The organism is Endozoicomonas sp. NE40 (assembly GCF_040549045.1).
GTDB classification, from domain to species: Bacteria; Pseudomonadota; Gammaproteobacteria; order Pseudomonadales; family Endozoicomonadaceae; genus Endozoicomonas_A; species Endozoicomonas_A lisbonensis.
Map to the genome: position 1 here is coordinate 403,701 of NZ_JBEWTB010000002.1, position 57,671 is coordinate 461,371.

The window sequence follows — 57,671 nt, forward strand, 5'->3', positions numbered from 1 at the left end:
CGTTGGATTAGTGACACCGAAACCGAACAGGGTTTAGGCACTGTGCTTACCCTTGAAGGTCGGATGGTCACCCTACTGTTCCCCGCTACCGGTGAAACCCGGCTTTATTCCGTCAACAATTGCCCGTTAACGCGCGTGCAGTTCAACCCTGGTGACAAAGTAGAAAGTCACGAGGGCTGGATCATGACGGTGACAGATGTCATTGAAAGCAATGGCCTGTTAACTTACAAAGGTATGATCTCAGGCGGTCCGTCTGATGGTCAGCCTGAAGTGTTGCCCGAATCCGGTCTGGGCAACTTTATCCGTTTTAACAAACCGCAGGATCGCATGCTGGCTGGTCAGATTGACCAGAACAGCAACTTCTCCCTGCGTTATAAAACCCTGCAGCACAACCACAAGCTGAAACGCTCCCCGCTTCGGGGACTGGTTGGCGCGCGCACCAGCCTGATACCCCATCAGCTTCACATTGCCCGTGAAGTGTCCGGCCGCCATGCCCCGAGGGTTATGCTGGCTGACGAAGTGGGTATGGGTAAAACCATTGAAGCAGGCCTGATACTGCATCAACAGCTGGTAACAGGCCGTGCCAGCCGGATACTGATTCTGGTACCGGAAAGCCTGCAGCATCAATGGCTGGTCGAAATGCTGCGTCGATTCAACCTGCATTTCAGCCTGTTTGATGAAGAGCGCTGCCGTAACGCCGACGATGACAACCCGTTCAATACTGAACAGCTGATTCTCTGCAGCCTGGGCTTCCTCAGCAACAACGCTGAACGTTTCGAACAGGCCATGCAGACAGACTGGGATCTGCTGGTCGTTGATGAAGCGCATCATCTTGTCTGGGATGAAGAGAGCCCAAGCGCCGAGTACTGCACGGTCGAACAGCTCTCTCGCCATATTCCGGGCCTGCTGCTGCTCACGGCAACCCCTGAGCAGATGGGTCCGGAAAGCCACTTCGCCCGTCTTCGCCTGCTGGATCCGGATCGTTTCCACGATCTGAAGGCTTATCAGGGCGAAGAAAAAACCTATGAGCCTGTGGCTGAAGCGGTTCAGGAGTTGCTGGAAAACGACCGTCTTCCGGAAACTGCCCAGAACCATCTGATCAGTTTCCTGGGAGCAGAATGTCAGAACCTGATTGATAACATCAATATGGGCGACGAAGAGCTGAGAAGTTCTTCCCGTAACCGTCTGCTGCGCAGTCTGCTGGATCGCCATGGCACAGGACGCATTCTGTTCCGCAACACACGGGCTGCGGTGGGTGGTTTCCCGGGTCGTGTGGTTCAGGGCTATCCCCAGGCATTGCCTGAGCTCTACCAGATTGCACTGGAAGAAGAGACGGAGATTCGCTCCAGTCTTTATCCGGAACTGGCTTATCAGTCCCGCATTACAGTTGACGATATGGACCCCTGGTGGAAAGTCGACCCCAGAACCGACTGGCTGATCAACCTGCTCAAGCTGCTCAAAAAACAGAAAGTGCTGGTGATCTGTGCCAATGCCAATACTGCACTGGATCTGGAAGATGCCCTGCGCATCACTTCGGGCATCCCTGCGGCTGTTTTCCACGAAAACATGAGCATTGTAGAGCGCGACCGCGCCGCCGCCTGGTTTGCCGATGAAGAGTATGGCGCTCAGGTACTGATCTGTTCCGAGATTGGCAGCGAAGGCCGAAACTTCCAGTTCGCACACCATCTGGTGCTGTTTGACCTGCCGTCTCATCCCGATCTGCTGGAACAGCGCATTGGCCGACTGGACCGTATTGGTCAGACTGAAACCATCAAGATTCATGTGCCGTACATCACAGGTACCAGCCAGGAGCTTCTGTTTCACTGGTACGATCGTGGTCTGGATGCCTTTGCAGACACCTGCCCATCGGGCAGCATGGTGTTTGAAAAACATGGTGAACAGCTTCAGGCTCTGCTGCAACCAGAGAGCAACGCCTCGCTTGAAGACATTGAACCGCTGATCAGTGAAACAGCTGCCTTGAATTCAGAAGTGAAAGAGCATCTGCATAACGGTCGTGACCGCCTGCTTGAAATCAACTCCCGTGGACTGTCTTCCAACGAAGACATGATCAACGATATTGAAGAGCAGGAAGAACCTCGTCAGCTGAAGCGTTACATGGAAAAGCTGTTCGAAGGTTTTGGTGTGGAATCGGAAGACCATTCCAAGCACTGCCTGGTGATTCGTCCCGGCAGTCACATGGTCACGTCGTTCCCAATGCTCTCTGCCGATGGCATGACCGTCACCTTTGACCGTGAAATGGCTCTGTCTCGGGAAGACATACACTTCCTGACCTGGGAGCACCCAAATGGTTAGCGACAGCATGGAGATGCTGCTGACCAGCGATATGGGTAATACATCGGTTGCATTGCTGAAGAACAAAGCCCTGAAGCCCGGCACCATGCTGCTGGAAGCGATTTACGTGGTTGAAAGCAGTGGCGACCGCCGCTTGCAGCTGGATCGTTATCTGCCAGCGACACCGATTCGCTGCCTGATTGATCCGGGCATGAACAATCTGGCTACCAGAGTAGCCTTTGACACTCTGAACGCTCAGTTACAGCCCATCAAAAAGGGAATGGCGAAAAAGCTGGTCAAAGCCCAGCGTGAGCCAATTCTCAAAATGCTGGAACGTGCAGAAGGCTATGCCAAAGACGCGGTTCAACCGATTGTGTCGGAAGCCTGCTCGGCTCTGTTAGCCGCTGTAACAGAAGAGATCAAACGTCTGGCAGCTCTGAAAGCCGTTAACCCTAACGTTCGTGATGAAGAGATAGAACATCTCAAGAATCAGGCAGCTACCGGGCATCAGTGCCTGCAGAATGCCATGCTGAGGCTGGATGGCTTGCGTCTGATGATTGCAGGCTAACTTCCCTCTAAAATTTAAGCCCTTTGTCACTCCCAACAAAGGGCTTAAACACACTACGACTTGCTAAGGACTTGGATTAGGAAGAGGGTTTAGTATTCTCCCCATCGCCTTCACTATGATAACCATCATCATCTTTTTTTGAATCAAGTGCTAACGACTCACCTGAACTCCCGTCTTCTGCATCAACAAAACCTTCATCAAGCCCTACCGGCTCCCATGATTCATCGTCTGTCCAGGCTGACCAGTTCACGTCGTGATCTCCTTGAACATCAAACTTTGAAGTCAGAGTTTTTCCCGTATAATTTTCAACTGCACTTTTCAGCTCACCCTTTGTTTCAGCCTTACGAATCATTTCATCCATACGCATGGCCATCAGGCGTCTGCTGTAGATTTCCGGAGCAAGTCTGGACTCCATTTCCGGATTATCTTTATTCGCTATAAAAGCTTCTTCAAGCTTGGTAATTTCTTCTCTACGATATTTTTTTATCTGATCACCCATAGCCGCTTTAGCCATAGAGTCTTGCCCACCCAGTTGAGCCACCAGGCTGGGAAATTCCTCAAGCAAAGTCCAGAGTTGATCGTACTTACGTTGTGAGTTTTTGGTAAAATCCACCATCATATCATTAACACGCTCCATAACTTCAGGCGCTTCCCTTTTTGAGTCACCGAGTTTTGCATACTGTTGCCGCTTCTGCCTTAACTGCTCCTGTTGGTTGCTGACTTGCTCTTTTAACGATTGTATTTCTTGTTCAAGGTCAGCCCTTGCTTTCAGGGGCTGACCTTTCGTTCTGACCGTTTCTTTATCCCTGCCAAAAGGGATGTTGTTCAGCCGAAGAGTCAGCTTATTACAGGCTTTTTTGTCAGCAACAATTTGAGCATCAAGCTCTCTCATCTGTCGCAACTCATCGGAATCCTGCGCTAACCCGCTAAAACGATCCGACAACTCGTTATTCCTTTCCTGAAGAGCTTTCTCTTCTGCATAGTAAGCCTCTCTTAAACTGCGTAATTCCAAACGCTCCTCTTCGGTTCTGGGGCTGGACATACCCGGAACATATCCCTCTTTACCAGCCCTTACTTGCTGAACCCGCTCAAGTTCTTTAAGGTTTATATCGTCCCTGTCAAATTCAGCTACGCCTTGTTCATGCAGCAAATCCTGTTGAGCTTTGGTAACTGACTGCAAATGATCAAGGTCTCTGCTGATTTTGCGGTCTTTAAGGTGTCGGGTATCCACCATTTTCCCGGACTTAGCTTCTTCCCTTAATATCTCCCGATCTTTCTTTCTCTGACGCATAGCCGCCTTGGGGTTCCGCACGATAAACGCCATACGTTTAACGCCCCGTGTCAGCCAGGATCGGATAGATTCACGCTTTCGCCCCACCAGCAGCGTTTTTTCTTCAACCCCTTTCGCCGGAACCTGCTTTCTACCCGTAAAATACCCATCTCCATCTGGTCGAATGGGCTTTTGCCCTCCTGGCCTGATATTCATCCCTGCTCTCCTGATGTCTGAAGTGGCTGCCAGCTCTAAGCAGTCAATGGAATTACCCGCTGCCTGAACTATTAGTTCCTAAATAAACTGTAGAAACGCATCGCCCTCATAGCAAACAAGCCCTGAAAGGGCTTGTTTGGTGACAGTAAAATCAGCTATTTATAAAAACCAGACTCCCCCTCAGGGCGAGTCTTAAAACGCCTGTGTAACCACATATACTGTTCAGGATGCTTCCTCACCCGGGCTTCGATAAAGCGATTCACAGTTTCGGCATCCTTATGATCATCACCCTCTGGAAAATCACTCCAGCCCTCACAAATTTCCAGCTCATAGCCTTCCGCATTGGGCAAACGGGTCAGAACCATTGGCACCACTTGCGCCCTGCCCATTCTCGCCATTCTTGATGTACCCGTTACGGTAGCCGCCTGCACCCCGAAAAAAGGAACAAACACACTTTGCTTAGGCCCATAATCCTGGTCAGGCGAATACCAGACTGTTCGCCCGCCACGCAGCGATCGCAGCATTCCCCGCACATCCCTTCTACCGAGCAGACGGCTACGCCGGTCATAGCGCTGACGCTGTTTTCTCTGCATATATTCAAACACAGGGTTTTTGTGCTCTCTGTAAGTGGCGTCAAGACTATGGCGCAGGGCGATAAAAGCACCCGTAATTTCGATGGTGGTAAAGTGCATAATCAGCAACAGCTTTCCCTGAGGTGAGTCAAGATGTTCCAGACCTTTAAAGCGAACCAGCTTTTCCAGCCGTGACCGGGGCCACCACCAGGCGATGACCACTTCCATCAAACCAATACCCACTGACTCAAAGTTGGCTTTCAGCAGCGCCTCACGCTCCTCGGCTGTTTTCTCGGGAAAGCACTTATCAAGGTTCACCCTGGCAATATCCACGCGCTTGCCGCCACGATAATAAAGCCTTCTTCCAATCCAGCTGCCGAACCGCACCAGAACCGGGTACGGCAGCCAGGAAGGCAGAATCGTCAGGCCCAGACCAAGCCACGTCAGCCAGTAACGGGGGTGAAGAAAAGACCAGCGAAACTGGTCGGCCTCTGTTGTATTTGTAATTTTTTTCGACATAAGCCCTGAAGCAACTACATTGAACAAGATTGAACGAGCAAATTAAACAGGCAGAGCCATTAATAAGCGAAAACCGAAGCATTGTCACTGACCAAAGCAAAACCCTCGCTAAAAACTCGTTTTAGAAAGCTGAAAAAAAGACCATCCACTTTGAAAGTGCTTGTGATTTGATATTCAGCCTATTACCCTCACCTGAACATCAGGCTTCAGAGAATTGTGGTTGCAGTCATGGCCTCTATCGTTAACTCCAAATGTCCGCCCGCCTTTCAGCTGAAAGGCAGCCTCTACACACTGACCACCCTGGAACTGCATACCACCAGCCACAGGCGACTGAAACAACAGCTGGAAGGCATGACCAGCAAGGCGCCACACTTCTTCCAGCAGACACCTGTCGTTCTGGATCTGGATAAACTGGAAAACGACAGTGAAGAACTGAATCTGGTCAGCATACAACACCTTCTTCATCATACAGGCATGGTTCTTGTCGCCCTTCGTGGCGGCACCGGGTACCATAAAAAAACGGCCAGACTGGCAGGGGTTGCCTGGCTGCCCCATCAGAAGCAAAAAAGACATTCCGCGCCGCCAAACAGCAATGTGGTCATGTTGAGCCAGCCGGATTCAAACATTCCTGTAGAGAAACATAAAGCAGATCCCGTCCGGGCCGAAGCCACCATCGTCAGTCGTCCGGTCCGGTCCGGTCAGCAGCTTCATTCTGAAGGCGACCTTATTGTTCTGGGACAGGTCAGCGAAGGGGCAGAACTTCTGGCCGGAGGACATATTCACGTCTATGGCCCATTCCGGGGACGCGCCCTTGCTGGCATTAACGGCGACAAAAAGGCCCGCATCTTCTGTAATCAGTTTGAGGCAGAGCTGGTCTCCATCAGTGGGCAGTATAAATTGACCAGTAAAGACCAGAACAGCCTCTGGAGTCATCGCTGGGGTTTGAACGCACAGATTTTCCTTGACGACGATCACTTGCACATAGCCGCTCTTTCATAAATACTGGAGCCTCCAGTTAATCAGGTATTCAGGAAGTTTAACTTGGCCCGTATTATCGTTGTTACCTCAGGAAAAGGAGGGGTTGGTAAAACAACGACCAGCGCCTCATTCGCCACCGGCCTGGCATTACAAGGGCATCGCACTGTCGTTATTGATTTTGACGTGGGTCTGAGAAATCTTGACCTCGTCATGGGCTGTGAACGACGCGTCGTCTACGATCTGGTGAATGTCATCAACGGCGAAGCCGCCCTGCACCAGGCTCTGATCCGTGATAAACGCACAGAAAACCTGGCAGTACTCCCCGCCTCCCAGACCCGCGACAAGGAAGCACTCACCAGAGACGGAGTGCAGGCAGTCCTTGAGGAACTGGCCAAAGATTTTGAGTACATCGTCTGTGACTCTCCTGCCGGCATTGAGCATGGCGCACTGATGGCGCTCTACTTTGCCGACGAAGCCATTATCACCACCAACCCGGAAGTGTCGTCTGTCAGGGATTCCGACCGCATACTGGGTATTCTGCAGAGTCGCTCCCGCCGCGCCGAACAAAATCTGGAACCGGTCAAGGAACAGCTTCTGCTGACCCGCTACAATCCGGAGCGGGTAGAACGGGGCGAGATGCTCAACGTTGAAGACGTCAAGGACATTCTTGCTATACCCCTGCTGGGCGTCATACCGGAATCCCTTTCAGTCCTGAAAGCCTCTAACCAGGGCGTCCCGGTTATTCACCAGGAAGAAAGTGACGCAGGTCAGGCCTACAAAGACATGACGGAACGCTTCCTCGGGACAGACATCCCTCATCGCTTTCTGGAGGCACCTAAAAAAGGCTTTTTACAAAGGATGTTCGGGGGATAATGCATGAGCTTACTTCAGCTTTTCCGCAGCAACAAAGAAGATAAAAGCGCAGAGACTGCTAAGGAACGCCTACAGATTATTGTCGCCCATGAACGTATGAGCCGTTCAACTAAAAATGTCCTGCCTGCCATGCAGAAAGACATTCTGGATGTTGTTCGCAAGTACATTGAAGTCAGCGAGGATGGCATTTCTATCAGGCTGGACCGGGAAGGCGATTACTCAATACTGGAAGTGAACGTACAACTACCTGATGCATAATGGTCTGCCACAGCAGCGAATCTTGCATACCTTTACAATCCGCTATGTTCCCCCTAACGCCGCAAAGGTTACACTTTGCGGCAATTAGAAACTAAATCATTCGCAATAATTAGCCACACACAGCTTCTGCCGTACAACATGTATAAATCCGTTAAAATCGCAGTCTCGATGCTGGCGACAGTGTTCGCCTGCTCTCTTCCCGTCACTGCTCACGCCAAAAGGGCTTCAGGCCCGGTTCCGAGCGTGACCGCCACCCCGGTTGTTATTCAGCCTGTTGAGCGCAATCTCAGCTCACTGGGAACATTAAGGGCTAACCAGTCTATTGATATTGCCACACAGATTGGTGGCCGGGTCACTGCCCTGAACTTTGACGACGGTATCGCTGTCGAACAGGGCGATATACTCCTGACCCTCGACAACAAAGAGCAGGCAGCAAGAGTTCAGGAAGCAGAGATCAATCTGAAAGACGAAGACCGCCAGCTTGACTCCATGATACAGCTGTTTGAAAAGCGCGCAGTCTCCCGGGATGAACTGGCCGCCCAGGAAGCCCGTGTTGAACGGGCAAGAGCCAACCTGGAATCACAGACTGCCAACCTCGAATACTATACGCTGACGGCGCCGTTCAACGGTGTCCTTGGTTTTAATGAGTTGAGTACGGGGGCGATGATCAGCGCCGGGCAGAACATTACAACTCTGGACGACCTGTCCAGCATGAAGCTCTATTTTGACCTGCCAGAAAATACGTTCAGCGAAATATCCACAGGCACGATCATCCACGCGACGACTGATGCCTGGCCAGGACTGCTGTTCAGTGGCGAGATTGATTCGATCAACCCCCGGATTGATCCTCTGAACCTCACTTTTTCAGCACGTGCCACCCTGACCAATGCAGATAAACATCTGCGTCCCGGCATGCTGATGCGCCTGAATGTTGCACGCCCAACCCTGGAATCCCTGGTGATTCCGGCTCGAAGCGTTCTGTTTGACGGCAATGACCAGTATGTTTACCTGCTTGATGCAGAAGGCATTCCGCAACAACGGTTTATTGAAACCGGCGTTATTCTGGAAAGCAAAATCACCGTTATCAGCGGTCTTGAGGAAGGCGACAGTATCGTCGACCAGGGGGTTGTCAAAGTCACAGCTGGTCGCCCCGTCAAAGTGCTGAATACTGAAGTGGCAGAAAACAGCGAGCCCGCAGGAGACGCCCGCTCATGATTCTGTCTGACCTGTCTGTAAAACGTCCCGTCTTTGCCACGGTCGTCAGCCTGTTGCTGATTACTTTTGGCATTGTCGCCTTTACCCTGCTGCCCATAAGAGAGCTGCCGGATATCACCACCCCGAGAGTATCGGTTCATACCAGCTATACCGGCGCTTCCGCAGAGGTTGTGGAATCCAAGATCACCAATGTGCTTGAAGACCGGCTTGGTGGGATAGACGGCATTCGTTCCATTGAAAGCCAGAGTATGCACGGTGTTTCCCGCATTACCGTGGAATTCTCCACCGAGACGGATATGGAAGTAGCCGCCAACGATGTACGGGAAGCCATGTCCCGCGCCAGCTGGCGTCTGCCAGACGAAGCCGAGTCGCCGATTGTCTGGAAAAACAGCGGCACCGGCGAATCGGTTCTGAACGTCACACTGCAAAGTGAGACCATGTCACCCGTTGAACTGACCGACTACGCTGAGCGGACATTACAGGATCGCCTGAGTCTGGTTGATGGTGTCAGCTCTGCTGATATTTACGGTGGTCGGCAGTACGTCATGCGTATCGACCTGGACCCGATCGCCATGGCTGCACGACAACTGACTGCCACTGATGTGCAGAGCGCTCTGCGCCGTAACAACATTGAACTGCCTGCAGGCTCGGTAAAAGGCGACCAGCGTTCTATTCCGGTCAGGGTGTTGCGTGAATACGACGACGCAGAAGCCTTTCGCCGTCTGGTGATTCGCCAGAGCGGCACATCAACGGTTTATCTGGAAGATATTGCCACCATCGGTACTGGCCCCAAGGTAGAAGAAAGTCTGTCCAAGGTAGACGGCAAAAACGTGGTAACCATTGGCATTGTCCCCATCTCCAACGCCAACCCTCTGGAGGTGATTAATAACGTTAAACGGGAAATGGAAGCCTTTGAACCTTTCCTGCCCGTCGGTACCACTCTGGGGACTACCCACGACTCCTCCATTTTTATCCAGGGGGCTATTAACGAAGTTTATACAACGCTCGCCATCACCATGGCCCTGGTTATTCTGGTTCTGTACATTTTCCTGGGCAACGTCAGAGCCACACTGATTCCTGCTGTTACCGTTCCGGTTTCCCTGATTGCTGCCTTTGCCGTTATCTGGGTAATGGGTTTCTCCATTAACATTCTGACCCTGCTGGCACTGGTGCTGGCCATTGGTCTGGTAGTTGACGACGCGATTGTCGTACTCGAAAACATTCATCGTCATCTGGAAATGGGTAAGCCACCGCTGTACGCCGCCTGGCATGGCGCCCGGGAAGTGGGCTTTGCTGTAGTGGCGACCACCGTCGTACTGGTCATGGTGTTTGTCCCTGTTGTCTTTATGGGTGGCATGGTGGGTATTCTGTTCCGGGAATACGCTTTGACACTGGCGGGCAGCGTCTGCTTCTCCAGCCTTGTGGCGCTCACCCTGTCGCCGATGATGGGTTCCAAATTCCTGAAGCTGAACACAAAACCTTCTCGCCTGAACCAGTTCACCGAACATCAGCTCAACAAACTGGAAAACGGCTATGAACGTATAGTCTCTGTCTTTGTACAACGTAAGCTGCTTGGTTTGTCGATCCTTATCGCATCGGTTGCTTCATCAGTCGTTCTGTACAACATGGTGCCAAAGGCATTTATGCCAAGGGAAGACCGCGGCAGTATGTTTGTGGTTATCCGTGGTCCGGAAGGCTCCAGCTACCCGGCCATGAAAGAAGCAGCAGAGGAGATTGAGGCCGTACTGCTGCCAAAAATCGGCGATGGCGTGATTGACTACTCCTACCTGCAAACCCCCGGCTGGGGCGCGATGGGCGACAACTCAGGCATCATGATTCTTGGCTTCAAAGACTGGAGCGAGCGGGATATCAGTGTGTTTGAGTTCTCCGACATGATTCGTGAAGAGTTTTCACAGATTCCGCATGTGCAGGCATTCCCGATTGTGCGCTCCTTTATGGGCGGCTCCAGCAACCCGGTACAGTTTGTGGTGGGTGGCGGCTCATTTGACCAGCTGATCGAGTGGACTGACCTGTTGATGGAGCTGGCAGAAGAAAATCCTGGTCTGTCCGACCTGGATGTTGATTTCAACCAGAACCAGCCGCAGATGGAAGTGTCTATTGACCGGGAAAGAGCCCAGCAGCTGGGCGTAACTGCGGAGGAAATCGGTAATACGCTGGAGATCATGCTGGGAGGCAAGAACATCACCACATTTATGGAGCGTGGTGAGGAGTACGACGTTTTTGTCAGAGGTATTGAAGAACAGTTCCTGTCAGCAGACGACCTGTCCCGCCTGTATGTACGTTCATCGACCACCGGGCAGTTTATCCGTCTGGACAACCTGGTGACCATCCGCGAAGTCGGTAAGTCTGCACGACTGCGTCATTATAACCGTAACCGTGCTATTACCCTGTCTGCCAGTCTTCAGGACAACTATTCACTGGGCGAAGCACTGGATTATCTGGACCAGCTGGTCGTCGACCATCTGCCAGCGGAAGCCATTATCAACTATAAAGGCGAGTCACTGGAATATCGCAGCAACCAGAGTTCCATTGCCTACGTGTTTGCGCTGGCACTGGTCATTGTATTCCTGGTCCTTGCCGCACAATTCGAGAGTTTTGTGCATCCATTTGTGGTCATGCTGACCGTACCACTGGGTATTGCCGGCGCCCTCGGCGGCCTGCTGCTGACCGGAGAAAGTTTGAACATCTACAGCCAGCTTGCCCTGATCATGCTGATTGGCCTTGCCACCAAAAACGGTATACTGATTGTCGAGTTTGCTAACCAGCTGCGCGATCAGGGACTACCCTTTGAACAGGCCGTTATCCAGGCAGCGAAGCAGCGTCTGCGACCTATCCTGATGACCGCCTTTACCACCGTAGCGGGCTCTGTTCCTCTGCTGCTGGCAACTGGCGCAGGTTCAGAATCGCGCTATGCCATTGGTATTATTGTTTTCTTCGGTGTTCTGGTGTCCAGTCTGTTAACCATTGTCGTCGTGCCGTCCATGTACGCACTTCTGGCACAGAAAACCCAGTCACCTGAGCATGTCAGCCACCAGCTTGAAGAGCAGATTGCCCAACAGGCGGCTACCTGACTGATCCATTGAACTTCAACGGGTGACTCTTGTCTTAATAGTCATCCGTTGAGGGTTCACTATCAGAGAGGGCGAGCTATGCAATTTGTACGATTCATCGTTATAGGAAGCCTGCTGTCAGGCTGTTCATTCTGGAATCACCACCGGGATGTACGACCTGATGTTTCAGGTACTCACACGATTATTCTGAATACCGATGACCGCACTTCCGGCTACCGGGAAGCCAAGCCTCAGGCAGACCATTTCTGCCGCAAACAACATAAGGCCACCTACATTCTGAGCGAAGAGTATCGTTATACAGGCAGTATGAGTGAAAGTGACTACGTAGCACTGAAGACCGCGGCCAGAGTTGCCAGAGATGTCGGCGGAGCGGTCTGGGGACTGTCAAAAGATGAAAGAAGTGAAGACGCCGGACTGGTGGCAGCAACAGGCGGAGCCATTGCAGATGATGCTATCGGCCCGGGGTATACGTATACCGTCAAATTCCAGTGCCAATAGAGATTCCCACTCAAAACGACTTCTGACCGGAAGACACCAATATATTTTTCAGGAATAATAGCAGGCTCGCTGGTAACCCGGCTGAAATCAGGAGTCTCTATGAGTCAAGCATCTTCTCCCCAACAGAACTTCAACCAGAATCTGGTCGAGTTCCTGCGGGAATCCCCCACCCCTTATCACGCTGTTAAAAACATGGTTGCCAGACTGGAGCAACACGGTTTTCAGCGCCTGCACGAGTCTGAAACCTGGCAACTGAAAGACAATGGTCGTTATTATGTCACCCGCAACGACTCATCCATTGTCGCCTTTACCAACGGCAACCATGAACAGGGCTTTCGCATGGTGGGCGGGCATACCGACTTTCCCTGCCTGAAAGTTAAACCTAAACCAGAACTGCACAGACACCAGTACCTGCAACTGGCCGTTGAGGTCTATGGCGGTGCCTTGCTGAACCCCTGGTTTGACCGTGACCTGTCCATTGCCGGACGCGTATTTTATCTCGACACCGCTGGCGAACTGAAATCCAGTCTGGTCAACTACCGCAAGGCCATCGCTTATATCCCCAGCCTGGCTATTCATCTGGACCGGGAAGCGAACAAGAAGCGCAGCGTTAACCCGCAAACCGACATTCCGCCCATTCTGTGTCAGCTGGACAAGGATGAAAAAGCCGATTTCCGTGCCTTGCTGAAAGAGCAACTGGTTGTGGAAGGTGTTACCGATGTTCAGGAGGTGCTGGAATACGACCTGAGCTTCTATGACACTCAGGGCGCAGCCATTATCGGTTTGAAAGACGAATTTATCGTCAGCTCAGCGCTGGACAACCTGCTGAGCTGCTATGTGGGCATGACAGCCATGATCGAAGCACTGGAAAACAGTACCGCCCCGATGGTGCTGGTGTGCAATGATCATGAAGAATGCGGCAGTCAGTCTGCCACCGGCGCCCAGGGTCCCATGCTGAAAACCATCCTGCACCGGATTGCCGGATCGACTGAAGCCCTGGCTCAGGCCATTGCCCGATCCATGATTATCTCAGCCGACAACGCCCACGGCGTTCACCCGAACTACGCAGACCGTCATGAAGGAAACCATCAGCCTCTTCTGAATAAAGGCGCTGTACTGAAAATCAACGCTAACCAGCGCTATGCCTCCAACGATGAAACCTGCTCCCTGTTTGGCATGCTGTGCCGTGAAGCCGGTGCCGACTATCAGTATTTCGTCACCCGTACCGATCTTGCCTGCGGCAGCACCATTGGCCCGTTAACAGCCGGTGAACTGGGTATTCGAACACTGGATATAGGGCTGCCAACCTTCGGTATGCACTCTATCAGGGAGACTGCCGGCACCCGGGATGCCTTCCAGTTAATTCAGGTTCTGCAGCGATTTTTCGCAATGACCAGACTGCCATTCGCCTGATTACGTACTGACGTAACCCGGTGCAGAACGTGTCTGCCGACCTGCACCAGGTTGCAGTCTGATACAAAATAAACATCCTGATTACATTACCTTGCAGAACCTCATCATGAGACGCACATTAAGTACAAATCCAGACTTCAGAAGCCCTGTGAGCCTGCTAATCTAGGAACTGTGCAATAAATTGAAACGAAAGTGCTCATAGCGGAACCGATTATGAAATACCAGCACAGAATCCCAGCTCAGCATCACCCAAAAAACGCCTTCCCAACCACTATTCAGGGCGGTAAAGGTGATCAGTACCCGAAGCTGAAACCGATGCTGAAAGCCTCATCAAGCATTCCTGCCGAGCGACAAGATGACTCTCCCTGCTTTGTTCGTGGGTATAACTGAAGTTCAGGACATGACTCATGTTTAAATGGGTGAGGTAAACACCTTACCCATCGTGCAGAACATTGCCTTAAACCGCCATTCTTTCCATTCCTTACCAACTTCTTACGAAACCAAGTTGCCCATTCCCAAGGCATACCTGTATTCTGTTTCTGTAAGTGGTCGATTGTTCCTGTCGTAATAATTAACAACAGAATCTGCCGATAACCATTTACCCAATACTTCAGTCTGATCATTGCAGGAAATTTTCAGAAGGATTCCTTCATCTACCTGCAAGGTCTTTCAGGCTGTAGTATGTTTAAGCATTCAGCGGTTTCATCTGATACCGACAATAGACACGGAGCTTCATAATCCATGATACCGACCCTGCAACTTGCAAGGAAATACACATCGGTTTTCATTGCACTGTTCACAGCGATCTGCCTGGCGGCTAGCTCCGCTTTCGCTGCTGACCAGAACCTGGAACGGGAACTGGAGGACCTCTCCCCCACACTGCAACAGGCCATTGCCAGTGTGAACGTTGTACAGCTCCTGTCCAGAAATCACTATCGTAAACTGCCTGTCGATCAGGAACATGCCGATAAGGTTTTCCAGCGCTACCTTGACCGACTGGACCCTAACCGCAGTTTCTTCCTGCAGAAAGACATCGACGAATTTCAGCGCTACCGCAAAAATCTGGCCAGCTCACTGAAGAGCGGCGATCTGAAACCAGCCTTTGAAATGTTCAATCGTTATCGTGAACGTGCAGGAGACCGGGCTCGATATCTGCTGGCAAGAGTTGACAAAGGCATTGACGGCATCAACCTTAAAACCGATGCCGAACTGGTGGTTGACCGGAAAGATTCACCCTGGCTGACCGATGAAAAAGCCCAGCGTGAATTATGGGATCTGCAGCTGAAAGACAGCATCCTGTCGCTCAAACTCAGCAACCGTACAGATGATGAAGTCATTGAGCAGCTCAAACGCCGTAACACCAACCTGCTGCGCCGTTTGCACCAGAGCAAGAGTGAAGACGCATTCCAGACTTACATCAACGCCTTCACCAGCATCTTTGACCCACATACCCAATACTTCTCTCCCCAGACAGCAGAGAATTTTGATATCAACATGAGTCTGTCTCTGGAAGGCATTGGTGCCGTTCTGCAATCTGAAGATGAATACACCAAGGTCGTCAGCGTTGTACCCGGTGGCCCGGCCGACCTGGCCGGACAGCTGAAACCCGGCGATAAAATCGTTAGCGTTGCCCAGGGCAAAGGTCAGCTTGAAGACGTGGTCGGAATGCGTCTGGACGACGTGGTTAAACTGATTCGCGGCAAAAAGAAAACCCTGGTACGACTGGAAGTCATTCCCGGCGCCAGCCAGAGTCAGACCACCCGGATTTATGAAATTGTTCGCGACAAAGTCAAACTGGAAGAGCAGGACGCCAGCAGCAAAATCATTGAAGTTAAAGACAAAGGGATTACCCGAAAAATCGGCATCATAGAAATCCCTACCTTCTACATTGATTTTCGTGCTGCACAAGCGGGCGATCCCAATTACAAAAGCACCACAAGAGACGTACGCAAGCTGATCGAAAATCTGAAAAAAGAGAAAATCGACGGACTGGTCATCGACCTGCGTGCCAATGGTGGCGGCTCCCTGCAAGAAGCCAATGAGCTGACCGGGCTGTTTATCGGCAAAGGTCCAACCGTTGTGGTTCGTGACAGCCGCGGCCGAATGGACAAACAGGAAGACCCTGACCCAAGACAGATGTACGATGGCCCACTGGCCGTAATGGTCGATCGCCTCAGTGCTTCAGCCTCTGAAATTTTTGCCGGAGCAATTCAGGACTACGGTCGCGGTATTGTTATTGGCAGTCAGACGTATGGCAAAGGCACTGTACAGAGCATTCAGCCTCTGAATCACGGTCAGCTAAAGTTAACGCTCGCTAAGTTCTACCGGGTATCCGGACAAAGTACTCAAAATCAGGGTGTACTGCCCGACATCAGCTATCCATCGCTGTACGAAGCCCGGGATATTGGCGAAAACAAACTGCCCGATGCCCTGCCCTGGGATACCATTAACCCGGTCAAATTCCAGCGCTATGAAGACCTGAGTGTCTTTTTCCCAAAACTGGAAAAAGAACATAAACAGCGTACCGAGAACAATCCGGATTTTGTCTATCTGAACGAAATGAAGGATTACCTCACCCGCTACGAAAACAAGACCAAAGTTTCCCTTAATGAAGAGAAACGCCGTCTTGAAATCCAGTCCATGCGTAGTCAGCGCCTGGCTATTGAAAACCGGCTGAGAAAAGCCAAAGGCGAAGAACTGCTCAACAATCTGGATGAGCTTGAGGAAGCTGAACAGGCCAATATTGACAAGAAGGATAAAAAGAAAGAAGCCGATGCTTTCGTCAAAGAAGCAGGCGCCATTCTGAATGACATGATCCACCTGGAAAATCAGGCGAAAAAACCGGCTCAGGCAGCCTGACCGTTATGAACCACTGACATTGCTTCCATCCATTGCGGCAGTTTTCACAGTTAAAGTGCAAACTGCCGTTCTTCTATTTCCCCTGCGGTCCTGACACGCCTCTCTGAACTCTTAAAACTGGTGAAACTCTTTTAAAAAGTTTTTCCGGCTCTGGACAAATTTTCTGTGCTCCGGATGATCAAGAGACCGCTTTTTCTCCTCAAAGGCAGGCGCAATCACACCCCAGTTTGACGTTCTTGCGAAATAGACAACCACATCAACCTCTTTATCAAGCCACTGGTTATACACCACCTGACTGCTGTTATCGGCAACCGTTTTGACCTGAATTCTATAGAAGTTTGGACCGTCTGAAATCAGTATATCGGTGCAGTGACCATTATCCAGAACGGGTATAAAAACCTGCCAGCCATCCGCCATCAACCAGCCAACCAGAGTTTTCTCAAAAGACATATTTTTCAGGGTCTGATGGGTTCCCTGCCTGGTATGAGTCATTCTCCTTGGCATTTTATTTCTCCCAATAGCCTTCTCATCTAATCCATATTCTGTTAAACGAACCAGCACTCCCGGCCTATATCACAAGGCTGCATGATCAGCATGTAAGCCGTTTCAACGCTTTGGTCAGAGCAACAGAAACATTTCAGTCAAAATCCAATCTAAAACCACCCAATCAGTGTTAGACAAGCAACTCTGCCCGGGCTTTCCTTATTTGTCACAAAGTAGCGGCAGGCCAATCATCGGTACTCAATCAGGCATTCAGAAATGCGGAACTTTATTGATCTATAAAGGTCTATCTGAGCAGACAGATGGATAGAAGGGTCGGTCGAGAGACCAATTTAAGCCACCTGTTAAAACGATATCTTCTTAATATAACATTGGATGTTTAAATGAATGTAGGACAGGACAGTCAGTCAATTACCCGATCATTACCTAGCCGTTTGCCTGTGATACCGGAAGAACCGGTAATGACTGGGGTATCAGGGGCAAGGTCCGTGTGCAAGGCTGGGGTTATTTTTAAATACATTCCTCAGAAACCGCTCGAATACTCAAATCGCCAGGCAGCTATCGTAAATTATCTGGACAGTGATTTTAATTGCATTGACCCCACTATAGGGGAACAGTTGAAGAGAGTACCCGTCTGGATAAATGAACATAAGGAGCCGGAATCGACACAAAAAAGTGTCAAAGAAAAGTATATAAAAGCCATGAAGGCAGGATTTTCGTTTAATACTCCAAAACATGGAATGCCTTATGTTGGGATCATTCATTTCTGCGCCCTGTCAGATGGGAAATGTTTAAAAATAGAAGACTCGATCAAACCAGCCGTAGAAATAATGCAACAGAAAGGTGCTAAAACACTGGTTATTCCACTGTCTAAAGAACTTCTACAAAAAAAATTCAGAGAAACACTGGTCGCTGTAGAGAACGCCGTCTCTCAGATGAAATACAAGCCTGAAGAAATAGTTTTTATCAATGAAGTTGAGGGTTTTTGCAAAAGTTTTGACTTATGGGGAATGGAAAAAATCGTAGACATCAATGAGTCTGTAAAACTGACTGAGACTGTTACTGGTGATAGCGTTAAGTTAGAAACCTCTATTGCGCTAGATGACAATGTCAATTTGGAAATAGTTGCAGCAAAAGAAAACGAGGTCCGGACTATAGAGACGACTCTAAAACCTACTCTTGAAGAGAGTAAGCCGGCTGATCCACCCAGAAAGAAAAGAAAAAAGAAAAAGAAGAAGAAAAGTGAGGACGATGGCGCAAAAGCCTTGCCTTCCGAGGAGTTGAAAAATGAATCGAGCGGGTCGAGCACCCGGGAAATTCTACAGGCACAGATCCAGATATTGTCAGAGGATCTTAAAAGTGGCAGGATTGAAAAAATTGATGAATCGTTCTCAGCCATTATCTATTTTTTAGAGAGCAATAAGCTGAAAGTGTCATCAAAAGATCTTAACTATCTGGTCGATAGCTATCAACAACTAAAACATCTTAATAAAAAAATAGGCAGCATGGATAAGCTAAAAATTAACAGCTATAGTTTTTTGGCTTTGACAAAAAGTACTTTAATGGAAAATTTTGAACATTGCCTTAATAGTATTTCTGTCAAGAATTCAGTGGATGTCATTGACACTTTTATTAAAATGACCGGAGATGTTGATAAGGAATTTGACTTCACTAATTGCCGTCTGGATAAACTGACTCCCTTTATGCTGCAACACTCCTCTTTGTATTCAGGACAATGGATAAGAGATATCACCCGGCATGACAAGATTTCTATTAAGGCAAAGTTTGAACTCATGACAAGCCTTTATGCAAATTTTAAAAAAGACTTCGACAGTGGGGAGTGCTTTAAAAACTCAAAAGATAAGTTAGAGAAAGAGTTTGAATTCTTTTTTAAAGGTTTTAGCTATCAGAATATTAGAATTCAGGCTGAATTAGATTCTTTGAAGGAAAAAATTGATACTGATTCTAAGATCCTGACAGAACAGCAAGCAATACGGAGTGGTGGTGAAAAACTGCCTTTACCAGAGTCGGTTATTAACACTATAGAAGGAAGATTGGAACGTTCCAGATCAAATTATCAATTATTTAATAGTTACAAGGAATCCAATTCAGCCATGTCATTGGATGTTAACAGGAGTAAAAATTTAGTCTCCAATAAATACGATGAAAAGTTAAATGAATGGATTGAGAAAAAAACATCGAGCCTGACAGTAAAAGATGAGCCATCAACTACCAAAAGAAAAGAGGACAGTACCGTCCGGCTGGAAAGCATTGTTGAGAAGGTAAAAAAACAGGCTGTGCTAAAAAAACCAGGAAAATCTGAGGAAAAACCACCTGAGGATATGTACTATGAGGCATTTGAATTATTCTCTAAAGGCTATTATAGACAGTCTCAGGAAGTCTATAAAAAAATCTGTAAACAACACCCTGACTCGATTTTTTATATTCACTCAAAGCTGGGGTTGATGGAGTCGCATACAAGAACACCAGAGTTCAGAGCAGATGAGGAAAAACTGAATGACGTCTTCACCAGTGCTGTAAGTGTCTGCTCAGATTTTCGTAATGCCGTTACACAGGGCGAACCGATACAGACTTCATCATCAGATATACAGGAGTTGTACAATACAGTGACTGAGTATAGCGATAAACTTCTGACCAAATACACGGATATAATGCAGGAGCAATTAAATACCGTTGATGAGCTGACCGTCCTGCAGTTGAGCTCAAGTTCTGAGAATCGTCCGGACCAGCTTTCAGATGAGGTGCTTCAATTTACTATTGATACAACACTCAGTGAGCATCAAAAAATATACGACCTTACCGAACTATCTCAGTTAGCCCTTATTCACGTGCGCCAGGCGTTGCAATACAGAAAGGAGTGGTTGAAAAACCTCCGCCTTGAATCAGCCTCCGCAACAACCAGTAAAAAAAGTCGGAAAACCAATATGTCAAAGCCGCCTGATGAGCTGATGACTGACCTTGATGACCGTATAAAAAAACTGGATCTGTTCAAAGCCAAACAGCATTCGGCCAGTCAGGCCATCAGTGCATTAAAAGAGTCAATAACTCAACTCCATTGATTTGTGTGCAGATTCGGAGACTCTCTTGTATCATGCCGCTTGTGGTATAGAGTTAATTTAACGTACTGCTTCAAAATTGTCTTATCCGGAAACAGGGTTTTGCTGTATGCGTTTGCTCATTTCTACCTTGCTGGTCTTACTCTCCAGCTCCCTGATATCTTGCTCAAAGCATCAGGCATTCCACCCGACTGAAAAGGACATATCGCTTTGTCTTACTCAAGGCGGCTCATTAATGACGAAAAAGCGAGGGGATCAGAGTGTTTATGAAGTCTGCATTTATGAAGACAACCGCCAATGTGAGCTTGAAGCTCTGACAAGGGATCTTTGTATAAAAGGAGGCTTTAAAGTGACAGGGTACGTTACCGATGCGGCTCAGTACTGTGCTATCACTGGCGGTCGCTATGAGATTACTTCAAATAGCAACACACCTCGAGAAATGGGTAGTTGTACCCGAAATGGTCGTACCTGTGACGCCCGGGAATATTTTAACAATAGCTGCGAGCTGCCATAGGTGTTCCAGGCGATTTGTCTATTTCCACAAATCGTAGAAACAAGGGATTCATTTCAGCACAAAAAAGGCAACACCCTGAGGTATTGCCTTCTTTTTCTTCACTTACGTGAAGTGGGAAATCACATCATCAGTGATGCGACTCAGTCCTTACAGAGGACGAATATCTTCAGCCTGAGGACCTTTCTGGCCCTGAGTCACTCGAAATTCAACCTGCTGGCCTTCTTTCAAAGTTTTGAAGCCGTCACCAGTGATCTGACGAAAGTGGGCAAACACGTCAGGACCGTTATCCTGAGCGATGAAACCAAAACCTTTCTCTTCGTTGAACCACTTAACGGTACCGGTAGTAGTAGACATAATCATATCCTGTTTTTTAAGCAAATTAAGTCACTCAGCCCCTATGGCATAAATGACGGTCAAGCTAGAAGATTTGTTATTACTTATGGTAGAACAGGACGAGATACTACTCTCGGAACACTAAATCTATACATAAAGAATCAAACACACTTATAACGTGGCGTCCATTTTACATGGCTTCGAGCTATCGGCAATCAGTATAAACCAATTTTTATTGTTACCACTAGCATGCCAAAAAATAACTTTGCCTTTAGCTTTCGGAGCTTGCCAGATATACGACAAAAACCCGAAGCCTTATGACTTCGGGTTTTTGAAAATATGGCGGTGGGGCGGGAACCCATTTCATCTTTTTATCATAAAAACCCACAAGTCCAAACTTCCCAAAATAGCAAGCCATCATTTTCTGAAACGAAAGACCAAGTAAATTGACAGAACGCACAACTTACAATATGGTCAATCCCTGTGCCGCTCCCCCCCTGAGTTAGGTTGGCATTAGAAGATGCTGACGCTTTCTGATTCATCAGAAAGATGCGTAAACTCAAGGTGCGTAGAATAGGTAGGAGACATTGCCTCTCTTTCACTTTGAAAGATGCGACTCTCCCTAAGCAGGTTGGAGCGCCCGCCTATTTCACCGGCACAACTCATCCCCCTCAAATGACTGAGTTGTTATTGAAATGCGCCACGAAGACCTGCCTGAAAGATGGAAACAAAAAATAAAAAGTTACCTGCAGTCAAAAGGAGTCAGTGACAGAGATGAACTTTGGTGTGAAGATTTTGAAGCGGATAAAGTTGCCAGAGTAACCTTTGAAGATGAATCAACGTAAGCGGTAATTCCACCACACCTTGATTCAAACTGGCTTCTGATTCCAGGGCAGCAACTGCTCGATATCGGCAATTGACTCTGCCCTTGGCAAGTCGTTGAAGACGGTCTTCAGATAATGGCAGGGTTCCAACCCGCAGGCTTTCGCTGTTTCTACCAGGCTATAAAGATTGGCGCTGGCTTTAGCTCCGTCAGTACTGTTGCTGAACAGCCACGCCTTGCGACCCACCACGAACGGACGAATCGCATTTTCGGCCAGATTATTGTCCATACGCAGGTAACCCTCGTCGCAATAACGGATGAGCTTTTCCCACTGGTTATTCAGGTAATAAAGGGCCTTGCCCAACAAGGTTTTTGGCGGCACCTGGGGCAACGATTTATCCAGCCATTGTCGTAATTTCTGCAGAACCGGCAGACTTTGTTCCTGCCGTACCCTTTTTCGTTCATCCGGAGGGCTCTCTTTTATCCCATGTTCTATTTGATAGAGCTTACGGATATAAGACAGCCCCATATGGCTTTTGCCGGTTTTGTTTTTATCTTTCTGCCCCTTGATGGCTTCATCGAACTTTCGACGAGCGTGAGCCCAACAGCCTTGACTGATTACCCCGCTTTTGCGACCTATGGCAGCATAGCCTTCGTAACCATCGGTTTGCAGATAGCCCCGGAAGCCATCCAGCAGCTTCATGGGTACTGAACCGCTGCGGCTGGGCGCGTAATCGAACAGAATGATCTTTTGATTTTTCACCGGTTCAGCCACCTGAACCCACATGTACGAATGACTTCGGGCAGCCTTGCCTTCCTCGTTGAGCACCTGGGTGACCGTTTCGTCACAGTGAATCAGTGGCGCTTCCAGCAGCTTGTCCCGCATCAGGTTGATTAACGGTTGCACCAGATCACCACAGCGCACCATCCACAGTGAGGTGGTGGCACGGGCAATATCAACACCCAGACGAGCCAGGATAAATTTCTCCTGACGGTATAAAGGCAATCCGTCAACGTATTTACTGGTGGCAATGAAGGCTAACAGCCCCGGAGTAGCTATGCTGCCCGGTATCGGTTGGGCGGGCAGTTTGGCTGTTTTAATGCCTTCTTCACAGCATCTGCAGCCGTACTTGAACCGCACATTCTGGATAACCCGGATTTTGGCCGGAATGATATCCAGCTGTTCGGTCACTTCTTCGCCTATACGATGAAGTTGATTACCGCAGCCGCTGCAGTTTTTTTCATCGTCACGGATGTCGTGCTCTTCCCGGACTCTTGGCAGATCTTTGGGTAGCGGTTTTCGACCTTTCTTCTGGCGAGTATGTTCTGCAACCGTGACGCTTTCTTCGGGGTCTGGCTCAGGCTGTTCCGGTTGATCTTGCTCGGCTTCGTTGAACAGTTCCTGCTGATCCGGTGATGTCTTTTCGCTGGAGGCACCAAACTGTTTATGCAGAAGAAGGCGAAGGCGTTCTTCCAGCAATGCATTTTTCGCAAGGATGGACTGAACCCAGGCAATCAGCTCGGGGTTATTATCGGGTAAAGGGACAGGGCAGGCTTCCATGCCGATTCAGAATAGACGGTGGCGCAGTCATTGCCACCTTGTTAGAGTAAAGTCGTATATTCCAGTGTTGGGTGAGGTGCTTTGGGGCGAATGTCATAACCATCCAGAAGCTGGTTGAGCAGGCCTCCATCGATCGCTTCGGGTGCTTCATTCCCCGGCCATTTAAAGCGGAATTTCTCCAGTCGCTTATACCAGAGCACAAAGCCATTACGCTCCCAGCACAACAGCTTGATCTTGTCCCGCTTGCGATTACAGAAGACGTAGACCGTCTGATTAAATGGTGATTGTCCGGCTTGTTGTTCGACTAAAGCCGCCAGCCCGTCGATGGATTTGCGCATATCAACGTGCTCAGCGTAGAGATAGACAGCCACCTCATCTTCCGGGCGGATCACGAGGCAGCCTGCAATGCTTTGATCAGGGCTGCTGCCTGTTCAGGAGCCGCTTCGATTCGTATGGAATCCATATAGAGGATCACCAGGGAAGGCGCAGAAGGTTCTGGCTGAACAACGCCCAGAGGGATCAATTTATTATCCGGTCTGGTGAGCAGTTTGTGCTTCCAGTAAAAAAACAGGTGCTGCTTGATGTCGTGCTTTTTACACCAGCCTGAGGCCGAGAGTCCGGACTGCTGCCAGTCGTTCATCCGCTCTTGCCAGAGTGCCTGGTTTTGTTTGCGCTCTTCAGGTTTCATGAGTTTCTCCGTTTTAAAACCTGAAGTATTAAGGGGCGTGGCTTTCTTTGGAATGTGGGGTTAATTTACCGCTTACGAATCAACGGCACAGTTTTATTTTCCGTTAATGATTGATGCACCTGAATTTCACGAAATCGGCTTATTCACAGAGCACTGCGGCTATTTCATTCTTCACAGGGAAGCGGCAGATGTAGTCATTGAAGCAGAAAATTAAAGATTTAATGGTTTGTTTCGAGTCCGACAGGAAACAACCAGACTGAAGAAAATAGTGGAAGGTAGGATTACGGAATACCTACAACGATGAGCCAGTTCCGTCAGATAAGTATCTCATCGAACCTTGTCCCGCCCTGTCGGCGATGTCCCAACTCCACGTCACCGCAAGTTGGGTCGGCACAACCCGTGACAAGTCATATTAGTGGCACTGAAACCACCGATTCTATGCACTTCCCGCCTCAAACCGTCGTTTGAGGCGGGGCTACTATAACAAAACGATTTTTCATTGGAAAGGATTTATAATGTGCCGAAATAACGAAGGAGCTGCTTATATTGCACAAAAATGCTAAAGTAGACTTTGTGCCGCTCCCACCGAGGGATATGACTGCCTTAAATGGGGCAGAGTTAGGAAGCCCATGGTGCGTAGAGTAGGTGAGTAGCTGCATTGCTATGCTCTCCAGCTACTCTAAGCAGGTATAACCGCCCGCCTACATCATCGGTACGCTTTTTCTTATCAACTTCCGCCTGACTACTCGATCACGCTAGCTCAAGAGCAGTTAGAGTAATCCCGACTTACTGCCTTTACTTTCAGCCATCAATAACCACAACCCTCCCAGCTTTACCATTCCTGGCAGCAGTATCCGGTTCCGCATCAGGGTCAGGGGCTTTGCTCACAGTGAAGCGAAAACGCTGCCCCGACTTAAACCGCATATCTCTCTGCTCTGCTACAACGTTACTTTTGTAGAAAAAATAATCTTCACCATCTTCCGCTTCAATGAAGCCATAATTTCCAATCCAGCGTTTTAACCTGCCGTTCATTTCATAAATTGTATTTTCTGCAGATGATTCAATTAGTCGAATAAAGCACCTATCATTGGTTTCCGAGGCAATCTGAAACAACTCAGAATGCCCTTTCACCAAGCGCTTTAGTGTTTCAAAACCATAACTTCTAGGATCAAAAGCCGGGTCTATTTTCTTTAATGATGCTCCCAAGTCACCCAGGTAAACAGAACCATCCCCGTCAGAGCAGGCCAAATAGGCTCTTTTCAACAGCATGTCCGGAGTTATATTTTCTTCCATAGCAGTAGATTGGTCACCGCCACTCTCAGGAAGGTCAAGGTTGTCAAAGTAGACATAGTCATGACATGCCGAAATCAGATTTCGGGCTGGGCTTTCCCTTCTTCCTACCCCCATCACGTACTTGCCCATTTCACGAATTCTTTGTGCAAGAAATTGAAATCCGTTATCAGACGACACAATGCATACTGCATTAATTTCTGGAGCTCTGATTAATACTTCAACAGCATCCATAATCAAAGTATGATCTGCCGCCTCTTTTCCATAGTTGAACTGCTGAATGGGCCTGGCACTGAATTTATGAAGCACCTCCTTCCAGGGCGCTCTGGAAGGGTTTGTCCAATCAGCATATACGCGTTTGATGGCAATTGTTCCCTGCTTTTGCACTTCCCGTAATATACCCGAGAACTGTTTAGGACCTGCGTTCTCACCATCTACCAAAATTGCGAAATTTTTACTGTTATTCATTATATTCCCTGCTTTCACATCCAGTGAGCAAGCTCAATTCCCAATAATGCCTACCCACTGGATAAGTGTTTAACACTAAATTTCGTTTTAGGCTACCTCATAGCAAACCCGAAAGCCGATCTTACAATAATGGTATTTCCCTGTACTCCATGCCGGAAAAGCATCTCGTTCCACATTAGAGGAGCCTCTTGCAGACTTTAAAGATTTTGAACGAATAGCTAGTGCTTCCATGCCATATGGGTTCTCATACAACCACTCACAAAACTGATTAGAATTAACCAGCTTCAATCCCGATGGGTGTAGAAGGTATTCCGGCTCACGAGTATATTTGCACAGCAGTGCTTGAAAGTCTGCCTCCTCCATATAGGGTGCGCTACTTCCATAACTGTTACCGTGATGATCTGTAAATTCTAACAAACTTTGATTCGAAAAATTATTTTCATTTGCACACAGATTTCTGATAGCTCGAAATTCATCCAACATTAACAACCGGACTGGAAGCTGATAGGTTCTTTCAATATGAGAAAGATATGCACAAGCATCAAACCAAGTTACAGCCGCTGGAAACTCCCCACTGTCAGAATTCATTGACTCCAGCAAATCCGGTTTTCTTTCATCAATCTTCATTCTTTGTTCAAAGTACTCAGGGTATTGATTTGAAAACTTAACTATTTCATCAATAGTGATTAACTGGGAAATATTAAGCTTCTTTCCACCCACTTCAACATGTTTAAACTCAATAGGTGCCGCCTTTTCAATAGACGCTTTTATAGCTTTATAGTCATACTGACCTATATGAGAAAAGTACCCTTTCCAGACATTCCATTCACCTGGATAAGTTGTCACCTTTCCACCATGTTTATAAAAATACTGCTCAGCCTTATGAATATCCTGTTCATGCCACCCTTTGTACTCAAAGTAATACCAGCGTTGAAAATCATAGAGATCATTCATTTGCCGGGGTATATCTGAAGGTTTCAGGTATGGAGCATAAATTTGATGGTTAAATTTTTCTTTCTTGATTCCCTTGAGAACGAAGTCATAGTACCCATCAGCTCCTTTAAGAAAGACCAACTGATCATTGTATTGGATGACTTCTACCCACCCCGAGTCTTGCATCTCTATTTCTCTTCGAAACAGCTCACAAACCAGTTGATCCCCCTTTTTACTTTTCGCTTTTGCCTCATCCGTCGCTTTGGAGGAAAAATAGGTAGATGGCTCTGTTTTATCTTGCATCGCAGGGCTAATTAAAAGATCACCCCGCAAATTAAAACACGTACGCAGCTCCCATAAATGCCCGCCTAAAACCAAACTAGCATAGGGCATATGATCAGACTTGCGTCTACAACCCCATATTCCGGAAATATCCACCAGCTTTTCTGGCTTATCCAAAGCTCCTCTAAGATGCTCTAGCTGATAAAGCCCCTGGCGACCTCCCAGTTGAGGCCAATGGTTAAAACGCCAATACCCATCATCAAAGTCCGAAGCATAGTCATAATTGTAACCCGTAAAAACCCTTTCAGGCATGGCAAGATCAGAAGAAAAAAAAACGATCAGCCAGCTTTTCCACATCCAAACTTAAGGGAGCATTGGCGTCAGGAGTAAATTGTGGGGTAATCAGATTAGACCACTGTTGCAGCCCATGCTTTTCCATGAACGGAGCTAATTTATGCTGATATTCTTCTTTGTATCCTGCAAATCCACCAGAAATACCAAAAGAAGAAGCAACCAAATTCAGCAAGGTACAGTGGGCAATATCCTCTCTGTCCCTAAATACCTGTTTCGTGGATTTTTTAATATCATCAGGATGTAGTCCAAGAATAGGGACTACATGATAATTTTTAGTGGTAATGTAACGCTTTGGAAGTGACATATGTCTTTCCTATCAGTTTTAGACTCCCAGCAAAACTACTGGAGTATCTTGAGTCGGATAAGAAAAACAGGAAAGCGTCTAAAAGAAGGCTTAGTGGATACTGTACGCTTATGGCTTTGTTTGATGAAGATACTGACATCAACCGCAGGCTACCAATGCCTGCAGATAAAAGTAACAGCTTTTTCAGCATTGTCAACAATCTGTGATTTCAATCAAAAAAATACGTCAGAACGATAGTCCACAAACTGATCCTACCAATGTACAATCGGTGTTCACTTAAGTCAGATTGAGCATACCACTACTCGCCCCTGACACCCGACTACTGCCAGAAGATATGACGACAATGTGTATAACAGAATCCCCCGAACAGATTGAATTGGGATTCAAATATGGAAAAAGTGGAGCCCACTCCGCACGAAGCATGATGCTTGAAGAGTTAAAGCAACTCTTCAATGGTCTACCTATCGATACAGATAGGGCTCGCTACGAGCAAGACATCGTACAGTACAACGTCCTGCAAAAATCATCAGAAAACGCCCGCAAGCTCACATGCCGCCATATGATCGACCTTTATGGGCTGTCTCCTGATATTCCATTATTCAAGGTTTTCAGAGAACTATGGGAATTATCAGAAGACGCTCAACCTTTGCTCGCTCTCCAGCTGGCCGTTGCCAGAGATCCATTGCTTAGAGGATCAACTGAAGTCATTCTGTCGCTTCAACCCGGTGAACATCTAAGCCGGGAGACAATGGAAGCCCACCTCGCTAAAGACAACCCAGATCGCTTCAGCCCTGCCTCCCTCAAATCATTTTCTCAAAACATCAATGGTACCTGGACTCAATCCGGGTATCTGTCCGGCAAGGCAAAGAAATATCGAACAGAGCCAAAAGTGATCTACATCAATTTGGTGTTTGCTTTGATTTTGGGACACTACCAAGGCTTATCAGGACAGCGTTTATTTACCAGTTTCTGGACCAACTTACTGGTGTCAGACCTGGAAACCCTTTACGAGTTAGCCCACAGAGCGACCTTGCGCGGGCTTATCAACTTCAAGAAAGCCAGTGAAGTAATAGAGGTGTCATTTACACCCATGAATTTGCCTATCAAGGAATGAGTCGATGTCAGACCGAGTGTCCAAATTGCTGAAAAGCTTTACCAGCCATATCAGCGTCCCCTGGAGTAAAAACATCTCCGCCGAAGAAAAAGCAATATTTGTCGTCTACAACAAAATGGACGAGCTTAAAATTCGCGCCCGTATCGCAGAGTTTGAACAAGCTTGCGAGCAAAGTGAACACCCCTGCTTATTGTTGGACATTACCAACGCATTTCCAGAATGGATGGCAGAACAGGATTACAAAGAAGCGTACTTCGAAGACCCCGAATACCTCAAAAGTAATTACGACTACTTTGCCGACGACCTGGTCGCCAAACTCAGCCAACAAATCAATGAACACCAAAATGAAAACAGCGTTGTGGCACTCATGGGTTGCGGCACGCTCTTCGGCTTTATTTCTGTCTCCGGCATGGTTAAAGCCTTAGCCAGCCAGATACAAGGTCGTCTTGTGGTGTTCTTCCCAGGCGAATTCCACGACAACAACTACAAACTACTTGATGCAAAGGATGGCTGGGGATACCAGGCCACCGCCATTACTGCTGCCTAATCAGGGATTGAATGATGTTAAACCGCGAAATTTATAAACTAGACCCACTGGAAAGCAAACTCGCTAACAATGGTGTCGCAGAAGTTAATGATGACTTTTCCCGTGGTGCTTTAGAAACCCTGGAATACGAACTACGCACCTTTGTCTGCAGCGGTGCTTATGCCAAAGGCATGGACAGCATACTTAGCACCTTTATTCGCAATGTAAAAAGCTCTGGTGAGCAGCCGGGTGTATGGATATCCGGCTTCTTTGGCTCAGGTAAATCCCACCTGGCAAAAATGCTCAGAACACTTTGGGTTAACCAAACACTGCCAGACGGCACAGACGCTCGCTCATTGGTTGAACTGCCCGATGAAATTCGCAACTACTTTGATGAGCTGACAAACCTGGGTCATCAAGTGGGTGGAATTCATGCTGCCTCCGGAACCCTGGGTGCAGGCGCTGAAAACAAAGTACGCCTGGCGCTTCTGAGCATCATCTTTAAATCCGTCGGGCTTTCCGAAAAATACCACCTGGCACGTTTCGAATTGTGGCTGAAATCCGAAGGGGTTCTGGAGCAAGTCAAAGACTACATTCAGCAACATGCCAAAGGAAGAGAAGGCGAAGACCTCTGGCAGAAAGAGTTAAGAAATCTTCATGTTTCGCCAGTCATGGCTAACGCCCTGTTAGAAACCATACCATCCTTGGGTAGCGATCATCGCGAAGTCAGGGATATGCTACGAGCGCAGTATAAAATTGTTGACGATGTTTCCAACGCTGAAATGGAAGAAGCCGTTGTTGAAGCCTTGGCAGTCGATGGCGAAATGCCATTAACCCTGGTCGTTCTGGACGAGGTTCAACAATACATTGCCGATGATGCTGACAAGGCTTACCAGGTTCAGGAAGCGATTCAAACCTGTTGTAAAGCGGGTTCTTTCAAATCCCGACTCTTGTTTGTGGCTACCGGTCAAAGCGCACTGTCCGGCTTGCAAAACCTGCAACGTCTAATGGGGCGCTTCCAGGTCAATGTCCAGCTGGAAGACACCGACGTAGACGCCGTTATCCGCAAAGTCATCCTGCAGAAAAAAGAGTCCAAGCGACCCGATATCGAAGCCACCATGCAGGAAAACCTGGGAGAAATCACCCGGCACCTGCGTGGCACCTTAATAGAACCCCAAACAGATGACGAACAATGGATGGTAGCGGACTACCCGCTGCTGCCAGTACGCCGACGTTTTTGGGAACGCGTATTACCCGCCCTGGACAAAACCGGCACCGGCTCCCAGCTTAGAAACCAGTTAAGAGTGGTGCACGAAGCCATCAAATCCACCGCATTGAACCCCCTGGGTTCAGTCGTACCTGCCGATTTCATCTACGATCAAATCTCCACCAACCTGTTACAAACAGGCGTCATTGGTAAAGAGATTTACGAACAAATTGCTCGCCTGAAAGGCGGCAATGATGACGAGATTCTAAAAGGACGACTCCTTTCCCTGGTTCTGCTCATCAGCAAACTGCCTACCGATGTTCCCCACGGCATTGCCGCCACAGAAGCGTTTCTGGCCGACTTGTTGCTGGATCACCTCAGCGAAGGCAAGCATGAACTTCGAGCCAAGATTCCATCACTGCTGGAACAACTGGTGGAAAAAGGCGATCTGCTGCCTATGAACACCAGCGCCGGTGTCGAGTATCGCTTGCAGACCGTAGAAAGCCAGAAATGGCACGACACTTTCCGCCAGCAGCAAACCGACCTGCGCGGCAACCCACACCAGCTGGAAACCTTCCGCAGCAAGGAAATCCAAAACCATATTCGTAAGCAGTTGGCACAAGCCCGTATCACTCAGGGCGTTACCGCGGAAAGCCGCACCATTGCGCTTTGTATTGATAATGACTTGCCATCCGACGCTGATAAAAAAGCTCTACGCCCATTTATTAGAGTGTGGGGACAGCGAGTTTAATAATGCAGTAAGAAGTGCTGGTCAAGATGACGCCACACTCTTTATCCATGTTCCTGTGCTGCGTCGTAACGACTTATACGGTGCCATTGTTGACTACATAGCCGCCGAAAGAACACTGGAAATCAGTGGAGTGCCGAGCACCGATGCAGGCAAAGATGCCAAAGCAGCCATGGAGCACCGACAAAGCGATGCAAATCGTACTAAAAAGTTAATCCTGAAAGAAATCTTTGAATCTATTCAGGTGCAGTTGGCAGGTGGTGCTGAAGTATTAGGCGATACCCTAACGGAACAACTGGAAAATGGTGGCAAGAAAGCCTGCGAACGCCTTTACAGCGAATTCAAAACAGCGGATATAGAAGGCTGGGGCAAGGTGTACGACCGAGCCAGTCGCTCTGCCGATGCCAATGCCCTGGCAGCCATTGGGCATAACGGTGAAGCCGACAAACACCCTATTTGCACCACCATCAAACGCTTTATTGGTGTGATGAAAACCGGTGCAGAAATCCGCGAGAACTTTTTCTCTGCCCCTTATGGCTGGCCAAAAGATACGGTTGATGGTGCGCTGTACGCCATGCTGGCGGCTGGAGTGCTTAAAGCGGTTGATAATCAAGAGCAGCCGGTTGATCCAAAAAACCTGGAGCGTCCGAAAGTCGGTCAAACCAAATTCCGTCCGGAAGATGTCAGCCTTTCCAGGGCGCACCTTATTAGGGTTCGCAGTCTGATTAATGCCATTGGCGTGAGTTGTACCGCCGGAGAAGAGCAATCCAAACTAGGGCAAGCTATTTCTACCGCTAAGCAAATCGCCCGCAGTGCTGGTGGTGATGCGCCTTTGCCATTGCCACCACAAACCACGATGCTCAATGAGCTGGAAGTCCTTTCGGGCAACGCCCAGTTGATGGCGGCTTATGAACGACAAACAGCCATTATGGATGAGCTGGAGCGTTGGAAGGCTCTGGCAGAAAAAGTCACCGTCCGTCAGCAGCAATGGGGTGAACTCAAAGATGCAGTGCGCTACTGCAAAGGGTTAGCGAGCTACCAAGAGCTACAAACCGAAATACAAGCCATTGAAAAAAATCGTAGCCTGCTAAAAGAGCCTAACCCTGTGTTGCCGCTCTTGAAAGAAGCCATCGAAGCACTGCGAGTCGCCATCATGGCGAAATACGATGATTTTCAGAATGAGCATCAGAGTTGCCTGCAAGACCTTCAGGAAGATGCCACCTGGAACAAACTAACGGAACAGCGCCAAAAAGCACTGCTTGCCAAGCACCATCTGGACAAGCTGGAAATGGCACCACTCGACAGCAACCACAGAGTGATTGACTGCATAGACAATACCTCGCTGGAACAGTGGAACGACAAAACGTCTGCCCTCGTCGGACGCTTTGACCGAGTGCGTCGTGATGCCATTGCCGAGTTAGAACCCAAGGTGCAGCCGGTGAGCTTGCCCAAGCCTATTATCCGGTCAGAAGCAGACCTGGAAAGCTGGATGCAAGAGGTACGAACCACCATCAGCACCTCTCTGGAACAAGGGCCTGTCTCCCTGAGATAACCTCCCGCCTTGAGATAACACCTGGCTTGTTCGTCTACCAAGACCAACAAGCCAGATGATTGAAAGAATGACTTTGAGTGAACTATGCGACAACCCCTCGACAAAACCCTGAGAAACCAGCTTGAAAAAGCCGTTATTCGTGCCCGTGATCTGGTGGAATTAGCGGCAAACGAATCCTTAACCCGTTTGGGTGTGGGTGCGTCATCAGCACCTTCCTATTTGAAAGACGACGAGCGTAAGCTGCGTAACCTTCTGCGGGCTCACGCTCGTCAATTGGGTGATGAATTAGCTTCCAACGGCGAGCAAAAAACCAAGCATCTGGTGGCTGAAGTAGGCTACGAGCATTGGCACCGTATGCTGTTTGCCCGTTTCCTGGAGCAAAACAACCTGCTGATGTACGACGCTTACACATCGGTGGATCTGGAAGAATGTCAGGAACTGGCTGCCGACGAAGGCTGTAAAGACGGTTGGCAGTTAGCCGGTAAACTGGCGCAAAAAATGTTGCCACAGATTTTCCGTGCCGACTCTCCGGTATTTAAAATCGACCTCGCCCTGGATCGAGTGCGGGAATTAGAAGCGTTGATTCTGGATCTGCCGGTGGAGGTGTTCCAAGCCCAGGACAGTTTGGGCTGGTGTTATCAGTTCTGGCAGACCAAGCGCAAAAAAGAAGTGAATGATTCCGGTGTGGCCATTGGCGCAGACGATTTAAGCCCGGTCACTCAGCTGTTTACCGAACCGTATATGGTCAGCTTTCTGCTGGATAATAGCCTGGGTGCCTGGTGGGCAAAACGTCGTTTGCAAGATGCCGACTTGCGTACCGCCAGTGATGAGCAAACCCTGCGTAACACCGCCGCCCTGCCAGGAATGCCACTGGATTACCTGCGCTTTGTCAAAGCAACCGACGACCAAGGTGAACATTGGCAGCCAGCCAGCGGTTGGTTTGATGCCTGGCCGCAAACCATTAACGAACTGAAAACCCTCGACCCTTGCTGTGGTTCCGGTCACTTCCTGGTAGCGCTGTTCCTGATGCTGGTGCCGATGCGTATGCAGTTGGAAGAACTGGATGCCAAAACCGCTATCGACAAAGTCATTACCGACAACCTTCATGGTTTAGAGCTGGATAGCCGTTGTGTCGAAATTGCTGCGTTTGCCCTGGCGCTGGAAGCCTGGCGTTTCCCGAATGCCGGAGGTTATCGCACTCTGCCGCCCCTGAATATTGCCTGTTCCGGTCTGGATGTAAACGCGGCCAATAAAGAATGGAGCGCACTCGCCAAGCAGAATCCTGAAATAGCCGATGCCCTGGAATGGCTGACCGGCACCTTTAAAGATGCGCCGGTACTGGGTAGTTTGATTGATGTGAAAAATGCGGATTATCCTGGGAAAGAAGAAGGTAAAACTGCGCCTTGGCAGTTGTTGCTGGATGCTCAAGCGGTTGGTGATGAGTTGACTCAGCAAGTGCAAGTGACTGCCCAGGGTTTGGCTATGACGGCACAGTTGCTGGCTGGGGATTACTCGTTGGTTGCTACCAATGTGCCTTATTTGGCTCGGGGCAAGCAGTGTGATGTACTCAAAGATTTCAGCCATGATTATTATCCAGAAGCAAAAGCAGACTTAGCAACTGTTTTTTTGGATCGCTGCTTGGAATTCAGCCCAGAAGGAGGTTCCTCTACAATAGTTCTTCCCCAAAATTGGTTGTTCTTAACTAGCTATAAAAAATTCCGAGAAAAGCTGCTCACTAATGATACTTGGAATTTGGTTGCTCGCTTGGGTGCAAGAGCTTTTGAAACAATCAGCGGTGAGGTCGTACAAACTATATTAATTACCCTTACCAAAGGCGCTTCAACGGAAGGAGGGGTATTGAGAGGACTGGATGTTTCTGCCTTAAAGACTACTGCAGAAAAAGCAGAGAAGCTGCTAAGTGCAACAGTAAAAGGAGTTGGGCAAGCCAAGCAACTAGGAAATCCTGATGCACGGATTTCGCTTGATGAAGAAGCTAATTTCTCATTATTAAGTGAATATGGAGACGGACTTGTAGGTTTGCAAACGAGTGATGACCCAATGTTCGTGGCTGCGTACTGGGAGGTTAAAAATCGTGATCCTGATATTTGGGAATACATGCAATCTACTCCAGATATATTTAATAACTATGCTGGACAGTCATGGATGGTTCGTTGGGAGCAGGGAGAAGGATTACTTTTGTCTTTACCAACCGCCTATCCAACAAAGGGATTAAAAGCAGTCGGTAAGTCAGGAATAGCTATTCATCGTATGGGTAAGCTTTTTGCATACCATTATGGTAAAGAAAGATTTCATCAAAATGTGGCAACTATTATGCCCAAGAATGAAAATAACCTACCTGCGATTTGGTGTTTCTGTTCTTCCTCAGAATACAATGATGCTGTTCGTCGAATAGATCAAAAACTCAATGTGACCAATGCCACCTTGGTAAAAGTTCCTTTTGATATAGATCACTGGTCTAAAGTCGCTGAAGAGAAGTACCCGAAAGGTCTCCCAAAGCCCTACACCAACGACCCAACCCAATGGATCTTCCACGGCCACCCTTGCGGCTCCGTAGTCTGGGATGAAGAGAAGAAATGGACAAACACCAGCAACAAACGCACCGATGACACCGTCCTGCAAGTTGCCGTAGCCCGCCTGCTCGGCTACCGCTGGCCTGCCGAGCTGGATAAGGAGATGGAGCTTGCCGAGGAAATGCATGAGTGGGTGAGTGAGTGTGATGAGCTGCTCGACCTGGTGGACGACGATGGTATTGTTGCCCTGCCTGCACTTCGTGGTGAAAAAACAGCGGCGACCCGTTTGGAAGCCATGCTTCAAGCTGCCTATGACAAAGAGTGGTCTGCCAAGGTGCAGCACGAGCTGCTGCAAAGCGTCGGCAGCAAAAACCTGGACACCTGGTTGCGGGATAAGTTCTTTGATCAGCACAGCAAAATGTTCGGGCATCGTCCGTTTATCTGGCAGATTTGGGATGGCTTGAAAGACGGTTTCTCGGTGCTGGTGAATTACCACAAACTCGATTACAAGGGTCTGGAACGTTTGATCTACACCTACCTGGGCGAGTGGATTCGTACCCAGGAACACGGAGTAAAAGAAAATATTGATGGCGCAGACATTCGCCTGACCGCCGCCAAAAGCCTGAAAATCTCTCTGGAAGCCATTCTTAAAGGCGAAGCCGTCACGGGTGAAAGCGGGCTGGATATTTTTGTGCGCTGGAAACCTCTGCACGAACAACCGATGGGCTGGAACCCGGACTTGAACGACGGTGTGCGTCTGAATATTCGCCCCTTTATGCAAGCCCCGGATGTGGGTAAGAAAAAAGGCACCGGCGTGTTACGTGGCAAGCCCAATATCAAATGGTCGAAAGACCGTGGCACCGATGTTGATTCAGCCCCTTGGTACGACTTGGGTCTGGAATACGGTGAAAAACAAGGGGCTCGTATCAACGACCACCATATTAGCCTGGCCGATAAACAAGCTGCGAGAAACAAGCATGCAAGTCATTGATTATTTGGTGAAGCAGCTGCACAGCAGCGCTTCTTATAACCCTGCCGTTCAGGTGCCACCCGCCGCCGTTTTGTGGACGGACGAAGCTTGCCAGTGGCAAAGCGCCATGCCGCTGATTAAACAGTATTTGCCTGAACTGTTGGAACTGGGGGAGTATAAACCCGAAGAACGCACTGGCCCGGCTATTTGGCTCAAGTGTGTGATTGCGGGCAAATTGGAAGAGGCAGATTTCCCTAAAGGTAAAACCCCGATTATTTATTTGCCGGGCGTGAGTCGCAAAGCACTGAGGGCGGTTGAAAGTTGCTCCGATGAACTGCGCCCGTTAGCCGAGCTGCAATACCGGGGTAGTTGGTGGGCTTATAACACCACGGGGCGTGACTGGAACCTGCCGTCTTTTTTAACCAATTCAAACGTCGGCTTGGAGCTAGACGTTGCCAAGGATAAGAAAACCCAGGAAGTAATTCCCCACGTTCTGCACGATTTGTTGGAATCCCAGGTTGAGTCTTTAAAAGGCAGAAGGCTGGAAGTTAAAGACTTTCAGGAGTTGGTGTTCAACGATCCGATTAAGGATTTGTTAGGCTGGTTGAACCAACCCGACAGCAAGCGTGAACAATGGGACGACAGCAAATGGCTACTGTTTTGCCAAACCTGCGCCAGCGAGTTTGGCTATGAACCCAGTGAACACACCGCACCGGAGATTATTCAGGCAATCGCCTCAGCCCAAGGCAAATGGGAAGAGGTGTGGCAACGGTTTGAAGATACCGCCCACAATCTTCCATCCTTGGTAAAAGCCATGCATTCTGCCAAACCGGATTTAGCCGATGATTACAGCCACTTCCCAGGGGAAAACGCTCAGGAAGAGCAAGCACTGGAAGCGGCGCTTATCGGTTTGAAAGAATTACCGACCACCGAAGTTCGGGCTAAGATTCTGGCGCTTTATGAACAGCACAAAGAGCGTGAAAGCTGGCTTTGGTATCGTTTGGGTGATTCTCGCTGGTTGCAGATGCTCGCCCAACTGGCCGAAGTAGCGCGTTTAACAGAACAACCTTTCAGCCATCAAAGCCCAAGCGATATGGCAACCCTGTACCATGAAAAGTACTGGCAAGCCGATGCCGCCGCCATTGAGGCAATGGCTTTAGCCAGAGAGCCTGGGCAACAAGAGCTGGTGGCGGATGTGTTAGCCATTATTTATTCCCCCTGGCTCGCCGAAATCACCCAGAACTTCCAGCACCTGGTTCGTGACCAAGGCTACCCAGGGGATTCTGAAATTAAGGAAGCCGCAGCCTCTCACGACAAAGGGATGATTCTGTTCTTTGTGGACGGCTTGCGTTTTGATTGTGGTATGAAGCTGCAACAAAAGCTGGACAGTCGTGATATTGCTGCGTCCCTTAAAACTCAGTGGAGCGCCTTGCCTTCATTGACCGATACCGCTAAAGCCGCCGTAACGCCAGTGGCGGGTTCATTAACAGGCGACCAAGAGACTCAGGATTTTAAACCAGTGGTAGCGGGTTCTGGCAGTCAGTTCAGCAGTCACCATTTCAAAAAGCTGCTGGAACAACAGGGATGGCAGTATTTGAAAGGGTTGGATACCGGTGAGCCTGATGGTCGAGCCTGGTTGCAAACCGGCGACCTGGATAATCTGGGTCACCACCAGCAGCGTAAATTGCCTTTGGGCATTGATGCGGTGTTAGACGAAATCGCTGACAAGATCAGTCATCTGCTGGATGCAGGCTGGAAGCATATTCGCATTGTCACCGACCACGGCTGGCTATGGCTGCCGGACAAGCTGCCAAAGGCGGAGCTGGATAAGCCGCTGGTTCGCAAGTATCTGTCCCGCTGCGCGATCCTACACGACAATGCTAAAACCGGTTTGCCCCAGGTGCGCTGGCATTGGAACGCCAATGTGACCATCGCTATGGCACCTGGCGTCAGCGCCTTTACGGCAGGTGACTTCTATAACCACGGAGGCTTGAGCCTTCAGGAATGTTTGACCCCTGTGCTTGATATTAAGAAGTGAGTGAATGGAGTCCGGGCTGAGTCCGGACTCTTTGGTTTGAAGGGCAAAGTTCGGGGTTAGAAAACGCTGTTGTTTTTAACCCTGGACGTTTGCAGACTTTGGCTTGCCGCGTCTGAACGCTCCTGGGAATAGTCGCCACGCTGGTAAAGAAGAATCAGAGTGTCATCCACTTCCCTGTTATAGATTTCACACATTTCCGCCATATCATCCATATCCATGGCGCGCTTATAGGCATTCATTTTTCTGGACAGGTTATAGATGCTGAAAATCGAAGCCATCACCTTTTTATCTTCGGTTTTTTCACCACCGCCAGGATTCACAATAAGGTTAAATTCAATCTCTTCCCCGTTATCGATTCGAGTAGTGAACTCCTGAGCCCGAGCCTTTGCACAGCTGGGTGTGTAATCGTCATAGGTGACACCGTTAACCCATTGTGCTTTGATCCAGTTTTGATGCTCACCCCGCATTGCCCGCCCACTTTTACGCACAGGCACACCGTCTGTCAGCATCTCTTGACGGATCAGTTTGATCGCTTCTAACAGTTCTGGATCAGTGGTGAAAGGGGAATAATCAAACTCAGGCTCTGACAACTTTCCTGGCACTACGATATAACCCTGGGTGAGATAGGTTGCCGAGTCATCAAGCTTTTTGCTGACTTTGGTTTCGGGTTCCGGGGCGATGCTGGTGCCTCGGTCGAAACCTCTTACTTCGTACTTCTCACAAATCTGTTCAAATAATTGATGTAACCCTGTGAAGTCGGAGGAGTCATCCCTGGCTTCCAAATGATCAAGCAAATCGGAATAGGCTCTGACTGCATCCAAATTCGTATAATGTTTTGCCTGGATGTTGTGGTGATAACCACAGGCACGCCCCACATTGGCTTGTACAACAGCGGCTATATTGGCAATGGTGCTGTCCCAGGTGTTGATCAGTGTTTCTTTCATCTCTTGACCAAAGTTTACCCCCGCGCGAAAGCCTGCCACTGTGATAGCAATCAGTTTGTCATCAAACATGTCAGCGGTTTCATAGTCACGCTTGAAATCGTCAATAGACGAAAGCTCGTGATCTTCAATGCCCACCAGCTTTTGACCGATAATGTGGATCTGCTCTGGTGCTATTCCCTGATCTAACAACACTTGTTGTGCGGTTCTGGCTTGGCTACTGGGTACGCGAATCAGCGACCAACCAGACCCATCGTACTCTTTAAACTGCTTGATAAAACGGTTTCTGAGCAATGAATCATCACAAAAGTCACGCTGGTCTTCATCAAGCTTGACCAGTTGATTGTTGCGGTGCATCTGCCGAATGCCGTGATACTCACCACCTGTTTTATGGAATACCAGTCGAGTCTGGAAATTGTGGCGCAAAATCGAATCAGCCCCGGCGGCATACAAAGCACTGAAAGGTGTGGCTGAGATAAAAGCCATGCGACAAGTGGTATTTTCTTTTTCCAGATACTCAAAAATCTGGTTGTAGCGAACCGCATCGGATGATGACCCATAATGGCATTCGTCAATAATGATGAGCTTGGGGGCTTGGTATTTAAACTGACTCTTTAGGGCAAGGCGAAAATTGGTGAAGTTGCTCACCACAACGTTTGGACAGGCCGCTAAATCCGATTTGGCTTGTTCCTGTAAAGCGATATCAGCCATGGTGACAAGATACAGAGTATCCTTTAAGGCTTTACGATCACAAAGTTCCTGGTCATTTAGTCCCAGTCGCTGTTCGCAAGCCAGTGCCAAAGCGATACCTGATTTACCGGATTGCATTTCAGCCGCAAGAACCACTGCACGTGATCCGGCGTTTAATGCGTTATGGGCTTTCTGGGCTGCATCTCGCTGATGCTGATAGGTATGTGCACTCAGGATCTGGTGTAGCCGAGTGCGATGTCTTTCTGATTGATTATTCATAGGGAGAGAGCGGGGCCTTCCCGGCCCCTTGTAAGGATAGAATTAAGCGGTTTCACCATCATCAGAGAACTGGGTTTCGTTGCTGATGTTAGTGATTTGAGGGGGGAGCGTATTATGGTTCTTCTTCTCAAGTGACCGCTCTGCATCATAGTCGCCACGCTTGTAAAGCACGATTAACGTATCGTCGTGATCAACATCGAATTGATCACACATCTCATGAACTTCGGCTTCGGTCATGATTTTTTTAGCTACGTTACGACGAGACATGTTGTAGACACTGAATATGGTAGCGGTTACCAACTTGTCTTCGGATTGTTCGCCGGAACCAGGCATGACGATTTCGTTATATTCGATACTTTCGCCATCATCCAGAGCTTTGGTGAATCTTAAAGTACGTTCTTTCATCGTACCTGATTTGAGCGCTTTCTCTTTATTATGATAGGTATCACCATTGACCCACTGCGCCTTTATCCAGTTACGTTTGGCCCCTCGCATAGACCGATGACCTTTGACGTTTGGCCCGGAATCCTTCACGTACTCGGTGCGGATAAGCTCAATAGCTTTGAGTAGTGTAGAGTCTTGCGTGTGTGCCTGGAAGTCATAATCTGGGTCAATCAATTTGCCGGGGACTGCAATGTAGCTATCAGTCCAATACGTTTCGACATCTCCAATTGGTCGGCGACGCCTGTGATTAATGGTGACACCAACATCTAGCCCTTCCACATGGTATTCATCACAAATCTCATGGAAAAACTCTCTCAAGCCTTCAAAATCAGAAGCTGCATGATCACAGGTGTTTTGTTCCAAATAATCAAGTGTTGCCCCATACGCCAACGCTGCATCCATATTGGTAAAGTGCATTGCGTCGAGATTACTGTGATAACCGCATGCCCGCCCGATATTGGCTTGAACCACAGCAGCAATGCTTGCTACGGTGCTGTCCCAGGTGCTGATAAGATGATCTTTCATCAATGGGCCAAAGTTAATACCTGCACGGCAACCCGCAACTGTGATGGCAATTAATTTTTCATCAAAATCAATGGTTTCATCAAATTCTTTTTTGAAACGTTCGATGGTTGTCAGCTGATCTTCAGGAACGCCAGTAAGGCTTTTACCAAGGATAAAGATATTGTTTTCCGGTATGCCCTGGCTCAGAAAGTAGTCTTTGGCGTTCATTGCTGTCCCAGCAGGAACACGAACCAATGACCAGCCAGCTCCTTCATGCTCCTGATATTGCTTGATGAACTGTTCACGCTCCTCAGATGGGTAAAGGAAGTTGCGTGCTTCGCTACATAGTCCTACAACTCGATTGCCCTTCAGCATTTCTCGAACACCGTAGTATTCGTCACTGGTGCGGTGGAATACCAGCTTGGTGTCGAAGTTGCGACGTAGAATCGAATTTTTGCGTGCCTCCTCAGCAATTTTCTCTGCTTCTTCTACCGCTGAATCATCTGACTCTTGTTTTGCTACTTCTTTGGCTTCAATAGCCTGCTGGTATTGGGTTTCTGCTGCATAGAGTGCCCCAAAGGGTGTAGCAGATATGAATACTACTTTGCAGTCATCATTTTCATTTTCAAGGTAGTCAAATACATCGCTGTAACGAATCGCTGTGATGTTGGAACCATAATGACACTCATCGATGATGATAAGTTTGGGAGGGTTGCCCTTGAATAGCTCTAAATCTTTCTGAAAACGGACAAAGTTGCTTACCACAACATTTTTTGCATATTTCAAGTCATCTTGAGCCTGCTCAAGTAGAGCAGTATCAGGCATGGTTACGAGATACAAAGTATCCTTTAGTTTGGTTTTCTCACAGATGTCTTCGTCACTTAAGCTCAAGCGTTGTAAACAGCAGAGAGCCAAGGCTACCCCTGATTTTCCAGCCTGCATTTCTGCGGCAGTGATAGCTGCTCTTGAGCCATTGCTAAGCGCCTCAAATGTTTTGCGGGCTGCCTCACGCTGGTGCTCGTGCAGGCTTTCGCCATTAAGTACATCCTCTGCTCTTTGTCTATGACGGGTACTTTTGTCCATGTATCTACCAATAAAGCCATCAAATTAGACGACAGATAATGACATAAATGCTTTTATTGGTATATGACGGCAACTGATCGACAGAACTTCCACTATTTCATAGTCCGTAGCAGAGAAGAGGAAAAGTAGTTTAGAATCATACCCATTTTTAGGCTTCCATAATTCATTCAGCATGATAGCGTCTTTTGATGACTGGATTTTTATGAATCAGGAATGATTACCCATGCAACCAGCTACCATAAAGCTTTTCCTCATTAATGGCAGTCCAACCGGACTACGCACCGCTGAAATTTCCAACTGGACCGGCAAAGCCATTGCTGGCCCTCGCAGTGATTTGGATGATTATCTTAAACGCCCTGAGCTGGCGACACCGGGTGTTTACTTTCTTTCAGGTGTTGATGCCGACTCCGGAGAGCCGATTCTCTATATCGGAGAAGCAGAAAATGTTGCCAAACGCCTGAAGCAACATGCAAAAACGGAACAAAAGGATTACTGGGTTCATACCTCCGCTTTCGTCAGTAAAGACGACAATCTGACCAAAGCCCATATAAAGTACATTGAAGGCAAACTGATTCAGCAAGCTCACGCCAGCAAGCGTGTCATCGTCATGAACAGTGCTTCCAGTGGTTCCTCTCTGCCAGAAGCAGACAGAGCCGAGATGGATGTATTTATCGAACGAATGATCCAGTTGCTGCCTGTACTGGGGATTCACCATTTTTCAAAACCTGCGATTACAAACCCATCAGTCAAAAAGACCGTTCAACCTGACAGCCCGGATACCGAAAGAACCATTTTATATTGCAAGGTAAAAGGCTTGATCGCTTCTGGCACACGCTCTGAAGATGGCTTTACGGTGTTTAAAGACTCTCAAGCCGTTGAGGACATCGTGAAATCTTGCCCTGCCGGAACGGTTAAACTGAGAAAGGCTCTGGTTGAAAAAGGAATAATCTCCCTCCAGGACGGTTCTTATATCTTTACAGAAGATTATGAATTCAGCAGCCCATCTGCCGCCGGGGCGTTTATTTCAGGTAGGAGTACTAACGGTCTGACAGCATGGGTTACTGAGGATAATCGCCCTTTGAAAGACCTGAAGAGTTAATTTATCTTTTCTAAACCTCCGCCTCATACTGCGCCAACTCCGGCGCAGCCCCCTTCACTTCACCGTCCTGCACAAACGCCTTCTGCCCTGCCCCTACAGTTTCCCCTCTCACCACCACGACAGTTCCATCTCGAAGGGTAGCAGTGCTTGTCCCGTTACCGTTATTAGCTGTGACCGTGACGACAGTTCTGCCTCCCTCCGGAATCAGGGATTTAAACTGTTGCCAGATGTTGGTTGTAGCCATGCGCTTCCCTTTCTACAAACCACAAAAAAAGGCAACACCCGGAGGTATTGCCTTTCTGATTCTCAACCCGAAGGTTGAGAGTAGACCTGTAAAATTACAGTACTACGATATCTTCTGCCTGAGGACCTTTCTGGCCCTGAGTCACTCTGAATTCAACACGCTGGCCCTCAGCCAGAGATCTGAAACCGTCGCTCTTAATTTGACGGAAGTGAGCAAACACGTCTGGTCCGCCATTTTCCTGAGCGATGAAGCCAAAACCTTTCTCGTCGTTGAACCACTTAACAGTACCGGTAGTAATAGACATAATCGTTTCCTAATTTGTATCTTAAAATTGCCTTGCCCTGTTTTATAAACAGGGAGTGCGGTAACGCTAGAAGTTTTGCTATTTTTTATGGAAAACGGGATGAGCTACTACACTCGGAACGTTTAAATCTATACATAAAGAATGAAACACACTTTTAACTTGCCGCTATCTTACAGCACCAACTTATTGCGGGTATGAGTATTTCATATCTATTTTCGGTCCTCAACCGTTGTACGCAATGTATGCCCGCTTAATAATGCCTCTCTAACTCAACGGTTTGGTTCACCCTCGCTTTGCCTGTTCTGATACTGGTAGCCAGGCACAGTCCCCGCCAGTCGCTTGCAGCATCCTGAATTTCTACCAACTGACCAGGTTCTATTAAGCCTGGTGAAGTACCCACACTGGTCAGTGGAATCTCCAAGATAGTGATGCTCTGATCACCTCCCCTGGCCAGCTCATTGCGGCCTCGCTCAGTGTTCACCTGGGTTTCCGTCAGCCAATCTTCCAGGATGTCCGGTGCGGGTTCATTACCTGCAGTGCCTTGCCGCTTCACGTTGACGGTGACTCCGGCATGGGTACCTGAAACATAAACAGCATTGTACTGTGGCTCTGGTCGCCAGCTGGCGCTAAGGCTGATAACCAGGCTTGCCGGGATGATCTTGTCCATGGTGGCCTCGCTCCACTTCCAGGGGCTGACTGGGTAGCGGGGCTGAATGTTGAGAGTGTCGCTGTCTCTGGCAGGGATAATTACGGCTCCTGCAGTGCCGGTCAGCTTGGCGATGACCTTCATCGGGGTTTCGTTCTGGTAGCTGAATGAGCCACCGGGAATGATCCAGTCTGGTGTACTGTAATCATTCAGGCTTGGGTACTCTGCCGTGAAGCCGGTATTGGCGAGTTCTTCGCTGATGGCCTGCTTTGCATTGATGTTGCTGGTGCTGCTTTTGCTTCTTTGTGGCGCATAAGGGGCTGCCAATAGCTGAGTGCGGCTGGTGCCATAAAGGGTGTATCGTTCCTGCCCGAATTGTCGACGGCTGGTATAGCGCTCTACCATGAAGACCCACTTCCAGCCGTTGATATCGACCTCAATCTGCTTAGCACCTTCCTGGTCAGGCTCTACCATCGCAAGACTGGAGGCTCCCCAAAGCTCACCACTCAGCTCCCAGCTGAAGCTGTCGATGTCGAGGTTAATCTCCAGCTCTTTCAGCTCTATGGGCGTCCTGTCGGGCAGGGTGACAATGCTGACGGTATTCATAAGCAGGTAGCTCTCCCTGATATCTGGCTGTTCAGGTTCCGGTTTGGTGGGTTCTTCAGGCTGGTTTTCTCCGCCATATTTGCTGGTGTAGCGGTTGTCTTGCTGCCTGCGGCCTTCTCCCCAGGGGATAATGACTGGCTCATCCTGGGTTCGGTTACTGCTATACGTCTGGTGTCTGGTTGAGTCCTTCGGCTGTATAGCCCGGTTCGCTCTCCGGCTTCCCAGTTTGAAATAAACGTCAGGGGATACTGCCGGAGTGTAACGCTGCCCTTGAAAGGCAAAACCCAGAAGGTTTGCTGATGGAATGGTATAGCCACTGACGGTTTGTTCAATAACCGGGCTGTACTCATCGACCCAGTCAAACCGTTCAGTCTGGTGTCTGTCCGTGGCGATAGCGTCGTTCCATGGATGGGTTGTCTGCTCATCCTTTGGTATTGCGGAACCGTCCCACAGGCTTGCCTGTTGTGCCTCCTGTGCCGGAAGTTGATGCCAGTGCTGGATGGTATGGTTTGATTTGCTACTGCTATCAGCATGGCGACTTTGTACCCGTATCTGCACATCAGGCACCTTGCCCCAGAACAGTCCGGTTCCTCTGGCTTCCAGAGGTAATGCCTGGTGACTAATTTGTTCACTGTGAGCATTAATCGTCAGACTACTGCCATAAAGGGCATGATGTACCTGTTGCCGGGATTGCCCGGTTTGCCACTGGCTCTGGTAAGTACTGGTGACGGAGGGAGGTGTTTGAAAAGAAACCGCCTGTTCCGGATAAAAGCTGAAGTCTGTCGATGGCTGGTAAGGCTCTGCCTTGAACTGGAAATCATGACCGTTGCCCGGTAAGTAAGCCACTTAGCTCTCCGGTACAAGCTCTGGTATAACGGGCGCATGAGCCAGGGGACGATTGAAAGGCTTCACCTTAAATTGTGCCGTTCCTATTCCCTGCTGTTCATCGGATTCTGTCCACCACTGTGGTTCGTCGCTGTCACTCGTTCCGGATACCGTACATTCATAAACGTACCCGGTAAAAGTCGTCGGTCTGATAATATCGCCTGTCTGATAAAGCGTATCGGGTTGCCATGCGCTTCCCCAGTCATCCAGTGCCACGACCAGAACCTCTTTGTCATAGGACTCCCAGATCAGCTGGTAGTTGCCTGCACTGTCACTTCGGGTTCTGGCCAGCAGCTTGCCGGTATCCCAGGTACAGGCGATAACGTCTTTTTCTACAGGTTGGTCAGCTTCACGAATAGTTCCGGACACCTGATATTGTTTAATGATGGTTGTGTTGGTGCCTGCTGTATAAAGCGCCATGACTTGCTCTGCGGTCAGCTGGTAATCAAACACCATGAGATCAGCAGCATCGCCTTCAAAGTTACTTCCTCCGGGTTCTGTGCCTCCGATCATTAACGGACAGAATTCACCGCCATCAGCGTCAGATGCGTAAGCCAGGGATTCTTTCAGCTCCCCATTAATATAAAAGTGAACGGTTTTATTGGCTGTATCCCTGACTGCCACATAGAAGTATTCGGTGTTCAGTTGAAAATCAAAACTGACGCCAGTTAAGGCAATGTTTGAACCAGTACTGTATTCATGGAACCACCGAAACTTGCCATCACGAATTCCAAAGCCCCATAAAAAATTTTCACTTCTGCCTTCCCCGCTGGTACTGCAGTGAAAAAGGTATTTTGATCCCGACATTGAGCCAGTGGGTTTAATCAGCCCTGCTACCGTAATGTCACCGACAATCTGAAGTGCCGAGTGAACATCCGTTGTTGCCAGAGAAGTATTGCCATTGAAGTGAACACCAGAGGTGCCGGGAAATAACGAGAGCGACTCCTGTAACTGCACATCGGTCATACTGGCATCATAAAAACGTGCGCTGTCTTTTAAAGTACTGCCTTCGGTTTCATTCAATCGATACCATGCCAGGGGTTTGAGGCTGTTAACCAAATCGGTGAAGTCACTCATTAATCAGCATCTCCCCGAATCTGCAATGTGAACTTATCGTCTGTCTCCGTCCCTTGCCCGGATAGCACTGTCCGGCATATCCAGACCGGAGCCAGACAGCCATCGGTGTTAAAGCGCACAGCATTCCCTGCTGCCCATCCTGTTCCCCAGCCTTCAGCGAGAATGGTGAAATACGGTGTACTGGTTTCCGGGTTAATCGGGGCTGTGCTGGAGCCCACGTCGCCGGTTGCAATAATACCGAGCTTTTCTTCCACTACCTGAAAAGCGGTTCCTGACGTGAAGATAACCGCCCACTTGCCGAAGATGGCACCTTTGTTTGCCACCTGTATCGGGTAATTGATGGTGTTGTACTGGGCAGTGGTGCCATCTCCTTTGGGATCATCTGTCCAGTTAGGGTTGCTGTTGCTCCATACCTTCTGGGTAAAAAAGTGATGCACTCTGGCCTGTAAGTCGCCATACACCACGGCACTGCTGACGGTGGTTTCTCCCGCAGGCAAGTCCCACGGCACAGGAGCGATAATGGACAGTTCCCCGTTAATCTGGGCATCACTGACCACGCTCATGTGTTCGACCCGATCCACTACAGTAAACGGAGCAGCTAGATTATTACCCTCGGTGTCCTGAAGCTGTAACGGGTCTGCAAAGGCCAGGGTTCCCGCTTGTTTGTCCACGGTGTACTGAGCCGGATCAAGGGCGACACCACCGCTGTCCTGAACCGTGATCTCTGCTTGATGATCTCTGGCCAGCACAAGATTCTGGCCTGCTGTCGGGGTTCCTGCAGTGGTTTCATTCTTATGACTGATAACTACAATATCGCCAGGTCGAAAAATCGGAACTTTGCCATCGGACGGCAGCCGAACCGGGTCAAGCCCGATCAGGTCTGCATCCATCGGAAGGCTGGTTTCGATAATACAGTTATACCGAATACTCTGTGGGATAACGGGAATTGGGTCACTTCCATCAGTGAACGATAGTTCACACCAGCCTGTTGTCGTATCAAAACTCCCCTGAACTTCACTGGTATTTATCTCACCATTAAAGTCTGCTGTTGCGGTGATAATATCGGCGTTATCTACTCGGACGGCGGTTAGTTGCAGGCTACCTGCCCTAATCGGTGAACCGGGGGTTCGGAATGCCATGGCATTCACTGAGAATCCTGCCGACAGGGTTGCTGCTGCTTTGATGTTTGCTGCTGATAGTGTACCAGCTGGGTAGACTGCCAGGGTTGCGACTCCGCCACTGTAGTCCACTGTACCTACACTGACTCCGGCGTTGGTTTCGGTGCTGATGTTTTTATAAAGGATACCGTCCCGGTCAAAGTAAGTGTCACCATTCCATTCAAAAATGACGCTGCCGGGCAGCAGGTAATCTTCAATCAACGGTAACAGGTCGATGGTCAGTTCCGGTGTGCTCAGGGTTTCGGTATTCGGCAGGTGACTTAAACTATTGTTTTGGGCTTTGCTGGTGACGGTGTTGCCGGTGAATTGCTCAGTTTTGATTGTGGTTGCAGATTCAACTTCCATGATCCAGTTAGTCCACTTCCAATGAGTCCTGATCGAATAGTTTCTATACGAATAATTATCCAATGCCTTCAGCGTAAAGCTGCCCGTTTGATAATCAATGGTGCCGGTTCCGTTTAACCACCCCCCCTGAGCACTGTCCTTGAAAGATTTTGTCCGGTTATATGTTGACGTATAACTCTGCCATGCAGATGCTCTCCTTGAACCATTATGGACATTCTGATCCCTCTCTACTTCAAACTGAATCTCTACCGAGCCCGGTAACAGTGGCGCTCCCGCAATGATTCCGGTCATAAGCCCTGCGCCGTCTACGTCGACATCCACAACGCCACCAGCGACCTCACCTTGCTGATAACTAATTTCTATTTCAGTGCCGGAGTCTGGCAGGGCATTAAGGACAAAACCCAGCTCACCTGCCGCATAATAAACCGATCCAGAACCATCGCCGCTTAATAAGCCATTGCCCTGATCGGTCAGCGTTTTTAAAACGTCACTGGACAGATATTTAATCGTAACAGAGCCGGGCTTGATGCCGGGTTTTTCTGTGGTGTGCCTGTACCCGATATCATCGACCGGCACCGTTCCGGTTCGAACCGTGATCTCTTCATCGGCCTGAGTGATGTAGCTGTAAACAATCCGGCTGTCCGGGTCAGGCAGCCCATCAAAGGTTACTGCCAAACTGCCAGTACCATAATCCACATTACCTTTACCCGAACCTTGTAGCTGCCCGTTGCCCGGATCGCTCACGTCCTGCCATTTGCCCAGCGCTATGTAGCTGATAACCAGCGTTCCCGGTTTTGGCTTGGCTTCGGCAAAGTTGAATGTGTAATTGAAGCCACGGTTCTGAACAGTCACCTCAAGGGTGCCACTGATGGCAGCGCCGACAATGCCTGTTCCTGGTCGATAGCTGGCTGAGGCTGTGCTGGCGTAATAGCTGCTGTTTCGTATGGCGGTTATTGCGCCGCTTTCATAGTCGATAGTCAAGCTTTTAAAGTGATTACTGCCACTGACGTAACTTAGTTGACCCGTCTGGTCGTCCCTGAAATTTCCGCCATCAAGGGTCAGGCTAACCGTTCCGGGTAAAGCCCCGGTTTGCAGAAATGCCCTGCTTTCATTGCCACTGATATGGATAAATTTCAAACTAAGCTGCCGGTCAATACCCGATGTCGCCACGATGCGTTTGGCGGTATAGCCACCGTACTGATCCACTAACGGGCTTTCTATTCTTGCGCTCGGAACCAGTGGGGCATAAACACTCTTGACCTTTACACTCAAGTCACCCACGGCAATATTGTCACTCGTCGACTGAATACCATAATAACGAGAGGTATCAGCGACCTCGGTTTTATTGATCAGGCTCTTATCACCTTCTCCCGCTGGCATTACTGTTCCACCAGGATTTGGTAAACCACCGGGAAAGTTATAGAGCAGGGCATCGCCTATTTCTATATCTAACCGTCTGCGCTCGAAATCGATATAGTTACCAGCTGAAACCTGAAAAGTGAAGGTTTCAATTTTATGATCAACTTTGGTCAATCGGACGTATTGCTCTTTGTCATTATTAGGGTCATAGAATCGGTATACTTCACCAATTTCCGGGAGTTGCTGTTCTTCACGTTGAATAGCGACAAAACTTCTCTGCCCTTCTTGCTGATTGCCTAATAGGTCAAAATTAGCTTTTGTGCCGGGTATTACATAACCCTCAACTCGATTCCGGGCATTCTTTCGCTCGTCGGTCTGGTCATCGGTATTGAATAAAAGAACGCTGACGTTTTCATCCTTCGGAGGCTCGGTCAGAATCAGATGGCTGCCAAGGTACGCATCATTGTTATCGGTGCTTATGCCCACATAGGCTTTACGCAGGGCGACATCGCCAATGGTGCGGTCTATCCTGGAGATGTCCTGGAACAGGTTGTTGACATTGCCATCAATGACTTCAGTCCCGGTTGCCCGTCCACCGCCGTCTTCCTCGTCACTGAGGCGCTGGCTTTCAAACAGTTTCACATCATCATTATTAATGCTCATCCATAGCTCCTGAAAAAGCTCCTGAGATTAATCTGTCGCTTCCACGGTTAGAAAGCGGAGTGTAAGGCTGTACTGGTAACTGTCATCCGGGTAGGCATAGGGGAGTATCTGCTGCGCTTCGATGGGGGAATTATTGCTGCGGTCAAAAATAACGGAGAACTGCCGGTTATCGGCCAGGGTCAGGTTCATTATTTTATTGGGTGTAATGGCGAGTTGTAGCAGGGCTTCGACGGTTGAACGGTTTACCCAACCCGATTCCTCACTGCCTGATAATTGAATAGGTCGACCATGCTGAACACTTTGCTCCTGAACCAGGAAGGCACCGGACAGGCTGCGCTCTGTGGTTTGCTCGACAGGACTCCAACTGTATTCATTGATCCACAAAAGGTCATCGGGCAGTTCTATAGTATCCAGGGTCATTAGATGGACCTCATTCCTGCATTCTTTAACGCTTCTAACAGTTTGGCTTCATCGCTGCGGTTGATGCCGACTTTGACGTTCCCTCCCGGATACTCCAAACGGATCACTTTTTCACTGCTGCGCCACTCTCGCTTGGGAGGCGGTGGGGGAGGTAGTTTCTTAAACTCACGCTGTCGTTCTTCCAGCTTGTCCTGCTGAATTTGTCTTTGTCGCTCACCATAGATTTGACTGTTCAGGCTAAGGGCTTGATTAATATTGCTAACTGATTCCGAATTGCCGTCCTGTTGGGCTTCTTGCAACTGCTTTCGAAGATCACGGTTTCGGCTCTCGTACCGTCGCCGCTCTATGGATTCCTGTTTGCCCTGAAGCTGATCCAGTTCATCCTGCATACTTTCCAGGGTACTGCGGGTGCTGTCGCCTAACTGCTCCATACTGCTTTCAGCCTGGTCGATAGCGTCGGTCAGACGATCAAGATCCTGATGATTTAGCAGGTCAAGAGAATTGGCTGCCTCTTGTCCGGCATAGGCAAGGCCTTGAGCAGTCAGGATGCCATCTTCATAGCCGCTCAAAAGTGACTCCAGCGTCACTTTCTGCTGTAAAAACTGGGCTTTAACATAAGCGGCATTGGCTGCGGTATCTTTCAGCCAGCTCCCGATACCCGTTGGATCAAACCCTGCGGTTACACTGGCAAGCCGTCCTGCTTCTTCTTTGGCTTCTTTGAGTTGATGCTTTAACTGACCTAATTTATCAAAGGTGTCAGTGGTATCAATGTCTGTAGCACCCTGCATGGCAAGAAAGGCATCTTCAGCCTGTGCGCTCAGGGCGTATAATTCTGCAGTGGTCTGGTTAAATATTCCGGCTAATCCTGAGGCGAAGGACTGTAGTTTTTCGTCATTGTCGCCAATGCCATCATTTAGGTCGCCTATTTCACCGCCGAGCAGTTCCGCTTCTTTTCTGATCTCCTGAAGCTTTTTCTTAACCCGCTCTAATGCTTCAGTGTATTGCTCCTGCGTGAGGGTGCCACTACTGTAAGCCTCTGCTAGTGCTACCCCCAGGTCGACCAGTTCCGTCCGGGTTTCAGCTGCGTCTATTTGTTTCAGGGCATCGGCTGCGTCAGCAAAGGCTGACTCTGCGGTTTGAGCAACCTGCTCAACGGCAGGTTCGACTTTTTTATAATTATCCAGCAGTTGGTCAATGGTCTTTTTGTTGTGCTGCCGGATTTTCTGCTGGGACTGTTCATTAGTTCGGGCATAGCTGTCGTCTATATTAGCAAGAGCTTCATTAACGTCAGCAGCGTCCTGTTTGACCTTCGCAGCAAACTCATTGCTCATGGCATCCAGTGTGGCAGTGATGGCTGCAGTTTTGGCTGCCATTTCATCGGCATTGACCGCCTTGAACAGGCTGGATAGTCCATTGGTGATGCTGGCAAAGGTCGCTGATACCAAGGCACCGAAGCCGTTGACCCCAACCATAAAGCCATTAAAGAACAGTTTGACGGTATTGCCGGTTATCTCAAAAGCTGACCGAGCGTTAGTCAATGCGTTGCTGACTGAACTGAAACCGTCTTTTATCCCAGAAACAAACCCTTCAATAGTCACGCCAGAAAGCGAAGCCTTGATACTTTCCGCCATGCTGATAAAGCCGTCGCTGATGGATTTAGCCACAGCATCGAACTTGCCGTTGTCCGTCATTTCCTGAATGGTGACGGACAAGCTTTTTAACTGCCCCTTGATGTAATCCAGCCAGCCCGACTTGGCAATATTGGCTTTAAACTTTAGCCATTCATCGGACATATTCGCCATCAAGCCCGATAGCAGTCCCATATTAGCGGCTGCTGCGCCTTCGCTGGACTTGCCGATCTCTTCTATTAACTGCCTGATGGTATCCCGACCCAGCTTCCCCGCCGAGGATAGCTTTTGCAGCTCCTGAGTATTTTTGCCGGTGACCTTTTCCAGCAGACTCCAGACAGGAACGCCCCGTTCAACCAGCTGTAAAATTTCCTCCCCCTGCAGCTTCTGCTTTGCCCAGGCCTGCCCCAGTGCCAGCGTCATACCGTTAAGGCGTTCCATTCCTCCGCCTAGCTTGGAGGTCTGGTCGACAATGGCCTGCAAGGTGCCATCCATCGGATCGAGGCCGAAGTTCTTCAGGGCAGTAAAGGAGTCAGCGACCTGCTGGAGTTCTAAAGGGGTTTTACTGGTAAAGTCTTTTATCCATTCAACCGCCTGGTTGCCTTCTTCAATGCTCCCCATAATGGCGGTCAGTTGAACTTCCAATCGTTCGAACTGATCTCCGGCACTCAGAACGCCCTGCATCGCTCGCTTAATGGCATACAAGCCTGCGCCTGCGGATACCAGCGCTGTAAAGCGTCCCGCTAAACCGTTAATACCTTTGGAGGCAATACCTGCGTCTTTGGCCACCTTTTTGAATGGGGTCTTGCGAAGGGTTCTGTTGGCCTGTTTAGATTTTTCAGAGAGCTTTTGATAAGCCGCTGACGTTTGTTTCAGCTCTCTTTGAATTTTGTTCTGTTGTTCTGCAACTTTCCGGTTAGACAACCCAGCCTTTTCCAGAGAGCGCCGCAGCTCGGCTAATTTTCCCCGCTGTTGCTGATATGCCCGGTTTGCCGCAATGACTGACTTCCGGGCATTGTCCAGTGACCGCTTCATCGCCTTGGTGGGCTTGTCGATCTTTTGATATTCCCGAGCTAACTGTTCAACTTTTTGCTCAGCCGTTTTATAAGCCTGCCCCGCCTCACGTACCGCTTTTTTCTGCTTTTGAAAAGACGACAAAAGCCCGTCTTGCTGTTCAAGGGTGCTGAGTTGCTGCTTCAGCTCCCGGGTTTTACGGCGTAACCCTTCCAGCGATTTAGCGGACTGCTGAACCGGGCGAGAGAGGGTATCTCTCGCCTTTAGCACCAGTCGTAAGGCGGATTCTTTAATGGATGCCATAATTGGTTTTTAACCATTGGGGTGAGGTTTATGCTGACGCCGGAGGTAATGAATTATTTAGTTGAATATCTGTCAGTATTCACTGAGGAAAACCAGCTGCTTCTGCAAACTTTTTTGATTTTGATCTATAACAACAATGAATTCGGTGCCTGGGTTTACGATATCTATTGCCATTGTGATCTGAAACTTGCCACCGAATTTGTTATTTCTGTTATTGAGAAATACTTACAACAGCATGGCTTTACTCAGCCCCCATGATTCACATTGCCAGATCAATCTGCATAAAAGGACTTAACCCGTTGCCACTGACGGAGGTATCTGCCAGCACATCCAGCTGTAAAGTGATGTTGGCAAAATCATCAGAGATAAAGCCGAGGTTCTGTGCCGGAGAGAACTTCACCCGATGTACCCGGATATTAAATGGCAAGCCTTCCTGCGCATCGTTCAGCCCTTCCATAAACAGGGTAAATTCACGTCCGCTTTCCACTAACGCCTGCACCATATTGGCGGCCAGAGGCGTGTAACTGACCTTTACCCCTTTGTTATCAATGCCGCTATTCACCAGCACCTTGATGCCGGACTTCACCAGTTCGTAATCAACACCAGCCACCAACTCTGTGTCGGTGCTGTCTTTTACGGTGACCGGCTGGCTGACATCAGGCAGGTGATTGAAAGGAATCAGTTCACTCTCTACACCGTGACTCGGTAACAGCTCATCCGTTACTGGTATGGTCGATGCTGCGGTGACGCTACCCCGCAATGCCAGCGAGATATTGTCCGCTGTGAAGTCACTGGCGACCAGGCTGGCGGTAATGCCTGATACCCGGCTTAATACATTGCGATTACCTCCACCGCCCAGATAGTTTTTCAGCTCTTTGCGATCTTCTTCAAAACTGAAGGAGAACTCACTGACGTTGCCAATGGGCAGCAATGCCCCGGACTGGTCGTAGGGTTGGATGTGGATGCTGCCTGCGCCAAGAAAGCTGCGATCAATAGTGGACATACCTGTCTCCTGATTTTTGTTAAAAGATGGCTTCAATGGTCAGGGTCATATCTGCAAATGACAGATGACCCTGGCCGGGAGCTATATCGAACTGGGTTTCAGAGAAGGTTAGCTGCCGTACCTGCTCACAAAGTGGTTGCGGGTTATTCAGGGATTCCCGAACGGATCGCACCAGGTTCAGCAATTCATAGGTGGTGTTTTCATCCGTTGGCACCACAGCACTGAGAATAAACTGCATCTGGTATTTGGCCCGGGTGCCGTTGCGGGTTTGTTCGGTGATGGATTCCAGCTGGACTAATAAGGAAGGCAGAGTTAAATCCTGTTCCACGCCTGTAGCGGAATAGCCCAGCAACACCTGTGCAGTGGTGCTTTTCAGACGATCCACTAATGCATTAACAATTTGGTGCTCAGGGCTCAATGTTGAAGACATAGTTCAGCTCTTGTTGCAGCAAAGTGGAGAATCGTTCCAAAAGAACCGGCTCCAGCTTCTTTAAAGCTCTGCTGGCACTGTCGTAAAGTGGGGAACCCTGCTTCTTCAGTGGTAATCCCATCCACATCATGCGGCCTGACCGCCGGGAACGCTGGTACTTATGAGCCCAGTTCGCTGTGCGCTTAAACACCATGGGGTGAGTAGCGTTGGCCGGCTGCATTACAAAAGCGCCCGGCCAGATGTGCTTGCCGGTTCGAACACCGGTTTTTGTTTGTATCGGTTTGCCCAGATAGTGCGCCGGGATATCCTGAGTACCGACCCAGACCACCAGTTGGTAGCCATTGTGGTGATATAAATTCACCCGAACTCGCCCCAGCTCTTTTAATAGCTTTTGGGTGATACCTTGTTGCCTGGCCACTTCCCGCAAGGTTCTGCGTTCTGCAAAGCGCGACAATTTACGCAGGGCTCTGTGGATGGCTTTGGTGACTTTCTTCGGTGAGTCTTTGAAATCACGAATCAGACCATCAATATCACCCTGCACATCAAGGTCGAGTCTCATGGATGCTCCAGTAAGCCAGATGTCCGTCGTCTTTTAATTTCCGGTCAACCGTCCACTGCTGACTGGCTGAGGTGATTTTAATGCCACGCTTTATCGCGAGTTGACTGTCCAGACTCATCACTGTCACCTCCTGCAACACACCATCATTAAGGCCGGTAGGGATAAGCTCCCGGGAAATAATGCCGGTACTATCCAGAGAGCCAGTATCAGAAATAATCGTGACAGGCTGACCAAAGGTGGCCAGCACTTGTCGGTGCAAGTCGCTTAACTCATCTTGCATTTGATCACCGCCCTGGGTTTCAGGCAGATAGGCAGGGGGTTGGACTGGGTGTGAACGATGACGCCTTTGTCAAAGTCCATGACCTTTTGCTTGGCGTAACGGGGCAAGCCAATGGTGTTGACGGTTTCAATGAAGTCCGCCGGTGCATACCAGGTTCGAAAGATACCGGTGTCTTCAGGGATCACATAAGCTTCATCGGGCTTGATGAAAGGAATATCGCCCACCTGCCCCCGATACTCTTCCCAGTCAATATCACCGAAACGGAAGCCGGACTTGGGATCGTTGCGCAGCAGAGCGCTGTCCTGGTAGCGGTGGTACGAGTCTTTTACATAGTCATGGGCCACCAGAGCATCATAAAAGTCAGCGCCGCAGAACGCTCTTAAACCTGAATAGGGTTGAGCCCCTAAAGCATCGTCCACTTTTCGCCTGAGTTTCACGCACTGGATACGAATATCCGTTGCAGCGTCACTGAATTTATAGGTGTGGGTTTGCTGAGTGACACCAAACTCATGGAACAGGTCGTAAATAACCGAGCTGCCATCGGCGTCCAGAATCTGCCCCTTTAAAGCCCCCAGCCGTAAATGCTCCAGGGTCACTTCATGATTGGCGTTCATATCCGACAGCCGTTGGTTCACTACCGCCCGTACGCCTTCCAGAGCACTCTCAGAACCAAAGGCCCGAACGTTTCTGACTTCATCAGCGACAATGGTGGAGTCGTAAGGGATATGGGGAATCACAAAACTGCGAACCTGTCGTTTACGCCCTTTGGCCTGAGCCGCTGGTGCACCCCGTTCGGAGGTGGGCAGTAACATCAGCTCACCGTTTCTGGATTCCACGACTGCCGTTGTGGTGTTAATGCCGCTTTCGGTAAATAACCCCAACTGACCAATGCGCCCCGGCTTATAGGGCATATCGTTCAAGGTGGCGGTCAGACTGGTCAGGCTGAACGCATCGTTATTAAAAATATCCAGTAAGCTCATGCCTGCTCTCCCTGTCTGAGGATGATATCCAGTGACGCCAGCTCGCCTGCTGCTGACGCTTTTTGCTCATCGGTAATGCCTTCAGGCCAGATCAGTAAGTCCTGATGCACCTCTGCCAGCCGGGCAATAATAACGGCTTCGCCACCCGTAGCATCGGTGGTGACATGATCCCAAAGCACACCGGCGGCCATTTGCAGGCCATTATCTGCTGCCGGATCAAGGGCGGCATAAACGTCCGTGGCTGTCTCTTTTCCCAGAACGGTTCCGGGC

Annotated in this window: 45 protein-coding genes (1 of these 45 only partly in view); 20 read left to right on the forward strand and 25 right to left on the reverse strand. The window is 49.0% G+C overall.

Features of this window, described 5'->3' with window-relative positions:
* The first annotated feature begins 42 nt into the window (after nucleotides 1-42).
* A complete protein-coding gene (rapA, locus tag V5J35_RS02840) occupies nucleotides 43-2,313 on the forward strand; it encodes an RNA polymerase-associated protein RapA (protein ID WP_354016258.1) in 2,271 nt (756 codons plus the stop codon).
* Entirely contained in the window at nucleotides 2,306-2,860 is a 555-nt protein-coding gene (locus tag V5J35_RS02845; RefSeq protein ID WP_354016259.1) for a hypothetical protein, read from the forward strand. The genes rapA and V5J35_RS02845 overlap by 8 nt, the downstream gene beginning before the upstream one ends.
* Nucleotides 2,861-2,936: 76 nt before the next feature.
* Here V5J35_RS02845 and V5J35_RS02850 read toward each other — a convergent pair whose 3' ends face one another.
* A complete protein-coding gene (locus V5J35_RS02850; RefSeq protein WP_354009812.1) occupies nucleotides 2,937-4,346 on the reverse strand; it encodes an AAA family ATPase in 1,410 nt (469 codons plus the stop codon).
* A 155-nt stretch (nucleotides 4,347-4,501) separates the two neighbouring features.
* The gene (lpxL, locus tag V5J35_RS02855) at nucleotides 4,502-5,437 is read right to left on the reverse strand and encodes an LpxL/LpxP family Kdo(2)-lipid IV(A) lauroyl/palmitoleoyl acyltransferase (protein ID WP_354009813.1); all 936 of its coding nucleotides are present in this window, start codon (nucleotides 5,435-5,437) and stop codon (nucleotides 4,502-4,504) included.
* Between the two features lie 228 nt (nucleotides 5,438-5,665).
* Here lpxL and minC point away from each other — a divergent pair, with 228 nt between their 5' ends.
* From minC to V5J35_RS02900, 9 genes are all read left to right on the forward strand, one after another.
* Complete coding sequence (gene minC / locus V5J35_RS02860) at nucleotides 5,666-6,436, forward strand: septum site-determining protein MinC (protein ID WP_354009814.1); 771 nt, start codon at nucleotides 5,666-5,668, stop codon at nucleotides 6,434-6,436.
* A gap of 42 nt (nucleotides 6,437-6,478) precedes the next feature.
* Nucleotides 6,479-7,288: a septum site-determining protein MinD gene (gene minD, locus V5J35_RS02865; protein WP_354009815.1), complete on the forward strand. Its 810-nt coding sequence runs from the start codon at nucleotides 6,479-6,481 to the stop codon at nucleotides 7,286-7,288.
* Between the two features lie 3 nt (nucleotides 7,289-7,291).
* Nucleotides 7,292-7,546: a cell division topological specificity factor MinE gene (gene minE / locus V5J35_RS02870; RefSeq protein WP_262566841.1), complete on the forward strand. Its 255-nt coding sequence runs from the start codon at nucleotides 7,292-7,294 to the stop codon at nucleotides 7,544-7,546.
* Nucleotides 7,547-7,684: 138 nt separating this feature from the next.
* Complete coding sequence (locus V5J35_RS02875; RefSeq protein ID WP_354009816.1) at nucleotides 7,685-8,761, forward strand: efflux RND transporter periplasmic adaptor subunit; 1,077 nt, start codon at nucleotides 7,685-7,687, stop codon at nucleotides 8,759-8,761.
* Nucleotides 8,758-11,853 (forward strand): efflux RND transporter permease subunit, encoded by a 3,096-nt coding sequence (locus tag V5J35_RS02880; protein WP_354009817.1) that lies wholly within the window; start codon nucleotides 8,758-8,760, stop codon nucleotides 11,851-11,853. Before V5J35_RS02875 ends, V5J35_RS02880 begins: the two co-directional genes overlap by 4 nt.
* 78 nt (nucleotides 11,854-11,931) lie before the next feature.
* Entirely contained in the window at nucleotides 11,932-12,351 is a 420-nt protein-coding gene (locus V5J35_RS02885) for a hypothetical protein (protein ID WP_354009818.1), read from the forward strand.
* A gap of 99 nt (nucleotides 12,352-12,450) precedes the next feature.
* The gene (locus V5J35_RS02890) at nucleotides 12,451-13,764 is read left to right on the forward strand and encodes a M18 family aminopeptidase (RefSeq protein ID WP_354009819.1); all 1,314 of its coding nucleotides are present in this window, start codon (nucleotides 12,451-12,453) and stop codon (nucleotides 13,762-13,764) included.
* A 213-nt stretch (nucleotides 13,765-13,977) separates the two neighbouring features.
* Entirely contained in the window at nucleotides 13,978-14,154 is a 177-nt protein-coding gene (locus tag V5J35_RS02895) for a hypothetical protein (protein ID WP_354009820.1), read from the forward strand.
* Between the two features lie 351 nt (nucleotides 14,155-14,505).
* Nucleotides 14,506-16,623: a carboxy terminal-processing peptidase gene (locus V5J35_RS02900; RefSeq protein WP_354009821.1), complete on the forward strand. Its 2,118-nt coding sequence runs from the start codon at nucleotides 14,506-14,508 to the stop codon at nucleotides 16,621-16,623.
* A gap of 111 nt (nucleotides 16,624-16,734) precedes the next feature.
* Here the strand turns inward: V5J35_RS02900 and V5J35_RS02905 are convergent, their stop codons facing one another.
* Entirely contained in the window at nucleotides 16,735-17,115 is a 381-nt protein-coding gene (locus V5J35_RS02905; protein WP_354009822.1) for a hypothetical protein, read from the reverse strand.
* A gap of 392 nt (nucleotides 17,116-17,507) precedes the next feature.
* On the opposite strand from V5J35_RS02905, the gene V5J35_RS02910 reads away from it, so the two are divergent.
* Nucleotides 17,508-20,204, forward strand: a complete 2,697-nt coding sequence (locus tag V5J35_RS02910) for a hypothetical protein (protein ID WP_354009823.1) — start codon at nucleotides 17,508-17,510, stop codon at nucleotides 20,202-20,204.
* 232 nt (nucleotides 20,205-20,436) lie between these two features.
* Nucleotides 20,437-20,715 carry a DUF333 domain-containing protein gene (locus V5J35_RS02915; protein ID WP_354009824.1) on the forward strand — a complete coding sequence of 93 codons (279 nt, stop codon included), beginning with the start codon at nucleotides 20,437-20,439 and terminating at the stop codon, nucleotides 20,713-20,715.
* A gap of 147 nt (nucleotides 20,716-20,862) precedes the next feature.
* Here the strand turns inward: V5J35_RS02915 and V5J35_RS02920 are convergent, their stop codons facing one another.
* From V5J35_RS02920 to V5J35_RS02950, 7 genes are all read right to left on the reverse strand, one after another.
* Nucleotides 20,863-21,069 (reverse strand): cold-shock protein, encoded by a 207-nt coding sequence (locus V5J35_RS02920; RefSeq protein WP_354009825.1) that lies wholly within the window; start codon nucleotides 21,067-21,069, stop codon nucleotides 20,863-20,865.
* An 848-nt stretch (nucleotides 21,070-21,917) separates the two neighbouring features.
* On the reverse strand, nucleotides 21,918-23,432 hold the full coding sequence (gene tnpC / locus V5J35_RS02925; RefSeq protein ID WP_354008744.1) for an IS66 family transposase: 1,515 nt from the start codon (nucleotides 23,430-23,432) through the stop codon (nucleotides 21,918-21,920).
* 41 nt (nucleotides 23,433-23,473) lie between these two features.
* Nucleotides 23,474-23,824: an IS66 family insertion sequence element accessory protein TnpB gene (gene tnpB, locus V5J35_RS02930; protein WP_354008743.1), complete on the reverse strand. Its 351-nt coding sequence runs from the start codon at nucleotides 23,822-23,824 to the stop codon at nucleotides 23,474-23,476.
* Nucleotides 23,821-24,120, reverse strand: a complete 300-nt coding sequence (tnpA, locus tag V5J35_RS02935; protein ID WP_354007878.1) for an IS66 family insertion sequence element accessory protein TnpA — start codon at nucleotides 24,118-24,120, stop codon at nucleotides 23,821-23,823. Before tnpA ends, tnpB begins: the two co-directional genes overlap by 4 nt.
* Nucleotides 24,121-24,921: 801 nt before the next feature.
* Nucleotides 24,922-25,878 (reverse strand): NYN domain-containing protein, encoded by a 957-nt coding sequence (locus tag V5J35_RS02940; RefSeq protein ID WP_354009826.1) that lies wholly within the window; start codon nucleotides 25,876-25,878, stop codon nucleotides 24,922-24,924.
* Nucleotides 25,879-25,965: 87 nt separating this feature from the next.
* Nucleotides 25,966-27,450 carry a hypothetical protein gene (locus V5J35_RS02945; RefSeq protein WP_354009827.1) on the reverse strand — a complete coding sequence of 495 codons (1,485 nt, stop codon included), beginning with the start codon at nucleotides 27,448-27,450 and terminating at the stop codon, nucleotides 25,966-25,968.
* Entirely contained in the window at nucleotides 27,413-27,751 is a 339-nt protein-coding gene (locus V5J35_RS02950) for a hypothetical protein (protein WP_354009828.1), read from the reverse strand. The genes V5J35_RS02945 and V5J35_RS02950 overlap by 38 nt, the downstream gene beginning before the upstream one ends.
* 343 nt (nucleotides 27,752-28,094) lie before the next feature.
* Here V5J35_RS02950 and V5J35_RS02955 point away from each other — a divergent pair, with 343 nt between their 5' ends.
* From V5J35_RS02955 to pglZ, 6 genes are all read left to right on the forward strand, one after another.
* Entirely contained in the window at nucleotides 28,095-28,865 is a 771-nt protein-coding gene (locus V5J35_RS02955) for a hypothetical protein (protein WP_354009829.1), read from the forward strand.
* Nucleotides 28,866-28,869: 4 nt separating this feature from the next.
* Complete coding sequence (locus tag V5J35_RS02960) at nucleotides 28,870-29,412, forward strand: BREX protein BrxB domain-containing protein (protein WP_354009830.1); 543 nt, start codon at nucleotides 28,870-28,872, stop codon at nucleotides 29,410-29,412.
* Between the two features lie 11 nt (nucleotides 29,413-29,423).
* Entirely contained in the window at nucleotides 29,424-31,349 is a 1,926-nt protein-coding gene (gene brxC, locus V5J35_RS02965) for a BREX system P-loop protein BrxC (protein ID WP_354016260.1), read from the forward strand.
* Nucleotides 31,279-32,898: a hypothetical protein gene (locus tag V5J35_RS02970; protein ID WP_354016261.1), complete on the forward strand. Its 1,620-nt coding sequence runs from the start codon at nucleotides 31,279-31,281 to the stop codon at nucleotides 32,896-32,898. Before brxC ends, V5J35_RS02970 begins: the two co-directional genes overlap by 71 nt.
* Before the next feature lie 84 nt (nucleotides 32,899-32,982).
* Complete coding sequence (locus V5J35_RS02975) at nucleotides 32,983-36,420, forward strand: Eco57I restriction-modification methylase domain-containing protein (protein ID WP_354009832.1); 3,438 nt, start codon at nucleotides 32,983-32,985, stop codon at nucleotides 36,418-36,420.
* Nucleotides 36,407-38,437, forward strand: a complete 2,031-nt coding sequence (pglZ, locus tag V5J35_RS02980; RefSeq protein WP_354009833.1) for a BREX-1 system phosphatase PglZ type B — start codon at nucleotides 36,407-36,409, stop codon at nucleotides 38,435-38,437. Before V5J35_RS02975 ends, pglZ begins: the two co-directional genes overlap by 14 nt.
* Before the next feature lie 56 nt (nucleotides 38,438-38,493).
* On the opposite strand, the gene V5J35_RS02985 is transcribed toward pglZ, so the two are convergent.
* Both V5J35_RS02985 and V5J35_RS02990 read right to left on the reverse strand, forming a co-directional pair.
* Complete coding sequence (locus V5J35_RS02985) at nucleotides 38,494-40,347, reverse strand: DEAD/DEAH box helicase family protein (protein WP_354009834.1); 1,854 nt, start codon at nucleotides 40,345-40,347, stop codon at nucleotides 38,494-38,496.
* A gap of 42 nt (nucleotides 40,348-40,389) precedes the next feature.
* Entirely contained in the window at nucleotides 40,390-42,378 is a 1,989-nt protein-coding gene (locus V5J35_RS02990; protein ID WP_354009835.1) for a DEAD/DEAH box helicase family protein, read from the reverse strand.
* A gap of 223 nt (nucleotides 42,379-42,601) precedes the next feature.
* Here V5J35_RS02990 and V5J35_RS02995 point away from each other — a divergent pair, with 223 nt between their 5' ends.
* A complete protein-coding gene (locus tag V5J35_RS02995; RefSeq protein ID WP_354009836.1) occupies nucleotides 42,602-43,477 on the forward strand; it encodes a GIY-YIG nuclease family protein in 876 nt (291 codons plus the stop codon).
* A 10-nt stretch (nucleotides 43,478-43,487) separates the two neighbouring features.
* On the opposite strand, the gene V5J35_RS03000 is transcribed toward V5J35_RS02995, so the two are convergent.
* The 13 genes from V5J35_RS03000 to V5J35_RS03060 form a co-directional block, all read right to left on the reverse strand.
* Entirely contained in the window at nucleotides 43,488-43,721 is a 234-nt protein-coding gene (locus V5J35_RS03000) for a hypothetical protein (protein WP_354009837.1), read from the reverse strand.
* Between the two features lie 94 nt (nucleotides 43,722-43,815).
* Nucleotides 43,816-44,025, reverse strand: coding sequence for a transcription antiterminator/RNA stability regulator CspE (gene cspE / locus V5J35_RS03005; protein ID WP_354009838.1), 210 nt, complete (start codon nucleotides 44,023-44,025; stop codon nucleotides 43,816-43,818).
* A gap of 250 nt (nucleotides 44,026-44,275) precedes the next feature.
* A complete protein-coding gene (locus V5J35_RS03010; protein WP_354009839.1) occupies nucleotides 44,276-46,123 on the reverse strand; it encodes a hypothetical protein in 1,848 nt (615 codons plus the stop codon).
* Nucleotides 46,124-47,239, reverse strand: coding sequence for a LamG domain-containing protein (locus V5J35_RS03015; RefSeq protein WP_354009840.1), 1,116 nt, complete (start codon nucleotides 47,237-47,239; stop codon nucleotides 46,124-46,126). It lies immediately after the preceding gene.
* Complete coding sequence (locus tag V5J35_RS03020; protein WP_354009841.1) at nucleotides 47,239-50,784, reverse strand: hypothetical protein; 3,546 nt, start codon at nucleotides 50,782-50,784, stop codon at nucleotides 47,239-47,241. The genes V5J35_RS03015 and V5J35_RS03020 overlap by 1 nt, the downstream gene beginning before the upstream one ends.
* Nucleotides 50,785-50,811: 27 nt before the next feature.
* Nucleotides 50,812-51,204 (reverse strand): hypothetical protein, encoded by a 393-nt coding sequence (locus V5J35_RS03025; protein ID WP_354009842.1) that lies wholly within the window; start codon nucleotides 51,202-51,204, stop codon nucleotides 50,812-50,814.
* On the reverse strand, nucleotides 51,204-54,149 hold the full coding sequence (locus V5J35_RS03030) for a tape measure protein (protein ID WP_354009843.1): 2,946 nt from the start codon (nucleotides 54,147-54,149) through the stop codon (nucleotides 51,204-51,206). The genes V5J35_RS03025 and V5J35_RS03030 overlap by 1 nt, the downstream gene beginning before the upstream one ends.
* Before the next feature lie 259 nt (nucleotides 54,150-54,408).
* Entirely contained in the window at nucleotides 54,409-55,152 is a 744-nt protein-coding gene (locus V5J35_RS03035; RefSeq protein ID WP_354009845.1) for a phage tail tube protein, read from the reverse strand.
* 19 nt (nucleotides 55,153-55,171) lie between these two features.
* Nucleotides 55,172-55,582 carry a hypothetical protein gene (locus V5J35_RS03040; RefSeq protein WP_354009846.1) on the reverse strand — a complete coding sequence of 137 codons (411 nt, stop codon included), beginning with the start codon at nucleotides 55,580-55,582 and terminating at the stop codon, nucleotides 55,172-55,174.
* A complete protein-coding gene (locus tag V5J35_RS03045; protein WP_354009847.1) occupies nucleotides 55,560-56,141 on the reverse strand; it encodes a hypothetical protein in 582 nt (193 codons plus the stop codon). The genes V5J35_RS03040 and V5J35_RS03045 overlap by 23 nt, the downstream gene beginning before the upstream one ends.
* Nucleotides 56,125-56,421 (reverse strand): hypothetical protein, encoded by a 297-nt coding sequence (locus V5J35_RS03050; protein WP_354009848.1) that lies wholly within the window; start codon nucleotides 56,419-56,421, stop codon nucleotides 56,125-56,127. The genes V5J35_RS03045 and V5J35_RS03050 overlap by 17 nt, the downstream gene beginning before the upstream one ends.
* Nucleotides 56,406-57,401: a major capsid protein gene (locus tag V5J35_RS03055; RefSeq protein WP_354009849.1), complete on the reverse strand. Its 996-nt coding sequence runs from the start codon at nucleotides 57,399-57,401 to the stop codon at nucleotides 56,406-56,408. Before V5J35_RS03055 ends, V5J35_RS03050 begins: the two co-directional genes overlap by 16 nt.
* On the reverse strand, nucleotides 57,398-57,671 hold the 3' portion of the coding sequence (locus V5J35_RS03060; RefSeq protein ID WP_354009850.1) for a head decoration protein. The gene runs 107 nt beyond the window's last position; the window shows 274 of its 381 coding nt (coding positions 108-381); its start codon lies off the right edge, out of view; the stop codon is at nucleotides 57,398-57,400. Before V5J35_RS03060 ends, V5J35_RS03055 begins: the two co-directional genes overlap by 4 nt.

Excerpts from the sequence above, each read along its gene's own strand:
- V5J35_RS03020 (WP_354009841.1), bottom strand. The coding sequence starts at position 50,784 with ATGAGCATTAATAATGATGATGTGAAACTGTTTGAAAGCCAGCGCCTC.
- V5J35_RS02905 (WP_354009822.1), bottom strand. The coding sequence starts at position 17,115 with ATGACTCATACCAGGCAGGGAACCCATCAGACCCTGAAAAATATGTCT.
- cspE (WP_354009838.1), bottom strand. The coding sequence starts at position 44,025 with ATGTCTATTACTACCGGTACTGTTAAGTGGTTCAACGACGAGAAAGGT.
- V5J35_RS03030 (WP_354009843.1), bottom strand. The coding sequence starts at position 54,149 with ATGGCATCCATTAAAGAATCCGCCTTACGACTGGTGCTAAAGGCGAGA.
- V5J35_RS03015 (WP_354009840.1), bottom strand. The coding sequence starts at position 47,239 with ATGAGTGACTTCACCGATTTGGTTAACAGCCTCAAACCCCTGGCATGG.
- V5J35_RS03025 (WP_354009842.1), bottom strand. The coding sequence starts at position 51,204 with ATGACCCTGGATACTATAGAACTGCCCGATGACCTTTTGTGGATCAAT.
- V5J35_RS02960 (WP_354009830.1), top strand. The coding sequence starts at position 28,870 with ATGTCAGACCGAGTGTCCAAATTGCTGAAAAGCTTTACCAGCCATATC.
- V5J35_RS02910 (WP_354009823.1), top strand. The coding sequence starts at position 17,508 with ATGAATGTAGGACAGGACAGTCAGTCAATTACCCGATCATTACCTAGC.
- V5J35_RS02940 (WP_354009826.1), bottom strand. The coding sequence starts at position 25,878 with ATGAATAACAGTAAAAATTTCGCAATTTTGGTAGATGGTGAGAACGCA.
- V5J35_RS02970 (WP_354016261.1), top strand. The coding sequence starts at position 31,279 with ATGACTTGCCATCCGACGCTGATAAAAAAGCTCTACGCCCATTTATTA.
- V5J35_RS02875 (WP_354009816.1), top strand. The coding sequence starts at position 7,685 with ATGTATAAATCCGTTAAAATCGCAGTCTCGATGCTGGCGACAGTGTTC.
- V5J35_RS02985 (WP_354009834.1), bottom strand. The coding sequence starts at position 40,347 with ATGAATAATCAATCAGAAAGACATCGCACTCGGCTACACCAGATCCTG.
- V5J35_RS03000 (WP_354009837.1), bottom strand. The coding sequence starts at position 43,721 with ATGGCTACAACCAACATCTGGCAACAGTTTAAATCCCTGATTCCGGAG.
- minC (WP_354009814.1), top strand. The coding sequence starts at position 5,666 with ATGGCCTCTATCGTTAACTCCAAATGTCCGCCCGCCTTTCAGCTGAAA.
- V5J35_RS02900 (WP_354009821.1), top strand. The coding sequence starts at position 14,506 with ATGATACCGACCCTGCAACTTGCAAGGAAATACACATCGGTTTTCATT.
- V5J35_RS02955 (WP_354009829.1), top strand. The coding sequence starts at position 28,095 with ATGTGTATAACAGAATCCCCCGAACAGATTGAATTGGGATTCAAATAT.
- V5J35_RS02995 (WP_354009836.1), top strand. The coding sequence starts at position 42,602 with ATGCAACCAGCTACCATAAAGCTTTTCCTCATTAATGGCAGTCCAACC.
- V5J35_RS03045 (WP_354009847.1), bottom strand. The coding sequence starts at position 56,141 with ATGAGACTCGACCTTGATGTGCAGGGTGATATTGATGGTCTGATTCGT.
- V5J35_RS02845 (WP_354016259.1), top strand. The coding sequence starts at position 2,306 with ATGGTTAGCGACAGCATGGAGATGCTGCTGACCAGCGATATGGGTAAT.
- V5J35_RS02880 (WP_354009817.1), top strand. The coding sequence starts at position 8,758 with ATGATTCTGTCTGACCTGTCTGTAAAACGTCCCGTCTTTGCCACGGTC.
- V5J35_RS03040 (WP_354009846.1), bottom strand. The coding sequence starts at position 55,582 with ATGTCTTCAACATTGAGCCCTGAGCACCAAATTGTTAATGCATTAGTG.
- minE (WP_262566841.1), top strand. The coding sequence starts at position 7,292 with ATGAGCTTACTTCAGCTTTTCCGCAGCAACAAAGAAGATAAAAGCGCA.
- V5J35_RS02890 (WP_354009819.1), top strand. The coding sequence starts at position 12,451 with ATGAGTCAAGCATCTTCTCCCCAACAGAACTTCAACCAGAATCTGGTC.
- tnpC (WP_354008744.1), bottom strand. The coding sequence starts at position 23,432 with ATGGAAGCCTGCCCTGTCCCTTTACCCGATAATAACCCCGAGCTGATT.
- V5J35_RS02975 (WP_354009832.1), top strand. The coding sequence starts at position 32,983 with ATGCGACAACCCCTCGACAAAACCCTGAGAAACCAGCTTGAAAAAGCC.
- V5J35_RS02945 (WP_354009827.1), bottom strand. The coding sequence starts at position 27,450 with ATGTGGAAAAGCTGGCTGATCGTTTTTTTTTCTTCTGATCTTGCCATG.
- tnpA (WP_354007878.1), bottom strand. The coding sequence starts at position 24,120 with ATGAAACCTGAAGAGCGCAAACAAAACCAGGCACTCTGGCAAGAGCGG.
- V5J35_RS02850 (WP_354009812.1), bottom strand. The coding sequence starts at position 4,346 with ATGAATATCAGGCCAGGAGGGCAAAAGCCCATTCGACCAGATGGAGAT.
- V5J35_RS03055 (WP_354009849.1), bottom strand. The coding sequence starts at position 57,401 with ATGAGCTTACTGGATATTTTTAATAACGATGCGTTCAGCCTGACCAGT.
- brxC (WP_354016260.1), top strand. The coding sequence starts at position 29,424 with ATGATGTTAAACCGCGAAATTTATAAACTAGACCCACTGGAAAGCAAA.
- V5J35_RS02920 (WP_354009825.1), bottom strand. The coding sequence starts at position 21,069 with ATGTCTACTACTACCGGTACCGTTAAGTGGTTCAACGAAGAGAAAGGT.
- pglZ (WP_354009833.1), top strand. The coding sequence starts at position 36,407 with ATGCAAGTCATTGATTATTTGGTGAAGCAGCTGCACAGCAGCGCTTCT.
- V5J35_RS02885 (WP_354009818.1), top strand. The coding sequence starts at position 11,932 with ATGCAATTTGTACGATTCATCGTTATAGGAAGCCTGCTGTCAGGCTGT.
- V5J35_RS03035 (WP_354009845.1), bottom strand. The coding sequence starts at position 55,152 with ATGTCCACTATTGATCGCAGCTTTCTTGGCGCAGGCAGCATCCACATC.
- lpxL (WP_354009813.1), bottom strand. The coding sequence starts at position 5,437 with ATGTCGAAAAAAATTACAAATACAACAGAGGCCGACCAGTTTCGCTGG.
- V5J35_RS03050 (WP_354009848.1), bottom strand. The coding sequence starts at position 56,421 with ATGCAAGATGAGTTAAGCGACTTGCACCGACAAGTGCTGGCCACCTTT.
- V5J35_RS02950 (WP_354009828.1), bottom strand. The coding sequence starts at position 27,751 with ATGTCACTTCCAAAGCGTTACATTACCACTAAAAATTATCATGTAGTC.
- V5J35_RS02990 (WP_354009835.1), bottom strand. The coding sequence starts at position 42,378 with ATGGACAAAAGTACCCGTCATAGACAAAGAGCAGAGGATGTACTTAAT.
- V5J35_RS02895 (WP_354009820.1), top strand. The coding sequence starts at position 13,978 with ATGAAATACCAGCACAGAATCCCAGCTCAGCATCACCCAAAAAACGCC.
- V5J35_RS02915 (WP_354009824.1), top strand. The coding sequence starts at position 20,437 with ATGACGAAAAAGCGAGGGGATCAGAGTGTTTATGAAGTCTGCATTTAT.